This is a genomic window from Couchioplanes caeruleus, assembly GCF_003751945.1.
GTDB lineage: Bacteria > Actinomycetota > Actinomycetes > Mycobacteriales > Micromonosporaceae > Actinoplanes > Actinoplanes caeruleus.
This window is the reverse complement of record NZ_RJKL01000001.1, coordinates 5,876,713-5,931,476: the sequence shown is the minus strand read 5'-3', so window position 1 is coordinate 5,931,476 and position 54,764 is coordinate 5,876,713. Positions and strand designations below refer to the sequence as shown.

Annotated in this window: 56 protein-coding genes, 2 tRNA genes and 2 pseudogenes (1 of these 60 running past the window's edge); 24 read left to right on the top strand and 36 right to left on the bottom strand. The window is 71.6% G+C overall.

The annotated features are described in order from the left end of the window. Positions 1 to 381: 381 nt before the first annotated feature. On the top strand, positions 382 to 1,866 hold the full coding sequence (locus tag EDD30_RS26605; protein ID WP_071805706.1) for a hypothetical protein: 1,485 nt from the start codon (positions 382 to 384) through the stop codon (positions 1,864 to 1,866). Between the two features lie 103 nt (positions 1,867 to 1,969). Here EDD30_RS26605 and EDD30_RS26600 read toward each other — a convergent pair whose 3' ends face one another. The 6 genes from EDD30_RS26600 to EDD30_RS26575 are packed head-to-tail and all read right to left on the bottom strand — an operon-like array spanning position 1,970 to position 8,306. Next, complete coding sequence (locus tag EDD30_RS26600) at positions 1,970 to 3,004, bottom strand: aldo/keto reductase (RefSeq protein ID WP_071805707.1); 1,035 nt, start codon at positions 3,002 to 3,004, stop codon at positions 1,970 to 1,972. Next, positions 3,001 to 3,438, bottom strand: a complete 438-nt coding sequence (locus EDD30_RS26595; RefSeq protein ID WP_071805708.1) for a MerR family transcriptional regulator — start codon at positions 3,436 to 3,438, stop codon at positions 3,001 to 3,003. Before EDD30_RS26595 ends, EDD30_RS26600 begins: the two co-directional genes overlap by 4 nt. Then, positions 3,432 to 3,950, bottom strand: coding sequence for a cysteine hydrolase family protein (locus EDD30_RS26590; protein WP_071805709.1), 519 nt, complete (start codon positions 3,948 to 3,950; stop codon positions 3,432 to 3,434). Before EDD30_RS26590 ends, EDD30_RS26595 begins: the two co-directional genes overlap by 7 nt. 53 nt (positions 3,951 to 4,003) lie before the next feature. Then, positions 4,004 to 4,351: a DUF952 domain-containing protein gene (locus tag EDD30_RS26585; protein ID WP_071805710.1), complete on the bottom strand. Its 348-nt coding sequence runs from the start codon at positions 4,349 to 4,351 to the stop codon at positions 4,004 to 4,006. Continuing rightward, complete coding sequence (gene recG / locus EDD30_RS26580) at positions 4,348 to 6,552, bottom strand: ATP-dependent DNA helicase RecG (protein WP_071805711.1); 2,205 nt, start codon at positions 6,550 to 6,552, stop codon at positions 4,348 to 4,350. Before recG ends, EDD30_RS26585 begins: the two co-directional genes overlap by 4 nt. Beyond that, complete coding sequence (locus EDD30_RS26575; protein ID WP_071805712.1) at positions 6,549 to 8,306, bottom strand: DAK2 domain-containing protein; 1,758 nt, start codon at positions 8,304 to 8,306, stop codon at positions 6,549 to 6,551. The genes recG and EDD30_RS26575 overlap by 4 nt, the downstream gene beginning before the upstream one ends. Positions 8,307 to 8,492: 186 nt before the next feature. On the opposite strand from EDD30_RS26575, the gene rpmB reads away from it, so the two are divergent. Beyond that, on the top strand, positions 8,493 to 8,684 hold the full coding sequence (gene rpmB, locus EDD30_RS26570; protein WP_071805713.1) for a 50S ribosomal protein L28: 192 nt from the start codon (positions 8,493 to 8,495) through the stop codon (positions 8,682 to 8,684). A 108-nt stretch (positions 8,685 to 8,792) separates the two neighbouring features. On the opposite strand, the gene EDD30_RS26565 is transcribed toward rpmB, so the two are convergent. Then, positions 8,793 to 9,254, bottom strand: a complete 462-nt coding sequence (locus EDD30_RS26565; protein WP_071805714.1) for a GNAT family N-acetyltransferase — start codon at positions 9,252 to 9,254, stop codon at positions 8,793 to 8,795. 22 nt (positions 9,255 to 9,276) lie between these two features. Continuing rightward, positions 9,277 to 10,215, bottom strand: a complete 939-nt coding sequence (locus EDD30_RS26560) for a thiamine-phosphate kinase (protein ID WP_071805730.1) — start codon at positions 10,213 to 10,215, stop codon at positions 9,277 to 9,279. 152 nt (positions 10,216 to 10,367) lie between these two features. On the opposite strand from EDD30_RS26560, the gene EDD30_RS26555 reads away from it, so the two are divergent. Next, the gene (locus EDD30_RS26555) at positions 10,368 to 10,601 is read left to right on the top strand and encodes an Lrp/AsnC ligand binding domain-containing protein (protein ID WP_071805731.1); all 234 of its coding nucleotides are present in this window, start codon (positions 10,368 to 10,370) and stop codon (positions 10,599 to 10,601) included. A gap of 1 nt (position 10,602) precedes the next feature. Beyond that, positions 10,603 to 11,250: a DUF3515 family protein gene (locus EDD30_RS26550; protein WP_071805715.1), complete on the top strand. Its 648-nt coding sequence runs from the start codon at positions 10,603 to 10,605 to the stop codon at positions 11,248 to 11,250. A 22-nt stretch (positions 11,251 to 11,272) separates the two neighbouring features. On the opposite strand, the gene EDD30_RS26545 is transcribed toward EDD30_RS26550, so the two are convergent. From EDD30_RS26545 to EDD30_RS26520, 6 genes are all read right to left on the bottom strand, one after another. Next, a complete protein-coding gene (locus tag EDD30_RS26545) occupies positions 11,273 to 12,376 on the bottom strand; it encodes a D-alanine--D-alanine ligase family protein (protein ID WP_071805716.1) in 1,104 nt (367 codons plus the stop codon). A gap of 147 nt (positions 12,377 to 12,523) precedes the next feature. Then, positions 12,524 to 12,841, bottom strand: a complete 318-nt coding sequence (locus EDD30_RS26540; protein ID WP_071805717.1) for a hypothetical protein — start codon at positions 12,839 to 12,841, stop codon at positions 12,524 to 12,526. A gap of 24 nt (positions 12,842 to 12,865) precedes the next feature. Beyond that, positions 12,866 to 13,225: a hypothetical protein gene (locus EDD30_RS26535; protein ID WP_071805718.1), complete on the bottom strand. Its 360-nt coding sequence runs from the start codon at positions 13,223 to 13,225 to the stop codon at positions 12,866 to 12,868. 15 nt (positions 13,226 to 13,240) lie between these two features. Further along, complete coding sequence (locus EDD30_RS26530) at positions 13,241 to 14,338, bottom strand: cystathionine gamma-lyase (protein WP_071805719.1); 1,098 nt, start codon at positions 14,336 to 14,338, stop codon at positions 13,241 to 13,243. Beyond that, positions 14,335 to 15,330: an NAD(P)H-dependent glycerol-3-phosphate dehydrogenase gene (locus EDD30_RS26525; RefSeq protein WP_071805720.1), complete on the bottom strand. Its 996-nt coding sequence runs from the start codon at positions 15,328 to 15,330 to the stop codon at positions 14,335 to 14,337. The genes EDD30_RS26530 and EDD30_RS26525 overlap by 4 nt, the downstream gene beginning before the upstream one ends. Then, positions 15,327 to 16,061, bottom strand: coding sequence for a lysophospholipid acyltransferase family protein (locus tag EDD30_RS26520; RefSeq protein WP_071805721.1), 735 nt, complete (start codon positions 16,059 to 16,061; stop codon positions 15,327 to 15,329). The genes EDD30_RS26525 and EDD30_RS26520 overlap by 4 nt, the downstream gene beginning before the upstream one ends. Positions 16,062 to 16,396: 335 nt before the next feature. Between EDD30_RS26520 and cofC the strand changes: the two genes are divergently transcribed. The 4 genes from cofC to EDD30_RS26500 are packed head-to-tail and all read left to right on the top strand — an operon-like array spanning position 16,397 to position 20,520. Beyond that, positions 16,397 to 17,062, top strand: a complete 666-nt coding sequence (cofC, locus tag EDD30_RS26515) for a 2-phospho-L-lactate guanylyltransferase (RefSeq protein WP_071809436.1) — start codon at positions 16,397 to 16,399, stop codon at positions 17,060 to 17,062. A 10-nt stretch (positions 17,063 to 17,072) separates the two neighbouring features. Further along, complete coding sequence (locus EDD30_RS26510) at positions 17,073 to 17,270, top strand: cold-shock protein (RefSeq protein ID WP_071809435.1); 198 nt, start codon at positions 17,073 to 17,075, stop codon at positions 17,268 to 17,270. A 45-nt stretch (positions 17,271 to 17,315) separates the two neighbouring features. Next, positions 17,316 to 19,637: an RNA degradosome polyphosphate kinase gene (locus tag EDD30_RS26505; RefSeq protein WP_071809434.1), complete on the top strand. Its 2,322-nt coding sequence runs from the start codon at positions 17,316 to 17,318 to the stop codon at positions 19,635 to 19,637. Position 19,638: 1 nt separating this feature from the next. After that, on the top strand, positions 19,639 to 20,520 hold the full coding sequence (locus EDD30_RS26500) for an NUDIX hydrolase (protein ID WP_071809433.1): 882 nt from the start codon (positions 19,639 to 19,641) through the stop codon (positions 20,518 to 20,520). On the opposite strand, the gene EDD30_RS26495 is transcribed toward EDD30_RS26500, so the two are convergent. From EDD30_RS26495 to leuC, 4 genes are all read right to left on the bottom strand, one after another. After that, complete coding sequence (locus tag EDD30_RS26495) at positions 20,477 to 21,037, bottom strand: hypothetical protein (RefSeq protein WP_244945412.1); 561 nt, start codon at positions 21,035 to 21,037, stop codon at positions 20,477 to 20,479. The two genes, EDD30_RS26500 and EDD30_RS26495, sit on opposite strands and share 44 nt — an antisense overlap. Before the next feature lie 108 nt (positions 21,038 to 21,145). Beyond that, positions 21,146 to 21,955 carry an HU family DNA-binding protein gene (locus EDD30_RS26490; RefSeq protein ID WP_123678525.1) on the bottom strand — a complete coding sequence of 270 codons (810 nt, stop codon included), beginning with the start codon at positions 21,953 to 21,955 and terminating at the stop codon, positions 21,146 to 21,148. Positions 21,956 to 22,213: 258 nt separating this feature from the next. Beyond that, positions 22,214 to 22,801 carry a 3-isopropylmalate dehydratase small subunit gene (gene leuD, locus EDD30_RS26485; RefSeq protein ID WP_071807647.1) on the bottom strand — a complete coding sequence of 196 codons (588 nt, stop codon included), beginning with the start codon at positions 22,799 to 22,801 and terminating at the stop codon, positions 22,214 to 22,216. A 16-nt stretch (positions 22,802 to 22,817) separates the two neighbouring features. Continuing rightward, positions 22,818 to 24,263 (bottom strand): 3-isopropylmalate dehydratase large subunit, encoded by a 1,446-nt coding sequence (leuC, locus tag EDD30_RS26480; RefSeq protein WP_071807644.1) that lies wholly within the window; start codon positions 24,261 to 24,263, stop codon positions 22,818 to 22,820. Positions 24,264 to 24,312: 49 nt separating this feature from the next. Here leuC and EDD30_RS26475 point away from each other — a divergent pair, with 49 nt between their 5' ends. Further along, the gene (locus tag EDD30_RS26475; protein ID WP_071807642.1) at positions 24,313 to 24,999 is read left to right on the top strand and encodes an IclR family transcriptional regulator; all 687 of its coding nucleotides are present in this window, start codon (positions 24,313 to 24,315) and stop codon (positions 24,997 to 24,999) included. Positions 25,000 to 25,024: 25 nt separating this feature from the next. On the opposite strand, the gene EDD30_RS26470 is transcribed toward EDD30_RS26475, so the two are convergent. The 4 genes from EDD30_RS26470 to EDD30_RS26455 form a co-directional block, all read right to left on the bottom strand. Then, the gene (locus EDD30_RS26470) at positions 25,025 to 25,717 is read right to left on the bottom strand and encodes an N-acyl homoserine lactonase family protein (protein ID WP_071807641.1); all 693 of its coding nucleotides are present in this window, start codon (positions 25,715 to 25,717) and stop codon (positions 25,025 to 25,027) included. 137 nt (positions 25,718 to 25,854) lie between these two features. Next, a tRNA-Glu gene (locus EDD30_RS26465) sits at positions 25,855 to 25,930 on the bottom strand. Positions 25,931 to 26,034: 104 nt separating this feature from the next. Then, positions 26,035 to 26,106, bottom strand: a tRNA-Gln gene (locus EDD30_RS26460). Between the two features lie 93 nt (positions 26,107 to 26,199). Continuing rightward, a complete protein-coding gene (locus tag EDD30_RS26455; RefSeq protein ID WP_071807638.1) occupies positions 26,200 to 27,006 on the bottom strand; it encodes an NAD(P)H-binding protein in 807 nt (268 codons plus the stop codon). 72 nt (positions 27,007 to 27,078) lie between these two features. On the opposite strand from EDD30_RS26455, the gene EDD30_RS26450 reads away from it, so the two are divergent. Further along, the gene (locus EDD30_RS26450; RefSeq protein ID WP_071807636.1) at positions 27,079 to 27,846 is read left to right on the top strand and encodes a TetR/AcrR family transcriptional regulator; all 768 of its coding nucleotides are present in this window, start codon (positions 27,079 to 27,081) and stop codon (positions 27,844 to 27,846) included. On the opposite strand, the gene EDD30_RS26445 is transcribed toward EDD30_RS26450, so the two are convergent. Continuing rightward, complete coding sequence (locus tag EDD30_RS26445) at positions 27,843 to 28,352, bottom strand: hypothetical protein (protein ID WP_071807634.1); 510 nt, start codon at positions 28,350 to 28,352, stop codon at positions 27,843 to 27,845. The two genes, EDD30_RS26450 and EDD30_RS26445, sit on opposite strands and share 4 nt — an antisense overlap. A gap of 33 nt (positions 28,353 to 28,385) precedes the next feature. Then, on the bottom strand, positions 28,386 to 29,189 hold the full coding sequence (locus EDD30_RS26440; protein ID WP_211277900.1) for a fumarylacetoacetate hydrolase family protein: 804 nt from the start codon (positions 29,187 to 29,189) through the stop codon (positions 28,386 to 28,388). A 142-nt stretch (positions 29,190 to 29,331) separates the two neighbouring features. Between EDD30_RS26440 and EDD30_RS26435 the strand changes: the two genes are divergently transcribed. Next, the gene (locus EDD30_RS26435) at positions 29,332 to 30,270 is read left to right on the top strand and encodes a 3-methyladenine DNA glycosylase (protein WP_071807631.1); all 939 of its coding nucleotides are present in this window, start codon (positions 29,332 to 29,334) and stop codon (positions 30,268 to 30,270) included. A 130-nt stretch (positions 30,271 to 30,400) separates the two neighbouring features. Here the strand turns inward: EDD30_RS26435 and EDD30_RS26430 are convergent, their stop codons facing one another. Further along, on the bottom strand, positions 30,401 to 30,655 hold the full coding sequence (locus EDD30_RS26430; RefSeq protein ID WP_071807628.1) for a hypothetical protein: 255 nt from the start codon (positions 30,653 to 30,655) through the stop codon (positions 30,401 to 30,403). A gap of 185 nt (positions 30,656 to 30,840) precedes the next feature. On the opposite strand from EDD30_RS26430, the gene EDD30_RS26425 reads away from it, so the two are divergent. Further along, on the top strand, positions 30,841 to 31,890 hold the full coding sequence (locus tag EDD30_RS26425) for a hypothetical protein (protein ID WP_143162855.1): 1,050 nt from the start codon (positions 30,841 to 30,843) through the stop codon (positions 31,888 to 31,890). A 405-nt stretch (positions 31,891 to 32,295) separates the two neighbouring features. On the opposite strand, the gene arfB is transcribed toward EDD30_RS26425, so the two are convergent. From arfB to EDD30_RS26410, 3 genes and pseudogenes are all read right to left on the bottom strand, one after another. Beyond that, the gene (gene arfB, locus EDD30_RS26420; RefSeq protein ID WP_071807625.1) at positions 32,296 to 32,718 is read right to left on the bottom strand and encodes an alternative ribosome rescue aminoacyl-tRNA hydrolase ArfB; all 423 of its coding nucleotides are present in this window, start codon (positions 32,716 to 32,718) and stop codon (positions 32,296 to 32,298) included. Between the two features lie 14 nt (positions 32,719 to 32,732). Then, a pseudogene (locus EDD30_RS26415) lies at positions 32,733 to 32,840 on the bottom strand (peptide chain release factor-like protein); the annotation flags it as partial. Positions 32,841 to 32,906: 66 nt separating this feature from the next. Next, positions 32,907 to 33,773 carry an EamA family transporter gene (locus tag EDD30_RS26410; RefSeq protein WP_071807623.1) on the bottom strand — a complete coding sequence of 289 codons (867 nt, stop codon included), beginning with the start codon at positions 33,771 to 33,773 and terminating at the stop codon, positions 32,907 to 32,909. 65 nt (positions 33,774 to 33,838) lie between these two features. Here EDD30_RS26410 and EDD30_RS26405 point away from each other — a divergent pair, with 65 nt between their 5' ends. The 5 genes from EDD30_RS26405 to EDD30_RS26385 all read left to right on the top strand — a co-directional run bounded on the left by EDD30_RS26405 (position 33,839) and on the right by EDD30_RS26385 (position 40,075). Continuing rightward, a complete protein-coding gene (locus tag EDD30_RS26405) occupies positions 33,839 to 34,729 on the top strand; it encodes a LysR family transcriptional regulator (protein WP_071807622.1) in 891 nt (296 codons plus the stop codon). Positions 34,730 to 34,816: 87 nt separating this feature from the next. After that, entirely contained in the window at positions 34,817 to 36,130 is a 1,314-nt protein-coding gene (locus EDD30_RS26400; protein ID WP_071807621.1) for a M16 family metallopeptidase, read from the top strand. Beyond that, the gene (locus EDD30_RS26395; protein WP_071807620.1) at positions 36,127 to 37,473 is read left to right on the top strand and encodes a M16 family metallopeptidase; all 1,347 of its coding nucleotides are present in this window, start codon (positions 36,127 to 36,129) and stop codon (positions 37,471 to 37,473) included. Before EDD30_RS26400 ends, EDD30_RS26395 begins: the two co-directional genes overlap by 4 nt. A 109-nt stretch (positions 37,474 to 37,582) precedes the next feature. Continuing rightward, positions 37,583 to 39,010 (top strand): hypothetical protein, encoded by a 1,428-nt coding sequence (locus tag EDD30_RS26390; RefSeq protein WP_071807619.1) that lies wholly within the window; start codon positions 37,583 to 37,585, stop codon positions 39,008 to 39,010. 66 nt (positions 39,011 to 39,076) lie between these two features. Further along, positions 39,077 to 40,075, top strand: a complete 999-nt coding sequence (locus EDD30_RS26385; RefSeq protein ID WP_084556830.1) for an endonuclease/exonuclease/phosphatase family protein — start codon at positions 39,077 to 39,079, stop codon at positions 40,073 to 40,075. Here EDD30_RS26385 and EDD30_RS26380 read toward each other — a convergent pair. Next, the gene (locus EDD30_RS26380) at positions 40,044 to 40,646 is read right to left on the bottom strand and encodes a TetR/AcrR family transcriptional regulator (protein ID WP_071807618.1); all 603 of its coding nucleotides are present in this window, start codon (positions 40,644 to 40,646) and stop codon (positions 40,044 to 40,046) included. The genes EDD30_RS26385 and EDD30_RS26380 overlap by 32 nt on opposite strands. Positions 40,647 to 40,729: 83 nt before the next feature. Here EDD30_RS26380 and EDD30_RS26375 point away from each other — a divergent pair. Both EDD30_RS26375 and EDD30_RS26370 read left to right on the top strand, forming a co-directional pair. After that, positions 40,730 to 41,422, top strand: a pseudogene (locus EDD30_RS26375) (ABC transporter ATP-binding protein); the annotation flags it as partial. A gap of 37 nt (positions 41,423 to 41,459) precedes the next feature. After that, entirely contained in the window at positions 41,460 to 42,197 is a 738-nt protein-coding gene (locus tag EDD30_RS26370) for an ABC transporter permease (RefSeq protein ID WP_071807617.1), read from the top strand. A 4-nt stretch (positions 42,198 to 42,201) separates the two neighbouring features. Here EDD30_RS26370 and cimA read toward each other — a convergent pair whose 3' ends face one another. Continuing rightward, positions 42,202 to 43,788, bottom strand: a complete 1,587-nt coding sequence (gene cimA / locus EDD30_RS26365) for a citramalate synthase (protein ID WP_123678524.1) — start codon at positions 43,786 to 43,788, stop codon at positions 42,202 to 42,204. Positions 43,789 to 44,011: 223 nt separating this feature from the next. Between cimA and EDD30_RS26360 the strand changes: the two genes are divergently transcribed. Further along, entirely contained in the window at positions 44,012 to 44,758 is a 747-nt protein-coding gene (locus tag EDD30_RS26360; RefSeq protein ID WP_071805663.1) for a tyrosine-protein phosphatase, read from the top strand. Between the two features lie 4 nt (positions 44,759 to 44,762). Here the strand turns inward: EDD30_RS26360 and EDD30_RS26355 are convergent, their stop codons facing one another. Both EDD30_RS26355 and EDD30_RS26350 read right to left on the bottom strand, forming a co-directional pair. Next, positions 44,763 to 45,860 (bottom strand): branched-chain amino acid aminotransferase, encoded by a 1,098-nt coding sequence (locus EDD30_RS26355; protein WP_071805662.1) that lies wholly within the window; start codon positions 45,858 to 45,860, stop codon positions 44,763 to 44,765. A gap of 123 nt (positions 45,861 to 45,983) precedes the next feature. After that, positions 45,984 to 47,012, bottom strand: a complete 1,029-nt coding sequence (locus EDD30_RS26350) for a 3-isopropylmalate dehydrogenase (RefSeq protein ID WP_211277793.1) — start codon at positions 47,010 to 47,012, stop codon at positions 45,984 to 45,986. A 378-nt stretch (positions 47,013 to 47,390) separates the two neighbouring features. On the opposite strand from EDD30_RS26350, the gene EDD30_RS26345 reads away from it, so the two are divergent. Beyond that, on the top strand, positions 47,391 to 47,753 hold the full coding sequence (locus EDD30_RS26345; protein WP_394328255.1) for a hypothetical protein: 363 nt from the start codon (positions 47,391 to 47,393) through the stop codon (positions 47,751 to 47,753). A 22-nt stretch (positions 47,754 to 47,775) separates the two neighbouring features. Here EDD30_RS26345 and serA read toward each other — a convergent pair whose 3' ends face one another. Next, positions 47,776 to 49,377 carry a phosphoglycerate dehydrogenase gene (gene serA / locus EDD30_RS26340; RefSeq protein ID WP_071805659.1) on the bottom strand — a complete coding sequence of 534 codons (1,602 nt, stop codon included), beginning with the start codon at positions 49,375 to 49,377 and terminating at the stop codon, positions 47,776 to 47,778. Between the two features lie 377 nt (positions 49,378 to 49,754). Here serA and EDD30_RS26335 point away from each other — a divergent pair, with 377 nt between their 5' ends. The 3 genes from EDD30_RS26335 to EDD30_RS26325 are packed head-to-tail and all read left to right on the top strand — an operon-like array spanning position 49,755 to position 52,638. After that, positions 49,755 to 50,468: a class I SAM-dependent methyltransferase gene (locus tag EDD30_RS26335; protein ID WP_143162691.1), complete on the top strand. Its 714-nt coding sequence runs from the start codon at positions 49,755 to 49,757 to the stop codon at positions 50,466 to 50,468. Further along, positions 50,443 to 51,876 carry a hypothetical protein gene (locus tag EDD30_RS26330; RefSeq protein ID WP_143162690.1) on the top strand — a complete coding sequence of 478 codons (1,434 nt, stop codon included), beginning with the start codon at positions 50,443 to 50,445 and terminating at the stop codon, positions 51,874 to 51,876. The genes EDD30_RS26335 and EDD30_RS26330 overlap by 26 nt, the downstream gene beginning before the upstream one ends. Beyond that, positions 51,877 to 52,638, top strand: a complete 762-nt coding sequence (locus EDD30_RS26325; RefSeq protein ID WP_071805656.1) for a glycosyltransferase family 2 protein — start codon at positions 51,877 to 51,879, stop codon at positions 52,636 to 52,638. A gap of 34 nt (positions 52,639 to 52,672) precedes the next feature. Here the strand turns inward: EDD30_RS26325 and ilvC are convergent, their stop codons facing one another. The 3 genes in view from ilvC to EDD30_RS26310 are tightly spaced (at most 30 nt apart) and all read right to left on the bottom strand, a layout consistent with a single transcriptional unit that may run on beyond the window. Further along, complete coding sequence (gene ilvC / locus EDD30_RS26320) at positions 52,673 to 53,686, bottom strand: ketol-acid reductoisomerase (RefSeq protein ID WP_071805655.1); 1,014 nt, start codon at positions 53,684 to 53,686, stop codon at positions 52,673 to 52,675. Between the two features lie 30 nt (positions 53,687 to 53,716). Next, on the bottom strand, positions 53,717 to 54,232 hold the full coding sequence (gene ilvN / locus EDD30_RS26315; protein ID WP_071805667.1) for an acetolactate synthase small subunit: 516 nt from the start codon (positions 54,230 to 54,232) through the stop codon (positions 53,717 to 53,719). Between the two features lie 2 nt (positions 54,233 to 54,234). Continuing rightward, a protein-coding gene (locus tag EDD30_RS26310; RefSeq protein ID WP_071805654.1) for an acetolactate synthase large subunit crosses the window boundary here: on the bottom strand, positions 54,235 to 54,764 show its 3' portion. The gene runs 1,303 nt beyond the window's last position; only the last 530 of its 1,833 coding nucleotides appear in the window; its start codon lies beyond the right edge, outside the window; the stop codon is at positions 54,235 to 54,237.

The following is a 54,764-nucleotide window of genomic DNA, read 5'->3' as shown; positions in this document are numbered from 1 at the left end:
GCGCGACCGGGCGACGCTCCGGCCCGAGTGACGGATCGGCGCCTGACCTGGGCATATGCGCGGTTTTCCGGGGTGTGGCGACGGTCACGTTCGGCGCCTGCGCCACTCGTCCGGGTGACGGCGACAAGGGCCGATCGACACCCACCGCATCGACTCGCGGGCTTTCCGTGGAGCGATCGTCTCGGATCCGCATCAAGAGCCTTAGCCGATCCTGAGCCACTTCCCAGATTCCTCTCCGTCGCTAAGGTCAGCCGCGCCGACGAAACGCTGTCGGCTCGACGACGTGGGGAGGCGTCGTCTCCGGCCCGCCGTCGCCCGGCGCGAGCCGCCGTCTCCCCTGTGTCGTGGCCCCCCCTTGTTCGACCGCCCTCAGGAGTACGCGTGAAGTTCAACTCCCCGCTACGCCGCGCCGCGACCGTCCTCGCCGGCGCACTCATCGGTTTCGGTGGAGCCGCGGTCGTCACCGCGCCCGCCAGCGCACACGCCTCGACCGTCAGCGGCAAGGCCGTCTGCGACACGGCCACCGGCACGCGGATCGTGACCTGGACGCTCACCAACGACTATCCGACCGACGCCACCGTCGCGGACCTCACCACCACGCCCACCGCCGTCGAGAAGGCCGCCGCGGGCAACCTGGTCATCCCCAAGTCGGCGCACGGGCGCGACGGGGAGCTGACGCTCACCCAGCAGGTGACCGGCGACGCCCGGGAAGCCACCATCTCCTTCACGTCGATCTGGTCGGCCGACGGCTATGTGGACGAGCACAACTCGGCACGCGTCGACCTCAGCGAGCCGTGCGCGCCGGTCGAGACCCCGTGCGTGGAGGCGGGCAAGGCCACGTTCCACCACACCTTCGGCGTGAACGGCAAGAGCTCCACCGCCACGGTGTCCCTGGACGAGGGCGTCAAGCTGTGCGAGGGCGAGCCGGTCACGCTCGTCTCCTACTTCACGCCCAGGCCGCAGTTCTCGGTGCCGCAGTACGAGTTCGACCGCGACACCGGCACGATCACCAACGAGCAGCGCTCGGTGACGCTGGAGGTCAGCGTGCCGGACTGCAACACCCAGGTGGACCTCTTCTTCGGCAGCGACAAGGACATCATCTCGGAGATCACCGAGAACGGTCCGCGCTACGGCGACAAGAAGCTCGGCAGCAAGAGCGGCCTCGGCGCCCGCTCGAAGGGGCCGCATGGCTGGTACAACGGCGGCCAGCAGGGCTGCCAGACCCCGGCCGTCGAGCCGCTGTCGCAGTGTGACGGCACGATCGCGCTGAACCTCAGCAACAACGGCGAGATCAGCCGGTACGCCGTCGACTTCACGGTCACGGCGGGCGACTTCCGCAAGACCGTCACCATCGACGCCGGCAAGGGCGAGACCGTGACCGTCCCGGCGGGCGCCGGCACCGTCACCGTCAGCGCCGAGGGCATGGACGACGTCACCTACGACTGGGAGCGGTCCGAGGACTGCGAGTGGCCCACGGTCATCGTCGAGAACGACTGCGAGACCGTGGCGATCACCGTCGAGAACCCCAAGGGCGTCACCCCGGCGATCGCGAAGATCACGTACGGCGACAAGACCGAGACGATGACCGTGGCGGCCGGCAAGTCGGAGCAGGTCGCCTTCAAGCTGGGCAGGGCCACCTACGCGACGATCGACCTCCCCGAGCTGGGCGTCGAGCCGATCAAGGCCACGCTCGAGGGGCTCGAGTGCGAGAACGGCGGCGGTGGCGGCGGCAAGGCCGACGAGCCCACCCTGCCCGTCACCGGCCCGGTGGCCGGCGGCATCGCGGGCGGCGCGGCCCTGCTGCTGCTCGCGGGCGGCGCGCTGTTCCTGATCTCCCGCCGTCGGAAGATCACCTTCACCGCGTAAGGCACGACCCGACGGAGACGCGTCAGGCACGACCCGACGGAGACTCGGTCAAGCACGACCCGACGAAGATGGGCGCGCCGGCACCTGCCGGCGCGCCCGCTTCTCATTCCCGACCGGCGGAGATCCAGTCCTTCGGCGCGAAGCTCAGGTTGCGGCCTCCCTGGACGAGGTCGGCCGCGCTGTCCAGCCGGGCCTTCTGCGCCGGGCTGAGGCGCACCCGCAGCGCGCCGGCGTTCTCGGTCACCCGCGCCGCCACCCGGGTACCGGGGATCGGCACGACCGGCAGTCCGAGCGCTTCGCCCCGGGCCCAGAGCCAGGCGAGCGCCACCTGCGCCGCGGTCGCTCCGGTTTCCCGACCGACCTCCCGCACAAGATCGACGATCCGCTGGTTGGCCGCGAAGTGCTCGACGAACCGGGGTTCTCCGCGCAGGATGCCGGCCGAGACCTTCTCCGGCGTCATGGCGCCGGTCAGGAAGCCCCGCCCCAGCGGGCTGTACGGCACGAATCCCGCCCCGACCTCGCGCGCCGCCGGTACGACCCGGGCCTCGACGTCGCGTGACCACAGGCTCCACTCGCTCTGCACGGCGGCGATGGGATGCACCCGCGCAGCGGCCCGCAGCTCGTCGGCGGTCACCTCCGACAGGCCGAGGTGGCGGACCTTGCCCTCCGCGACGAGCTCGGCCATCGCCCCGACGGTCTCCTCGATCGGGATGTCGAGCTGGCGGCGATGCAGGTAGTACAGGTCGATGACGTCGGTGCCCAGCCGCCGCAGGGATGCCTCGCAGGCGCTGCGCACGTAGTCGCGGTCTCCGCGGGTCGCCTTGATGCCGGGGGTGCCGACCGCACCGGTGATGCCGAACTTCGTCGCGAGGCTCACCTCGTCGCGCCGGTCCGCCAGGAGCCTCGCGATCAGCTCCTCGTTGGTCCCGGCCGGCCCGGTGCTGCCGTCGCGCGGCCTGCCGTAGACGTCCGCGGTGTCGATGAACGCCACTCCCTGGTCCACCGCGTGGTGGAGGGTCCGCAGGGCCTCATCCGGATCGGTGTCCCCATAGGCGTGGCTGAGCGCCATGCCGCCGAAGCCGATCCGGCTGACGTGCAGCCCGTCTCCGAGGGCGACGGTGGGTACGGTAACGGTCATCCCAAGCTCCTCTGCTGGGCAAGGATCGCCGGATCGGTCACTTTCGAGGCGTCGCAGTCGCGGCCCTCGGAGATGAGTCCGACGTAGTGGTCGATCTTGTCCTCGATGGCGTGGAGGTCGCCCTCCAGTTGTGCGAGATGCGCGCGCACGCGCTCGCGATGTTCTCGGAGGAGGGCCAGTCGCCGCCCGTGGGTGGCCGCACCCTGCCGGGTCATCGCGATGAAGTCCTTGGTGTCCCTGACCGGCATGCCGGTGCGACGCAGCCGGACGACCAGCTCGATGACCCGGACCGCGGCATCGTCGTACGCCCGGTGACCGCTGGCGTCGCGATGCACGCTCGGTATGAGGCCCTCCGCCTCGTACCAGCGCAGCGTGTCCTTGGAGAGGCCGGTCCGCTCGGCCACCTCGGCGATCGAGATCGCGGGGCTCACCATGTCGCCAGCTCGTCCGCGCCGATGATCCCGATCCCGGCGGCGCGGAGCTCGGACAGCGTCCGGTCGTGGGCCCGGTCGCTGGTCGCCGCGCAGGCGTCGGCGACCACGGTGACCGCCCAGTCGCGTGCGGCGGCGCTCCGGGCCGCCAGCGCGACCCCATGGTCGGTCATGAGGCCGGTGAGCAGGAGGCGGCGGGTGTGCAGCCGGTCGAGCAGGACCGGCAGCTCGGGAACGTCGAAGACGTCCCGGCCATGCTTGGTCACGACCGGGTCGTCCTGCTCCGGCTCGAACCCGGCGACGAAGGACGCATCCGTGCTCTCCGGGTCGGCGCGCGAGGTGTCCGTCGGATCGGCGGAGAGGTATCGGCTGCAGATCACCGGCCAGCCCCGCGCGCGGGCCGCGGACCGGACCCGTCGCGCTCGTCCGGCGGCCGAGGCGTCGTGTGCCGTCCCGGCGATCCAGGACTGCCAGTCGATCTCCAGCAGGGTGGTGTTTCCGGCTTGCTTCCCCATGGCGTCGACGCTACGGGGTGGAGTGCGCTCCAACGCAAGCCGGAAGATCGCTGCTACGAGAGGAGATCCGGGGGCCGGAACGAGCCGTCGGGCTCCGGGTGCCACTCGTGTACCGCCGAGACCGCGTTCACCGGGATCGGGGCGTACAGGTGCGGGAATTGCATGCCGCCCGGATCCGGGGGATCACCGTCCTCCCACCTCACGGGCGCCGGCAGCAGCGCCTCGTCCAGCACGAGCAGCACCAGATCCGTGCGTCCCCGGGCGAGCAGGGTCGCCGGGATGTGGACCTGCTCCGGCGTGGAGCAGTGGATGAAGCCCTGCGTCGCCAGGGAGTCGGCACGGTAGGTGCCCGTCGCGGTCGCCGCATCCCACTCGGCGCGGGGGCAGAAATGCAGGATCATCCCTTCTCCAGATACTCGGCTCGTTCCTCGTCGACCAGGGCGGCCACGGAGGCGGCCAGCGCCGGATGCCGCTCGAGGGTGGGATCGTCGCCGACCAGCTCGGCGGCCTCGGCCCGCGCGTCGGTGATGAGCTTGCTGTCTCGCAGCAGGGACAGCAGCCGCAGGTGACTGTGCCGGCCGGACTGCGACGCGCCCAGCACGTCGCCCTCGCGGCGCTGCTCCAGGTCGAGCTCGGCAAGCTTGAAGCCGTCCGTCGTGGACGCCACCGCGTCCAGGCGTTCGCGGGCCGGCGTGCCCTCCACCGCCTCCGTGACCAGCAGGCAGATGCCGGGCGCCGAGCCCCGCCCCACCCGGCCGCGGAGCTGGTGGAGCTGGGAGACGCCGAACCGGTCCGCGTCCATGATGATCATGACGGTCGAGTTCGGCACGTCCACGCCGACCTCGATCACCGTCGTGGCCACCAACACGTCCAGCTCGCCGGCGGCGAACCGGCGCATCACCGCGTCCTTCTCCTCGGCGGGCAGCCGCCCGTGCAGGACTCCGATCCGCAGGCCGTGCAGCGGACCCTCCTCCAGGATCGGCGCCACGTCGAGCACGGCCAGCGGCGGGCGGCGGGCGGACTCCGTGTCGGACGGGGGCTCGCCGTCGTCCTCGGCACCGGCCGCGTCCCCGATCCGCGGGCACACCACGTACGCCTGATGCCCGGCCCGGACCTCCTCCTTGACCCGCTGCCAGGCCCGGTCCAGGAACGCCGGCCGCTCGGGTGGCACGACGTGCGAGGCGATCGGCGAGCGGCCGCGCGGCAGTTGGGACAGCGTCGAGGTCTCCAGGTCGCCGTACACGGTCATCGCGACCGTCCGCGGGATCGGCGTGGCGGTCATGACCAGCACGTGCGGCGGCTGGGCGGCCTTGGCCCGCAGGGCATCCCGCTGCTCGACGCCGAAGCGGTGCTGTTCGTCCACCACCACCAGGCCGAGATCGCGGAAGTCGACACCCTCGTACAGAAGGGCGTGCGTGCCCACGACGATGCCCGCGCTGCCGTCGGCCACCCGGGCGAGCGCGGCCCGGCGCGCGGCCGCGCCGAGCGAACCGGTGACCAGCGTGAGCTGCGTGCCCGCCGGATCGCCGTCGATCTCACCGGCCCGGCCCAGCGCGCCGAGCTGGGCGCTGATGCTGCGGTGGTGCTGGGTGGCGAGCACCTCCGTCGGAGCGAGCAGCGCGGCCTGCCCTCCGGCGTCCACGACCTGGAGCATCGCGCGGACGGCGACCAGCGTCTTGCCGGAACCTACCTCGCCCTGCAGCAGCCGGTGCATCGGATGGGCGCGCGCCAGGTCCGCGGAGATCTCCTCGCCGACCCGCGCCTGCCCCTCGGTCAGCTCGTAGGGAAGAGCCGCGTCGAACGCGGCCAGGATCCCGTCGTCGCGTCGTGGTCGCGACCGTCCGGGAGCGGCGGCCGCGCGGGCCTTGCGCTGCACGAGCGTGAGCTGTACGGCGAAGGCCTCGTCCCACTTCAACCTGTACTTCGCCTTGAACAGCTCCTCCTTGGAGCTCGGCCGATGGATCTCCCGCAGGGCGGTGCCGATGCCGACGAGGTTGCGGTTTGCCCGGACCGCCCCGGGCAGCGGGTCGTCGGGCGGCTCGAAGGTGTCCAGCACGGTCCGCACGCACTTGGCGATCGTCCACGTCGGCACGGCGGCCGCGGCCGGATACACCGGGATGAGCGCGCCGGCGAACTCCTCGATCTCCTCGGCGGCCTCGTCCTGCGTGGCGTCGGCCCGCAGCAACTGGTATGCGGGCCCGTTGAGCTGCCGCTTGCCACGGAAGTCGGTGACCTTGCCGGCGAACAGGCCCCACCGCCCGGTGCGCAGCTCCCGCTCCCGCCAGGCCTGGTTGAAGAAGGTGCAGGTGAGCGTCGCGCCGGAGCCGTCCCCGATGCTGATCTCCAGCATGGTGCCGCGGCGCTGACGCATCGGGCGTACGGTGGCGCTCTTGACCTGCGCGAGCAGGGTGACCTGCTCACCCACCTGAAGCTGCCGCAGGTCGGTGTGCTCGCCCCGCTCGTCGTACCGGCGCGGGAAGTGGTAGATCAGGTCGCCCGCGGTGTGCAGGTCGAGATGCGTCGCCAGCGCCTTGGCGGTCCGTTCCCCGAGCACCTTGCGCAACGGGGTGGCGGTCGTCGTCGCCGTGGTCGTGTCGCTCATTCCACTCCTGCCAGGAGGTGGTATCGGGGCTGGCCGCCCGTATAACACTGCACCTCGACGAAGGGCCACGCCTGCGCGAGGTGCGCCCGCAGCGTCTCCTCGAGCGCGGCGGGGGCGTCGGCGCCGAGCACGAGGGTGACCAGTTCGCCACCGCCGCCGAGCATCCGGTCGAGGAGCCGCCGGCTGACGTCGGCGAGGGCCGCGTCGCTCGCCGTCCCGTCCTCGGGGCCGCCGCTGATCACGTTGACCTCGCCGTCGATCAGGCCGAGGAGGTCGCCGGGGTGGCAGCGGCCGGCGACGGTCAGCGCCTCCCGGGCCGCCGTCGTCACCTCGCCGTAGCGGCAGGCGCCGGCCGCCTCGGCCATCGCGATGACGTCGTCGTCGAAGCGCCGCTGCGAATCCCGCACCGCGAGCGCGGCGAGGGCCTGCACGGGAGAGCGGGTCGGCACCACCACGACCCGGGTGCCCGCGGCGGCGGCCTCCTGGGCGGCGGAGACGGCGACGGCGTGGGTGTTGGCGTCGTTCGGCAGCAGTACGACCCTCCGCGCACCGGTCTGCGCGACCGCCGCGAGCATCTCCGCGGTCGACGGGTTGCGCCCGACCACGACCGTTCCTTCGTCGACGAAGAGCGAGGTGAGCCCCTCCCCGGCGGCCACCACGACGGCGCCGCGGTCCCCGGTCTCCCAACCGCCGGTCTCCGCGTGCTCCTCCAGGAGGTTCTCGTCCCCTGCCCCGGCTCCGGGCTCGGCCTGGGTGCCGGGGTCCGGGTGCGTCGCGTGGGGGTGGGCGTGATCGTGGATACGGTCCTCGAGCCGGTTCACCGAGATCCGGTGCGGCCGCCCGGCGACGATCCCGGCCTCGATGGCGGCACCGATGTCGTCCACGTGGACGTGCACGTTCCAGGTGGGCGGCCGCCCCTCGCCGGTGCCGACCACCACCAGCGAATCTCCCAGGCCGTCGAGGGTCCGCTTCATGACCTCGACCGCCGCCGGCTCGGCATCGAGCAGGAACTGCACCTCATAACCGAAGCCACCATCCGGGAGCTCACCCGGAACCGGGACGGTCGTCGCCGTCGCGGGGCTCGCCGGCTTCCCGTCGGCGGCCGTGGTGCTGAGCGCCTCGACCAGCGCGTCGAGCAGCAGCACCAGCCCTCGGCCGCCCGCATCCACCACCCCGGCGTGCGCCAGCACGGGGAGCTGCTGCGGCGTGCGGGCCAGCGCCTCGGCCGCCGCCCGGGCCGCGGCCCGGGCCACCGCGAGCAGGTCGTCGGACTTGATCCCTCCCGCGCCCTCCGCCGCGGCGGCCGCCACGGACAGCACAGTGCCCTCGACGGGACGGGCGACCGCGGCATAGGCGGCCTCGCTCGCCGTCCGCAGCGCCGTGGCCAGCTCCGCTCCCCGGACGGATACCGCCGTGGCGAAGGTGTCGGCCATGCCCCGCAGGATCTGGGAGACGATGACGCCGGAGTTGCCACGGGCGCCCAGCAGCGCACCGCGAGCCATCCGGCGCATCACCGGCCCCAGCAGAGTGCCGTCGGGGCCGGGCTCGGCGGTGTCCCCGGTCTCCGGGGCGTCCGGGGGCTCCTCCAGCGCCTCCTGGGCCGAGGTCAGGGTCAGGACCAGGTTGGTGCCGGTGTCGCCGTCCGGCACCGGATAGACGTTCAGCTCGTCGATCTCATGCTGGTGGGCCCGCAGCGCGGCGAGTCCCGCGCCACACCAGCGATGCACTGCCGCGGCGTCCAGGGTCTCCAGCACTAGAAAAGCGTACTAACCACCTCCGACAAATGGCGGCTGCGCCCGGGGCGAGAGGGCGATTGGCTGTCCGCCCGGGCCATCGGGTAACCTGGCCAGGTTGCCCGAGCGCAGTCTGCCCGGGGCACCCTCAGTTCGCAGCCGGGTCTCGGCCTTGCCCGCCCGGCGTATCAATCCCAGGAGTACCCCGTGGCTAGCGTGTGCGACGTCTGTGGCAAGGGACCGGGCTTCGGCCACAACGTGTCCCACTCGCACCGGCGGACCAACCGCCGCTGGAACCCGAACATCCAGTCGGTGCGCACCCCGGCCGGTGGCGGCAACACCAAGAAGGTCAAGGCCTGCACCTCGTGCATCAAGGCCGGCAAGGTCGTCCGCGCCTGACGTGCGGGCGCCGGGCCTGACCGCCCGACCCTGACCTCAGCACTTCCCGTAGCCGCCGGGTCCTCGTGACCCGGCGGCTACGTGTGTATCCGAGCCGGAACAAAAGGATCAAAGCACGCGGGCGTAGGACAGCACCCCGGGCTCGCCCTTGTAGTAACCGAAGTCCTCGATCCGCTCGTAGCCGTACTTCTCGTACAGCGCGACGGCCTCGGGCTGCTTGTCGCCGGTTTCCAGGATCACCCGCTTGCGGCCCCGCTCCCGCGCCGACTCCTCGATCGCCGCCAGCACCCGGCGCGCCACACCGCGCCCGCGGGCCGCCGCGATCGTGAACATGCGCTTGAGCTCGGCGTCGTCGCCGTGCTCCCGCCAGCCGCCGCAGCCGATCAGGCGCCCGGATGCCTCCTGCGCCACGAAGAACGCCCCGCCCGGCGGGGCGAAGTCCGCCGCCGCGACCGGGGTGTCGTCACCGCTGCCGCCGTACCTGCTGCTGAGCTCGGCCATCGCCTGGCCGATGAGTTCCTGCACCGCGGGCTCGTCGAAGCGGACCTCGCGGATCTCGATCTGTTCCACGCGGCAACGCTAGCCGGACCGCTCAGCGGAAGTGATCCCAGCCCGTCCCGCCCTGCCAGGGCTTGCGGTCGACGGTCACCCCGGTGCCCTCGTGCACGCTACCGACCACCCGCCACTGCGGCGGCAACGTCACCCCGGCCGGGAACGTCGCGGCGAGGGCGTGGTCGTCGCCGCCGGCCAGGAGCCAGACGTACGGGTCCACGCCCAGCGCCGAGGCCGCGTCGCGCATCTGGTCCGGGACCTCGAACGCGTCCCGCCGGATGTCGATGCCGACCACGCTGGCGGTCGCCACGTGGCCGAGGTCCTGCAGCAGCCCGTCCGAGACGTCGATCATCGAGGTCGCGCCGAGCTGCGCCGCGGCCGGCCCCTGCACGTACGGCACCGCCGGGCGCCGGTACGCCTCCACCAGCAGCTTCGGCGTCCGGAAGCCGCGCGACAGGACCGTGTAGCCTGCCGCCGCGTAGCCCGTACGCCCGGCGAGCGCGACGACGTCGCCCGGCTGGGCCCCGCTGCGCAGGACCGGCGCCCGGCCGCCGAGGTCGCCCAGCGCGGTCACCGCGATGGTCAGCGTCGGGCTCGACGACATGTCGCCGCCCACCACGGTCGCCCCGACCAGGGCGGATTCCGCGGCGAGCCCCTCGGCCAGCTCCTCGGCCCAGGCGACGTCCAGGTCCGTCGGCACGCAGAGCGCCACCAGCAATCCCGTCGGCGTGGCGCCCATGGCCGCGATGTCGGCCAGGTTGGCGGCGGCCGCGCGGTGACCGACGTCGGCCGCGCTGGACCAGTCCCGCCGGAAGTGCCGGCCCTCCACGAGGACGTCCGTCGACGCCACCGCACGGCCGTCGGGCGCGGCCACCACCGCGGCGTCGTCGCCCGGACCGAGCACGTCGGCCCGGCCGTCCCCGAGCCGCGCGACGATCCGGGCGATCAGCCCGAACTCTCCCGCCTCCGCGATGCTCACGTCCACCGTTCCCTCGTTTCCCCGTCGCGGTGCGCGAATTCATCCCGCGCCGTTATGTTGAAGCCCGCCAGAGCGATGCGTGCCGCCAGGACCGCGCTCCGTACTGTAGTTTCACGTTCGGGTCGCCGGCGGCGGCGGATAGGAGTCGGATCGTGGTCCAGGCATACATCCTCATCCAGACGGAGGTCGGAAAGGCCCGTGACGTGGCCGCCGCTATCGACAAAATTCAGGGAGTGGTACGCGTCGACGCGGTCACCGGGCCCTACGACGTGGTCGTCCTCGCGGAAGGGCACAGCGTCGATGAACTCGGTCGGATGATTGTGAGCAAAATCCAGTACGTCCCGGGCATCACCCGGACCGTGACGTGCTCCGTGGTAAATCTCTGACATGGTCGACGTGGAGCCCCGCACCGAGTCTCAGCCACCCACCAGGGATCCGGTGACGCGCAGCGCCGCGTTGTGGGCGACCGTCGTCGCCGTGCCGGTGGCGATCCTCGCCGGGCTCCTGATCTTCTCCCAGATGGCACCGGGCGACACGAGCGGCAAGGCGGCGCCGACGGCGAGCGCGACCCAGCCCGTGGTCGTGCCGGGCACACCGGTGCAGTTGGCCGCGCCGAAGCTCGCCGGCCGGACCAAGCAGGTCTGCCTGGCGGTCACCTCGCAGCTTCCGACGCGGGTGCGCGATCTGGCTCCCCGCAAGGTCAGTGCCGGCCCGGAGCAGAACGCCGCCTACGGCGAGCCGCCGATCACCGTGGCCTGCGGCGTCCCGCAGCCCCGGATGTGCAAATCGCTGACGGAGACCGGCTCGGGCTGCGTGCCGATGGACACCGAGCTGATGAACATGAACCGGGTCTGCTGGTACGCCGACCAGCAGCCCGCCGCCACCACGTTCACCACCATGGACCGCGAGGTGCCGGTCCAGGTGACCGTGCCGAAGCACTACGCGCAGGCCGCGCAGTGGGCGAACGAGTTCTCCGACACGGTGGTGGAGACCGACAAGTCGATCACCCAGGGCGTGCCCTCCGGCTGCGTCTGAGCCGGGCGGGCCCCTGCCGGCCTCAGTGCAGGCCGGTGCCGCGGCGCAGGGCGGTGCGGATCAGACGGTCGACGACCTTCGGATAGTCGAGGCCGGTCGCGGCCCACATCAGCGGGAACATCGACGTCGGCGTGAAGCCCGGCATGGTGTTGATCTCGTTGAGGAAGATCTCGTTGTCGGCGGTGACGAAGAAGTCGACGCGGGCCAGCCCGGCGCAGTCGAGCGCCGTGAAGGTGCGGCAGGCGTACTCCTGGACCTTCCGGGCCACCTCGGGCTCGAGGTCGGCGGGGATCTGGTACGGCGTGCCGTCGCCCAGGTACTTCGCCTCGAAGTCGTAGAACTCGTCGTCCGACGTGGTGACCATGATCTCCGCGAGCAGGGAGGCCTCGGCTCCCCCGGCCGCCTCGCCCTCGAGCACGCCGCACTCGATCTCGCGTCCCACGATGGCGCCCTCGACCAGCACCTTGGGGTCGATCCGGCGGGCGCCGGCGATCGCCTCGTCGAGCTGGGACCAGTCGGTGACCTTGCTGATCCCGTAGGAGGATCCGGCGCGCGACGGCTTGACGAAGACCGGCAGCCCGAGCCGCTCCTTGTCCGCCTCGGACAGCGACTGACCGGCCCGCAGGACCGCGTACGGCCCGACCGGGATGCCCTCGGCGGCGGCGAGCTTCTTGGTGAACTCCTTGTCCATGCCGGCCGCGGAGGCGAAGACGTTCGCGCCGACGTACGGGATCCCGGCCATCTCGAGCATGCCCTGGATCGTGCCGTCCTCGCCGTACGCGCCGTGCAGGACCGGGAACACGACGTCCACGCCGGAGAGGACTGCGACCCCGTCGGCCGGGTCGACGACCATGAGCCCGGAGGAGGTGGGGTCGGGGGGCAGCACCACGGCCCGGCCCGACTCGACGGTGATCTCCGGGAGCCGGCCGCCCTCGATGGCGAGCTGCGCCGGGTCGCTTCCGGCGAGCACCCAGGCGCCCTCGCGGGTGATCCCGACCGGCACTACCTCGTACACGTCGGGGTCGAGCGCGGCCAGGATGCCGCCGGCGCTCACGCACGAGATGGCGTGCTCGGTGCTGCGACCGCCGAACACGATCGCCACGCGGGTTCTGCGAGGGGTCGTCATGGAAAGGGCTCCTCGTTGCCGGACCTGGGGGCTGCCTGCCGCGGGCATGCCGGGAAGACCCTACTCTGCGTAGAGCACTTTCCGGATACGGCAGGTACACCTCGACAGACGTCCCACGCAGAGTCGATGACATCGGCACCGAGGGTGTCAGCTCGCGGCCTGGCGGCGGATCGCCACGTCGCGCACCAGCCAGTGGCAGAGCAGGGCACCGAGCAGGGTCACCGTCAGCGACAGGAGCGCACCCACGGCCGAGCCGCCCGCCAGGACGGCGCGGCGGGTGAGGCCCGCCGCCACGAAGTGGCGCAGGTGGGACACGACCAGCAGGATACCGAAGGCGCCGACCCAGTACTTGACCGCCGAACCGGCCACCGTCATCCAGGGGCTGAAGCCCGGGTCCGTGGCGGCGCCGGCCACGAGGGCGGCGGCCACCAGGCCCACCACCAGAGTCAGGGCGACGAACAGCAAGGGAAGTCGGTTGTCGCGGGAAGGTCAGGCGGCCGCGAACGTCTGCGGCAGGACGCCCTCGTCCCACAGCCGGTCGAGATGCGCGAGGAAACCGACGAGACTGCGCTCCAGCTCACGCCGCTCCTCGGCGGCGAGCGTGGCCAGCGGGTCGGAGAAGACCAGGCCCTCGGGGTGTCTGGCCCGGGTGCCGACGAACCGGTGGCAGGCGGAACACCAGACGTAACTCACCAGGGTGGGCCGCCGGGCGCTCTCCGGAACATTCACGTACGCGCGCACACTGCGACGACCGCAGGCGGGACACTCCCGTTCCCCAGGGTCGGCGAAGAAGCTCTCGCCCTGCGCGAGCGCGGTCACCTCGGCGCCGCTGAAACTGCTCCACTCCATGGCGAGAACCGTAGATCAGGCCTCGTCCAGGGCCGCGGTGAGATCGGCCAGCAGGTCGGCCGCGTCCTCGATGCCGCAGGAAAGCCGGACGAAGCCCGGCGCGGTGTCGTCGCCCCACTGCGCCCGCCGGTCGGCCGTGGTGTGAAGCCCGCCGAACGACGTCGCCGCGAACACCAGCGCCGAGGCGGTGAGGAACCGGGCCACCCGCTCCGCGTCGCCCAGGTCGAACGAGACGATGCCGGGGATGCGTCGCATCTGCGCCCGCGCGCGTGCGTACGACGGGTCGGTCTCCAGCCCCGGCCAGCGCAACCCCGTCACGTCGTCGCGCCCGGCGAGCAGGCCCGCCACCGCGGCGGCGTTGGCGCTCTGCCGGGCCAGCCGCAGGTCCAGCGTGGCCAGCGAGCGGTGGGCCAGCCAGCAGTCGAAGGCGCCGGGGATGCCGCCGGTCTGCGCCCGCCACGTGGTCGCCCGGTGCAGCAGCTCGTCGTCGCGGGTCGCCAAATATCCGAGCAGCAGGTCGGAGTGGCCGGTCAGCGCCTTGGTGCCGGAGGCCACCACCAGGTCGGCGCCGAGGTCGAGCGGGCGCTGCCCGAGCGGCGTCGCGGTGGTGTTGTCCACCGCGACAAGGGCGCCCGCCGCGTGCGCGTCCGCCGCGACCGCGCGCACGTCACAGACGTCCAACCCGGGGTTGGCGGGGGTCTCCAGCAGCACCAGGCGCACACCCTCGAAGGAGGGGTACGGCCCGGAAGTCGGCGCCAGCACCGTGCCGACGCCCAGCTCACGCAGGGTGCCCTCGGCGAACGCGCGCACGGTGAAGTAGCCGTCCGCGGGCAGCATCACCGTGTCGCCGGGACGCAGCACCGACAGCAGCAGTGCGGTGATGGCGGCCTGGCCGCTGGCGAACGCCCGGACCGCGCCGCCCTCCAGCTCCCCGATCGCCGCCTCCAGCGCACGCCGGGTCGGGTTGTCCGGGCGGCCGTACCCGTCCTCCCCGGCTCCCTCGACGGGATCCAGGTGGTACGGCGCCGCGAACACCGGGCCGGGCAGGAACGGCCGGCCCGGCACGGGCGTGGGTAGACCGGCGTGTACGACCCGCGTGCCGTCGCCGGTCATTCCGGCTTCATCTCGCGGCCCATCAGCAGCTTCACCGCCACCCGCGGGTCGACGCCCTCGTGGCAGACCCGCTCCACCTGCTCGGTGATCGGCATCTCGACGCCGTGCGCCCGGGCCAGGTCGCGGATCGCCAGGCAGCTCTTCACGCCCTCGGCGGTCTGCTTGGTCGACGCCTGCGCCGCCTCCAGCGACTCGCCACGGCCCAGATGCTCGCCGAACGTCCGGTTGCGCGACAGCGGCGACGAACAGGTCGCCACCAGGTCGCCCAGCCCGGCCAGCCCGGCGAAGGTCATCGGGTCCGCGCCCAGCGCGACGCCGAGCCGGGCCGTCTCGGCCAGACCCCGGGTGATCAGCGAGGCCTTCGTGTTGTCGCCCATGCCCATCGCCGTCGCCATGCCGTACGCGAGCGCGATGACGTTCTTGACCGCGCCGCCCATCTCGCAGCCGATGACGTCGTCGCTGGTGTACGGCCGGATGTACGGCAGCGCGAGGGCCTGCTGCACGAGCTGGGTGCGGGCCGGGTCGGTGCCGGCGACCACGGTGGCGGCGGGCTGCTCGGCGGCGATCTCGGGGGCCAGATTGGGACCGGAGACCACGACGACCCGGCCCGGCTCCACGCCCGCGGTCTCGACGATGACCTCGCTCATCCGCTTGGTCGTGCCGAGCTCGATGCCCTTCATCAGCGACACCAGCGTCGCGCCGGAGGGCAGGTGCCCGGCCCAGTCGGCGAGGTTGCCGCGCAGCGTCTGCGACGGCACCGCCAGGAATACGATCCCGGCTCCCTCGACCGCGGCGGCGAGGTCGCTGGTGGCGGTGATCCGCTCGGGCAGCTTGACGCCGGGCAGGGCACTCTCGTTGACGCCGTACTCGCGGATGGCGGCGGCGACCGTCTCCCGGCGCGCCCAGATCGTGACGTCGGATCCGGCGTCGGCCAGGATCTTGGCGACCGCCGTGCCCCAGGCCCCGGCGCCCAGCACCGCTGCCCGGCTCATGCTGACTGCTCCGAGGCCGGGCCGGTGCGGCGGTGGGCGGGCGCCTCGAAGAGGCCGTCCGGTGGCGGCTCCTGGCGCAGCTCGGCGAGCAGGTCGCGGCCGGCCAACTGGATCGCCTCGGTCATCTGCTCCAGCACCGCCCGGGTCGGCGCCTCACCCTGCCAGCGGCTCAGGTCGACCGGCTTGCCGGCGACGACGCTGACCGCGCGGCGCGGCCTCAGCGAGATCTTCTTGGTCCGTACGTCATGCACCTGCTGCGACCCCCAGGTAGCCATGGGAACGACCGGAGCACCGGTGAGCAGCGCCAGCCGGGCCGCGCCGGTCTTGCCGCGCATCGGCCACAGCTCCGGGTCGCGGGTCGTCGTGCCCTCCGGATAGATCACCACGACGCCGTCCTGCCGGAGGACGTCGACGAGCGTGTCGAGCGACTTCACCGCCTCCACACTGCCGCGTTCGACCGGGATCTGCTCGACCTTGCGCAGCATGAAGCCCACGAAAGGGATTTTCCAGATGCTGGCCTTGCCGAGGAAGCGGGGCCACCGCTTGGCCGCGTAGATGTAGTGGGCCACGAGCAGCGGATCGAACTGCGACATGTGGTTCGGCGTGATGATGAAGCCGCCGGCGGGCAGGTTCTCCATGCCGTACCAGCGTCGCTTCGTCCAGTACCACATGGTCGGCAGCACCAGCGCCACCGCCAGCCGCCGCCAGAACCCCAGCTTGCGCTGCGCCACGGTATCTCCTCCGTCCCCACACCCTGGGACGAAATCATGCCTGCTCGCCGTCGCCGGAGCCAGCGCGGGGCGGCCCGACCCCCGGCCCGGAGCCGGCCGCGGACGCGCCGGAGCGCGGACTGACGCGCCGCCGGAGCGCGGACTGACGCGCCGCCGGAGCGCGGACTGAGGCGCCGCCGGAGCGCGGGCCGGGGCGCGGCCGGAGCGCGGACTGAGGCGCCGCCGGAGCGCGGGCCGGGGCGCGGCCGGAGCGCGGGCCGGGGCGGCCGGGGGCGGCCGGTCGGGCCGGGGCCGCCCGAGGCGGGCGCGGGCGCGCCGGTGGCAGGATTGGCGGCGTGTCAGCACCGGACTGGACGGCGGTCGTTCCCGTCAAGCGCCTCAGCGCGGCCAAGAGCCGGCTGCGTGGCGCCGTCCCCGCCGCCTGGCACGAGGGGCTGGCGCTGGCCATGGTCCGCGACACCGTCACGGCGATCGCGGCGTGCGAGCAGGTCGGCGAGGTGGTGGTGGTGACCGACGACCCCGCCGCGGCCGCCGCCGTGGCCGCCCTCGGCGCCCGGGTGGTGGGCGACGTCGGGGGCGGGCTGAACGGCGCGCTGCGCCACGGCGCCGACGTGGTCGTGGGTCCCGGCCGCCGGCGCGCCGCCCTCGCCGGCGACCTGCCGGCGCTGCGCCCGGACGAGCTCGGCGCCGCGCTGCTGGCCGCCGGCGACACCCGGGCGTTCGTCGTCGACGCCGCCGGCTCGGGCACGGTGCTGCTGACCGCGGGTAGGGGCAGCGCCCTGGACCCTCGTTTCGGCGCCGGCTCGGCGGCAGCCCACGCCGCCTCGGGCGCCACCGCCCTGGGCGGGGACTGGCCGGGGTTGCGGCAGGACGTGGACACGGCCGCGGATCTGCGTACGGTGCTGGAGCTCGGCGCGGGCGACCACACCTGCGCGCTGCTCCGCGATCTCGGGCTCGCGGGGTGCGGCTCTTCCCGCGTGCCGGCCGGGCCGCCCCGGTAGCGTGCACCCTATGCAGGGCACGATCGCGACCTTCGATCCCCAGACCCACACGGGCACACTGCTGCTCGACGACGGCAGTGAGCTGACCTTCCCCGCGGCGGCGTTCCGCGCCTCCGGCCTGCGCCTGCTGCGCCCGGGCCAGCGGGTCGCCATCGAGGCGGCATCGGACGGCTCCGTGACCAAGGTCCAAGTTCCCGGAATCACCTGAGCTTTGTTCATTTCCCCGTAACCCCGAACGGGCAATGATGGAGCGATGACCATCCCGCCCCGGACACCCCGCTCCGCCGTGCCCGCGGATACCGCGCGGCGACGCGGTGCGGACGGGCGGTTCCTGCCGCGCGTCTCGACGACCAAGCCCCCCACGACCAGGCCCCCGACGACCGAGGCCCCCACGACCGAGCCCCCGACGACCGGACCGACCACGACCAGACCGACCGCCACCGAGCCGACGGAGCCTGCCGTGACGACCGCCGCACCGCGCACCGACGACACCGCCGTGGAGCGCACCGAGCTGCCCGACGACCGCTTCCTCAACCGCGAGTTGTCCTGGCTCGACTTCAACTCCCGCGTCCTGGCCCTCGCCGAGGATCCCGGGACGCCGCTGCTGGAACGGGCCAAGTTCCTGGCGATCTTCGCGAGCAACCTCGACGAGTTCTACATGGTCCGGGTGGCCGGCCTGAAGCGGCGGCTCAAGGCGGGCCTGCCGATGCGCGGCGGCGACCGCAGTTCGCTGCGCAACCAGCTCGAGATGATCACCGAGCGGGCCGCCGACCTGGTGACCCGGCACGCCGCCTGCTTCGCCGAGGAGGTACGCCCCAAGCTGCAGGCCGATGGCATCGAGCTGGTGAGCTGGGCGGAGCTCGACGCGCCGGAGCGCGAGCGGCTGCGCACCTTCTTCCGCGAGCAGGTCTTCCCGGTGCTCACGCCGCTCGCCGTGGATCCGGCGCACCCGTTCCCGTACATCTCCAGCCGCTCGCTCAACCTGGCCGTGGTGCTGCGCGATCCGGTCGAGAGCAGTGGCGAGCTGTTCGCGCGCATCAAGGTGCCCAACAACGTGTCGCGTTTCGTGACGGTGCAGAACGACAGCCGGGGCGTGCGCTTCCTGCCCGTCGAGGAGCTCATCGCCGTACATCTTGATCAGCTTTTCTCCGGCATGCAGATCCTGGAGTGGCACCTGTTCCGGGTGACCCGCAACGCCGAGGTGGAGGTCGACGAGGACCGCGACGAGGACCTGCTGCAGGCCCTGGAGCGTGAGCTGGCACAGCGGCGGTTCGGACCGCCCGTACGCCTGGAGGTGGCCGCCTCGATCAGCGACCACGTCCTGGACCTGCTCGCCCGCGAGCTCGACATGAACGACGAGGACGTGCTGCGGGTGCCCGGCCTGCTGGACCTGGCGGCCCTGTGGCAGGTCTACGGCGAGGCCGACCGGGACGACCTCAAGGACCGCCCGTTCGTGCCGGCGACGCACACGCATCTGGCCGACGGCGAGGTGCCGCGCAGCGTCTTCAACCGGTTGCGGGAGTGCGACATCCTCGTGCACCACCCGTACCACTCGTTCTCCACGAGCGTGCAGCGCTTCATCGAGCAGGCCGCCGCGGATCCCAACGTCCTGGCCATCAAGCAAACGCTCTACCGCACCAGCGGGGACTCGCCGATCGTCGACGCGCTGGTCGACGCGGCCGCCGCCGGCAAGCAGGTGGTGGTGCTGGTGGAGGTGAAGGCGCGCTTCGACGAGGTCGCCAACATCGCCTGGGCCCGCACCCTGGAAAAGGCCGGCTGCCACGTGGTCTACGGCCTCGTCGGCCTCAAGACGCACTGCAAGACCTCCCTCGTCGTGCGCCAGGAGGGCAACCAGATCCGCCGCTACTGCCACATCGGCACGGGCAACTACCACCCCAAGACCGCCCGTCTGTACGAGGACTTCGGCATGCTCACCGCCGATCCGGAGGTCGGCGCGGACGTCACCGACCTGTTCAACGTGCTCACCGGCTACAGCCGTCAGACCGCGTTCCGCCGCCTGCTGGTCGCGCCGCACGGCGTCCGCAGGGGCCTGATCGAGCGGATCGACGAACAGGCCCGGGTGGCCCGCTCGGGCGGCGAGGCGCTGGTGCAGTTCAAGGTGAACTCGCTCGTGGACGAGGAGACCTGCGACGCCCTCTACCGGGCCTCGCAGGACGGCGTACGGATCGACCTCGTGATCCGCGGCATGTGCGCCCTGCGTCCCGGCGTACCGGGGCTGTCGGACAACATCCGGGTCCGTTCGATCGTCGGCCGCTTCCTCGAGCACTCCCGGGTGTTCCGCTTCGGCGCCGGCGACGACGCCGAATACTGGATCGGGTCGGCGGATCTCATGCACCGCAACCTCGACCGCCGGGTCGAGGCGCTGGTGCGTGTCACGCTGCCGTCCGCGCAGCAGGATCTGCGCAATGTGCTGGAATTGGCCATGAGCGACCAGAGCGAGGGCTGGGACTTGGCGGGCGACGGCACCTGGCACCGGCGTTCCTCGAGCCACGCCGAGCCGCACGTCCACCTGCAGGAGGCGCTACTGCGCCGGGTCCTCGGCAAGGCGGTCTGATGTGACGGAGACAGTCCGCGCCGCCGGTGGGGTGCTGTGGCGCCCGGCCGACGACGGGATCGAGATCTGCGTCGTGCACCGGCCGTACCTTCGGGATTGGAGCCTGCCCAAGGGCAAGCTGGACGGGTCCGAGCATGCGCTCGCCGCGGCGGTGCGCGAGGTGCTGGAGGAGACCGGCGTCCGCGGCGAGCCCCAACTTCGGCTGCCCGGTGTGGCGTACACGATGCCCGGCGGTGTGCCGAAGACGGTGGACTTCTGGTTGCTGCGGGCCGGCGACGGACCGGCCGTGGATCCGCAGGATCCGACGGAGGTCGACGCCGTGGTGTGGCTGCCGCCGCGCGAGGCCATCGCCCGGCTGAGCTATCCGGACGACCGCCGCCTGGTCGAGCACGTCGTCACCCTGCCACCGGTGACCGGGCTGACCCTGCTGATCCGGCACGCCCACGCGGGCCGGCGCAAAGATTTCGCCGGCGACGACGCGCTGCGGCCGGTCGACGACCGGGGCCGGGCCGAGGCGGAGACGATGGCCGCGGCCGCCGCCGTCTTCGCTCCGCAACGGCTGATCGCGGCGACGCCGCTGCGCTGCCGACAGACGCTCGAGCCGCTCGCCACCCGGCTGGGCCTGCCGATCGCCACGGAGTCGACCTTCGCCGAACCCGGCGACCCCGCCGAGCTCCCGGCACGCGTGAAGGCCGCGGCGGCGCGGCTGGTCGAGCTGCGCGACGGCCGGCGTACGGCGATCTGCAGCCAGGGCAAGGTCATCCCGAGCCTGCTGGCGCTGCTCGACGGCGCGGACGACCCGGCGCCCTACAAGACGCCGAAGGGCGACGGCTGGGTGCTCACCTGGTCGGGCGACCGGCTCGTGGCGCTGAGCCGGATCTGATCCGCGGCCCGGCGGCCGGAGGGCGCGGCCGGGGCGGCGGCAGCGGGTCCGCCCGCCAGAAGCCGATCAGGTCGCCGGTGAGCCAGCGGGCACGCCACAACTCGTCCTCGCGGGGTTCCCAGTCGCGCAACGGCAGCAACGCGATGCGCCAGGAGAGCAGGCTGGTCAGATACCAGCCGTAGATGGGTACGAGCCCGAGTACCGCGTCCCGCCGCCGGTACGACCCGTACGGCGCCAGCAGCAGCACGGCGACGCCGGACAGCGCACAGGTGACGAGCCAGTCGAGCACCCCCCAGTCCGTCCAGCGCTCGGCGGCGTCACCCAGCACCCAGCCGGGCAGCACGGCGGCGACGAAGACCGCGGCGGCGATCAGCGACCGGCTCACCAGCCCACGCGGCCGGGCCGGATCCGGTCTCCCGGCCGGATCCGGCGTCCCGACGGGGTCCTGCTCCCCGGCCCGGTCCCACTTTCCCGCCGGTGCGGGTGCGGGGCGGGGCCGGGCGGTTCTGCGGTCCATGAAGCGGACCGTAGGCTCAGCGGCCGCCGTGGCGCCGGAACACGCGAAAGGCGTCCACCGGAAGGGTGGACGCCTTTCGTCTCGTCAGCGGGCCGCTGAGCGGTTGCGTCAGCGGGTCTTGCGCGCGGGCGTCGCCCGCGCCGTGGTGGCCTTGCTGGCCGGAGTGGCCTTGGCCGCCGCCGTGGTCTTGCGGGCGGCCGTCTTGCGGGCCGGGGCCGACTTGGTGGCGGCCGCCGTCTTGGTGGCGGTCTTCTTCGCCGGCGTGGCCTTGGCCGTGGTCTTCTTGGCCGCCGCCGTCTTGGTGGCGGCCGCCTTGACCGGAGCGGCCTTGGCGGCGGTCTTCTTCGCCGCCGTCGCCTTGGTGGCGGTCGCCTTCGTGGCGGTGGCCTTGGCGGCGGTCGACTTGGCCGCGGTGGCCTTCGTCGCCGTCGACTTGGCGGCGGTGGTCTTCTTCGCCGCCGCCGTCTTGGTGGCGGCCGCCTTGACCGGAGCGGCCTTGGCGGCGGTCTTCTTCGCCGCCGTCGCCTTGGTGGCGGTCGCCTTCGTGGCGGCCGCCTTCGTGGCGGTGGCCCTGGTGGCGGTCGCCTTCGTGGCGGTGGCCTTCGTGGCCGTCGTCTTCTTGGCGGCGGCGGCCTTGGCCACCTTGCCGCTGGCGACCATCTCCCGGAAACCCGTGCCGGGCTTGAAGGCGGGGACGGACGTCTTCTTCACCTTGACTGGTTCGCCGGTGCGTGGATTCCGAGCCGTGCGCGCATTTCGCGCCCGCTTCTCGAAGACACCGAAACCGGTGATGGCGACCCGGTCGCCCTTGGTGACGGCGGTCTGCACTTCGCTGATCACCGCGTCCAGCGCCGCTGTCGCCGTCTTCCGGTCCCCCAGTCGGGCGGCGAGCGCCTCGATGAGCTCGGCCTTGTTCACGGTTTTCCTCCCGAACGTGAGAACTGACGCTTGTTCACGACCTACCTTGATCTGCGCTCTGCGCAAGTCGCCTACGGGGTCTCCATCGTCGTGGACAAGCATCACTGGCCCAATGCGAGCCATTCTGCGCGCACGGTATGCCCTCTGACCAGCAGACACAAACATTGGCCGGAAAAAAAACCGTTGTGTCGCAACGAATTCGCCCCCGCCGGACGGTCGGCGGGGGCGAAAAAGCCTGTACTGACAGGGTTTTGCGGCTCAGACGACGACCGGCTTGTAGGTGGGGCGGCCTTTCTCGTACGAGGTGATCGCCTCCTCGTGGCGCAGGGTCAGTCCGATGTCGTCGAGGCCCTCCATGAGGCGCCAGCGACTGAAGTCGTCGATCGGGAAGCTCCAGGCGGCATCGTCCACCCGTACCTGGCGCTCGACGAGGTCCACGGTGATCCGCTTCTCCGGCTCGCTGTCGGCCATCTCCCAGAGCGCCTCGACCGCCTTCTGGTCGAGCTGCACCGGCAGCAGACCCTCCTTGAGGGCGTTGCCGCGGAAGATGTCGCCGAAGCGGGCGGCGACGACAACCTTGAAACCCCAGTCCCGTAGGGCCCAGACGGCGTGCTGGCGCGAGGAACCGGTGCCGAAGTCGGGTCCGGCGACCAGGATCGTCGCCCCGGTGTGCGCCGGGTTGTTCAGAACGAACGACGGATCGTCACGCCAGGCACTGAAGAGCCCGTCCTCGAATCCGGTCCGGGTGACCCGCTTCAGGTACACGGCCGGGATGATCTGATCGGTGTCCACATCGGAGCGACGCAGGGGCATGACCTTGCCGGTGTGGGTGATGAACTTCTCCATGACGGTATCTCCCGGCTCAGAGGTCGGCGGGGGCGGCGAGGCGGCCCACCACGGCGGTGGCGGCGGCGACCTCCGGCGAGACGAGATGGGTACGCCCACCGCGGCCCTGCCGGCCCTCGAAGTTGCGGTTGGACGTGGAAGCGGCACGCTGCCCGGGGCTGAGCGTGTCCGGGTTCATGCCCAGACACATGGAACAGCCGGCGAAACGCCACTCGGCGCCGGCGTCCAGGAATATCTTGTCCAGGCCTTCCTGTTCCGCGGCCTCGCGCACCTGATACGACCCCGGCACGATCATCATCCGTACGCCGTCGTGCACCTTGCGGCCACGGATCACGTCGGCGGCGGCGCGCAGGTCCTCGAGGCGGCCGTTGGTGCAGGAGCCCACGAACACCACGTCGACCGGCACCTCCTTGAGCGGCGTCCCGGCCTCCAGACCCATGTATTCCAGCGCACGGCGCGCGGCGTTGCGTTCGACCTCCTCGACGAACTCCTCCGGATCCGGCACGGCACCGTCGAGCGCGGCGCCCTGCCCCGGGTTGGTGCCCCAGGTGACGAACGGGCTGAGGGCGGAGGCGTCCAGGATCACCTCGGTGTCGAACTCGGCGCCCTCGTCCGTACCGAGCGAGCGCCAGTAGGCGACCGCCGCGTCCCAGTCGGCACCCGTGGGCGCGTGCTCACGACCCTTCAGGTAGGCGAAGGTGGTCTCGTCCGGAGCGATCATGCCGGCCTTGGCGCCCCACTCGATGGACATGTTGCAGATGGTCATCCGGCCCTCCATGGAGAGCTTGCGGATGGCCTCGCCGCGGTACTCGACGATGTGGCCGTTGCCGCCGCCGGTGCCGACCTGGGCGATGAGCGCGAGGATGAGGTCCTTGGCGGTGACGCCGGGACGCAGGTCGCCGACGACGGTGACCGCCATCGTCCTCGGCTTCGACTGCGGCAGCGTCTGCGTCGCGAGCACGTGCTCGACCTCGCTGGTGCCGATGCCGAAGGCCAGCGCCCCGAACGCGCCGTGGGTCGCGGTGTGGGAGTCGCCGCAGACGATGGTGGTGCCCGGCTGGGTGAGGCCGAGCTGCGGGCCGATCACGTGGACGATGCCCTGCTGCTCGTGGCCGAGCGAGCGGATCTGCACACCGAACTCGGCGCAGTTCTTGCGCAACGTCTCGATCTGGATCCGCGAGGTCGTGTCGGCGATGGTCAGCAGGTCGCCGCGGCGGGTGTTGAACGCCGGGTCCGCGTACCCCGTCGGGGTGTTGTGGTCCTCGGTCGCGAGCGTGAGATCGGTGCGCCGGACCCGGCGCCCGGCCAGGCGCAGGCCGTCGAAGGCCTGCGGGCTGGTCACCTCGTGCAGCAGGTGAAGGTCGATGTAGAGCAGATCAGGCTCACCCTCGGCAGACCGGACGACGTGGTCGTCCCAGACCTTCTCTGCCAAGGTCCTCGGCTTCGGAGTGACTCCCACCATCTGGACATCCTAAATTCTGGGAGGTATGTTTCGGCTTGTGGGACACAGTATGAGCGGTGTCGGCGTTCTCGACAAGGCAGTGGTCATCCTCGCGGCCTGTGTCGACGGCGCGAGCCTGGCCGAACTCGTCGAGCGCACGAAGCTTCCCCGGGCGACCGCGCACCGGCTGGCACAGGCCCTGGAGATCCACCGGATGCTGGTCCGGGACACCCAGGGACGCTGGAGACCCGGACCGCGCCTCGGCGAACTGGCGAACGCGGCACCCGACGTGCTGCTGACCGCGGCCGAGCCGCTGCTGTCGGCGCTGCGCGACGCGACCGGTGAGAGCGCGCAGCTCTACCTGCGCCGCGCCGACGAGCGCATCTGCGTGGCGGCGGCGGAGCGGGCGAGCGGCCTGCGCGACACGGTGCCGGTCGGTTCGGTGCTGCCGATGGTGGCCGGTTCGGCGGCGCAGATCCTGCTCGCCTGGGAGCCGCCCGAGGCGGTCATGCCGCTGCTGCCGCGATGCAAGTTCACCGGGCGCACGCTGGCGGAGGTCCGGCGTCGCGGCTGGGCGCAGAGCGTGGCGGAGCGGGAGCCGGGTGTGGCAAGCGTCTCGGCGCCGATCCGGGACCGGACGGGGCGGGTGATCGCGGCCATCTCCATCAGCGGCCCGATCGAGCGCCTCGGCCGCCGCCCCGGCGAGCGGCACGCGATGGCCGTGGTCCGCGCGGGACAGCGCCTCAGCGGCCTGTAGCCGCAATCCGTCGCCTCGCCGCGGTTCAGGGGGTCCACACCGCGTTGTCATGCGCGAAGACGACACGTGCCGGATCGAACTCCAGCAGGCGGGCCACCCAGTCCGGCGGAACGGGCAGCGGTGACCCCGCGCCGTCGGCGCGCGCCCGCCCGGCCGGCACGTCGCCGGTGAACGCGGTCGCGTGGTCGTGGCTCTGCCCGGCGACCACCACGGTGCCGTCCCGGCGGCGCACGACCACCGACTGGTGCCCGGCGGTGTGGCCGGGAGTGGGCACGATGACCACGCCCGGCAGGACTTCCGCCTCGTCGTCCAGCTCGACGTAGCGGGCGCCGGACGAGTCGATCAGCTCGGGCAGGGTGTAATGCTCCTTCGTCCGCGCCGGCTCGAGTTCCGCCCGCTGCGTGAAGATCGGCCTTCCGGGTAGCTCGGGGTTGCCGCCGCAGTGGTCGAAATGGAGGTGGCAGTTGACGATGTGCCGTACGTCGTCGGGCCGGCGCCCCACCGCAGCGAGCGCGTCCACCAGCGGGATCCGCCGCGGTCGGTAGCGAGCCTCGACTGCGGGGTGAGCACCGATGCCGGTGTCGACGAGCAGCGCGCCGTCGGGATGGTCGATCAGGTATCCGAGACAGGGCTCGACCCGCGGCGACCCGGTCCCTGTCTCGGCGGCGGAGCGGATGAAATAGCCGAAGTCGACACGGCGCACCTGGAGATCCGTCACACTGACAGTGTTGCCGGGATCCCGTCCGCGGGGTTACGCCGAGCGCTGAACTCAGCGTGAGTGATCGGCAGCACGGCGTAGCAATGTCATAGGCAAAGCAAAACGGCCCGTGTCCATCGACACGAGCCGTTTGATGCTGGTAGTCCCGAAGGGATTCGAACCCTCGCTACCGCCTTGAGAGGGCGGCGTCCTAGGCCGCTAGACGACGGGACCAGGCCTTGCCATTGTTGCTCTTGCTTCGGTCTTTCCCGCTCCAGCAACGGTGCTGAACTCTATCAGAAGTCCAGCGCCGCCGATCTCGCGGGGAGACCTTAGCGCTGGGGTACCAGGACTCGAACCTAGACTAACTGAACCAGAATCAGTCGGGCTGCCAATTACCCCATACCCCATCGGTACGGCTTGCCGTACCGAGTAGGAACTCTACCCGAGGCCCCGGTGCCCTCCAAATCGGGTTACCAACTGGCGTTTCGGTGATGTCCCGACTACGCCCCGAAGAGCGCCGCGTGAGCGCGCGCCCAGGCGGCGAAGGTGGTGGCCGGGCGTCCGATCAATTTGGCCACCGTGGGCACCGCGCGTTGCGGGTGCTCCGCCAGAAGCCGAAGGCCGTCGGCATACCAGGCGGCGTACTCGCCCATGCTCGCCTCCAGCTCCTGCACCAGCTCGTCGTGGGGCAGGTCGACGTAGGTCAGTTCGCGTCCCAGCGCCGCGCCGATCAGGGACACGCGTTCGCGGCGGGTCAGCGACTCCGGGCCGGTCAGCTCGTACGAACGCCCCTCGTGACCGTCCTCGAGCAGGCAGCGTGCCGCCACCGCCGCGATGTCCGCGTGGGCGATCGGCGCGTTGGCGGCCGAGCCGTAGCCGTCGCGAACCACGTCCCCGGCACGGATCTGGCCGGCCCACAGATCGGCGTTGGACATGAACTCGCCCGGCTCGAGATGCACGTACGGCACCCCGCACGCCTCCACCCCGTCCTCGATGGCCTGCCAGTGGTCGCCCTTGGCGCCGGCCATGTCGACGATCCGCCGCACCCCCGCGGCGGCCGCCATTCGGCAGACCTCGGCGTTCGTCTCGATCAGCGGGGCGAGATACATCCGGTCCACGCCGGCGAGCGCCGCCGGAACGCTCGCCGGCCTGCCCAGGAAGCCGGTGACCACCTCCACCCCGGCGGGCAGCCCGGCTCTCGTCGGATTCACCGTGAGCGCCCGCACGTCGGTGGCGCCGAGCGCCAGCAGCTCGTCCACGACCAGCCGACCGACGCCTCCGGTCGCACCCGTCACCAGGATCTTCATCGCGACACCGCCATTCTCGTAAGGTCTACGAAAACCCTTCCCGTAGGCTATACGAAAACCGAAGGAGAGTGAGTGACGGATCCGGACCGGGTGCTGCCCCTGCTGTGGCGCCACCGCAATCCTCCGGCGCCGGCGCGGACCGGCAGGCCGCCGCGGCTCACCGTGGACGAGGTGGTGACGGCCGGCATCGCGATCGCCGACGCGGAGGGCCTCGAGGCGACCTCGATGGCCCGGGTCGCCGCGCGCCTCGACGTGGGGACGATGACGCTCTACACCTACGTACCGTCGCGCTCGGAGCTCGTCGAGCTCATGGTGGACGCGGTGCTCGGCGGTCGCGAGTTGCCGGGCCCCGACGATGAGCGACCGCCGGACTGGCGTGACCGGATCCACCTCTACGCGGACCGCACCCGGGCGATGTACCGGGCCCATCCCTGGCTCAGCCGGGTGTCCACGATCCGCCCTCCGCTCGGCCCGGGCACGTTCCGCGAGCGCGAGTACATCCTGTCCGCGGTGAAGGACGCAGGGCTACCGCTGGAACGGGTCAACGAGGCCGCGGTGGCGATCGGCATGTTCGTCACCGCGGCCGCCCGGCAGGAGGGCGAGAACGTGCTACTGCACCGGGCGACCGGGCAGACGAACGACGCGTGGTGGCACGCACGCGACCGGTTCTGGGCAGACTGGTTCGACGTCGAGCAGCATCCGACCATGACCCGGGTCTGGCACGCGGACGGTTTCGGCGGCGGCACGGAGGAACAGGCCGAGGCGGCATTCGCCTACGGCCTGCGACTGATGCTGGACGGGATCGCGGCCGACCGGCCCCGGCGCGGGAGAAAGGACTAGGCCGACCCCCGCCGCCGTACGGCTGCCACGACCACGCCGCCGACCAGCACGGTCATCGCCGCGGCGCCGACCAGCCACCACCGGCTCGGCGACGACTGCGCCAGAGGTGGCGCGGTCGTGCTGTGGGTCGAAACGGCCACAGGCGGGCGGGGCGCAAGCTCACTGACACCCGCGCACACGCCGGTCGCGCCGTCGCTCGAATTCACCCGATATCGCCCACCCTCGCGGAAGGGATATCCGCAGGACGCCCCGCCGGGCGACACCTGCAGCCTGAGCGCGGTCGCTCCCGCGGTGTCGCCCTTCTCGACGGACTCGACCGAGAGGGCGATCCCCGTGTCGGTCACCTCGGTCACCGTACCGACGACGATGACGTCGGCTCTCTTCTCCATCTCGGCGTAATCCACCGCGCAGCTACACGCCCAGGCCGGACCTGGCGGCGAGGCGAGCACGACCATGCCGAGGCCGAGAAAGGTAAGGGCGAACAGGATGGCAGCGCGCAGTTTCATACCGCTCCGACGCGCGCCGGCCCTCCGCGGTTCCTAGTCGAGTGAGACGACCGGGTTGCGCAGCTCCCCGATGCCCTGCACGCTCACCGACACGGTGTCACCTGCGACGAGCGGCCCCACCCCGGCGGGCGTCCCGGTGAGGATCACGTCACCGGGCAGCAGCGTCATGACGTGGGACACGTACGAGACCAGCGACGGCACGTCGAACACCATGTCCTTGGTACGGCCGAGCTGGCGTACCTCCATCTCCTCGGGGTTGCGGCCCACCTCGCACCGCACCTCCAGGTCGCTCACGTCCAGCTCGGTCTCGATCCACGGCCCCAGCGGGCAGAACGAGTCGAAGCCCTTCGCCCGGGTCCACTGCGGGTCGCTGCGTTGCAGGTCGCGCGCCGTGACGTCGTTGCCGACGGTGTAGCCGAAGATGGCCTTCGCGGCGCCCGCGCGGTCCACGCGGCGGGCACCGCTGGCGCCGATCACGACGGCCAGCTCGCCCTCGTGCTCGACCTGCCGGGTGACCGGCGGAATGCGGACGGCGTCGTTCGGCCCGATGACCGAGGTCGACGGCTTGATGAAGATCAGCGGCTCCTTGGGCACCTCGTTGCCCATCTCGGCCGCGTGGTCGGCATAGTTGCGCCCGACGCCGATCACCTTGCTGGAGAAGATCGGGGCCAGCAGCCGGACGTCGGCGATCGCCCAGCGCTGTCCGGTGAAGCGGACGTTCTGGAACGGGATGCTGTCGATCTCGGCAATCGTCAAGCCCTGGGCGCCCGGCTGCGCCTCACCCTCGACGACGCCGAAGGACACGCCACCGGCATGAACAAAACGAGCGAAACGCACGGATAACCCCATCCATCGAAAGCTTGCACGCAGCACCGAGGCTACGCCCCGGGCCTGGGGCGACCCCGGCTGCGCCGGGCCTCGCTCACCACCGGCGACGCCGAGGCTCGATCGGACTGGACTCGCTGGATACGCTGGTGCGATGGGGATCAGCGAGAGTCACGCGCTGACTACCGTGCTGCCCAGCATGAGCTGGATCCCCCTCGCCCGGGCACACGCCGAGCGCGCCGACGAGATGACGGCCGGCCACCGGGCCCGCCGGGCCGCCGGCGAGAAGCACGCCATAGAGGATTTCCTCTACGACTACTACGGCACCCGCCCGGCCCAGCTCCGCCGCTGGCACCCCGGCGTCGGCACCGGCCTCGCCCCGGCACCCGACGGCCTCCCCGAGCAGGCGACCTGGAAGTTCTACTCCACCCGCCCCGACGGCGTGGTGACCCTGGACGTCGAGGCGTACATGCAGGCCCGAGGCGAAAGCGTCCGCTACATCCACGGCCTGCTCACCGCGACGGCGTCCCGCCCCGCGTTCTCCGGTTGTTTCGGTCTGCACGAATGGGCGATGGTCTACCGCCAGCCGGAGCACCGCCACTCCCTGCCGCTGCGTCTCGGCCAGGCCGAGACCGACCGGGTGGTCGAAGAACACCCGATCCGCTGCACCCACTTCGACGCCTTCCGCTTCTTCACCCCCGAGGCGGTCGGGCTCAACCGCCTCCAGCCGACCCGCGCCACCCAGGTCGACTTCGACCAGCCGGGCTGCCTGCACGCCGCGATGGACTGCCACAAGTGGGCAAGCAAGCTCGGCCCGGCCGTCCCCGGCGCACTCGCCCTCGACTGCTTCGCCCTGGCCGGCGACATCCGCCTACTCGACATGCAGGCCAGCCCGTACGACCTCAGCTCCTACGGTCAGCCCCCGGTGAAGATCGAAACCCCGGAGGGCAAGGCCGAATACGTCACCCGCCAACGCGAGTTCGCCCGCCGCGCCGCGGCGCTCCGCGCCCGCCTCATCCGCGTCTGCGACGAACTCCTCGGCCCGGCCCTCGCCGCCGAAAACCGCGAGGCCGTAGCACCCCACAACCTCTGATCGCGTACGGGCGCACACCACCCAACCGCACCACCCCCCACCGCCCGCAGGGAAAGCCCACCGTTTCCGCCACGCCTCCGCGGGAGGCATGACGGCCCCGACCGGACGAGCGCGACCACCAACCGGCGGACTAGTCGGCGGCGACGGCCCTGGCTCGCGCCGCCATCTCGCGTGCCACCTTCGCGTGAGCACGGGCGTCGTCCGCCAGTTCCTGGTACTTCCGGTCGCCGCGCTCCTCAGCAAGGTGGTCGTGCAGTTCGGCCACCTGCTCTTCTGTCGCTGCCACCTTCTGCTCGACCTCAGCGATCTGGATTGCCAGCTCACGGTGACGCTGCGCGAAGCGGTCGGTCTCCGCCTTGCCAGCGCCGTGCGGATCGGTACTCATCACGACGGAATCCCCTGCGGATTCCCGTTTATTCACCCGCGACCGGCCGATCTCGAGACCGTTTTCCGCTAAGTCCCGCCGGAGGCTCCACGGCCCTGACCGGACGAGCGCCACCCTCGCCCGACGGACGGATGGTCGCGCGACGTAAATGCCGGAATCATCACCGAGTGCGCGGTGTGACATGGGTGCGATTCGGGTTCTTTGCGGCCGCGGGGCTCCAGATAGCCGCGCTCTTCCTCGACCGTCGGCTGGTGCCGTACTGCGGCACCTTCGCGATGGCGGGCTTGCTCGCGATGGCGCTGACGAGCCCCAACCCCGCCGGGACACGGCGGTGGACCCGGCACGCCGCCGTGGGCGGGCTGGCACTGTTGACTTTGACCGCCTTCCTTTCGGACATCTACGCCGCCGGCTACGGCTGGCCGGTCGCCTTCGCCGGTGGTGACGGCGGTGCCGCCATGCTCGAACCGATGGTGGTGGCGGTGGGCGGGGCGGCGCTGGCTGCGGCCGTCCTGGGGCGGGCCGGCCCGCTGATCAGGTGGCGGCATGTTCCTGCCGGACTGTTCGCCCTGGTCCTGCTCGTATGGATCGGCGACGAAGCGCTGCAACCGTCGGTGTCCGATTGGGAGGTGCCGGCCGACGTCAGGGTTCGCTTCATGGTGCTGATCCCCATCGGGCTCGTCATCGCCGCGCTCGGGCTGGCGATCAACGCCGGGCTGGTGTCGCGCGGAGGACTGCGGTCGGCCGCCGCCGGGCTGGGCGTCGTCACGGCCCTGGCGCTGAGCGGGCTCTCCGCCGTGGAAAGCAACGAATTGCTCGCACCACGCTTCGACGAGGCGGCGAAACGAGCCTCGGAAATCTCGATCCACGGGCCCCGGGCGACCCTGGAGAGCCTGGTCTACATCGACTCTTTCACCTCCGCGCAGGCTGACGAGTTCTACGCCGCCGACATCAACTCCTGGGAAGTGAAGCCAGACAACAGGTATCTCTACAGCGCTGACGTGAGACGACCCGCTCCGGAACCTGAGCCGGACACCGGTATCGAAGCCGTGGCGGGTCCGCCGTCGGGCATCACCAATCCGTGGGAAGGCGGCGTCGACTGGACCCGTTCCCAGCCCGCGCTGGAGGCCACACTCATTCTCACCGGCCTGGTCGCGCTCGTCACGGCACTGTTCCGCATCGACCCCGACCACCCCGCCGACGGCATCAGTCGCAGTCACCTCGGCGACCTCGTCTGACTGCACTACTGTTGTACGGCCCTGACTTCGAATGCCTTCATCAGTGTTGGCCCGCAACGCCGGCCATGCCATCGCAGGGTGCTCAGAAGTCCTCAGAAGGCCCCGGTCCGGGCGGCGCGCACTGATCCACTGCCCGCTGACGAGCCGTCTGAGCCAGGCCGCCGAGGAGTCCGTCAGCATCGCGCCAGGTGGAGGCATGCGAAGGATTGGCAGCACGGAGGAGGTCACCGTGGAAACGTTCGGGCAAGCCGCTCGGCGCCTGCGTGGTGGCATGTCACGGACGACCAATTGCCCTCCGTCTCAGCTAACGCTGGTCATAGCCGTAAGCACGATCATCGCGCTCTTCACATAGAACGCCCCGTCCGGAGGCCTTCCGGAGCGGGGCCATCTTGGCTGACCGTGGCGCTAGTCGTGGTCGCCTCGGCGACCACGTTTGATCTGGGCCCGGCGCTTCTTGTCGGCGATGCGGCGTTCGACGGCTCCCCGCGAGGGGCGGGTGGAACGGCGGACGCGGGGCGGTGGAGCGATAGCCCCGGCGACGGTGCCAGCGAGGCGAGCCGCGGCCGCCTCGCGGTTGCGCAGTTGGGAGCGGTGTTCCGAAGCGGTGATGGTCAACACGCCGTCGATCAGGCGGGTGCCGAGCCGCTCCACCGCCCGTTCCTTCAACGGAGGCGACAGGATGCCGGACGCCAGCAGATTCCACGACAGCTCCACCCGCGAGTCCGTTGTATTCACGCCCTGGCCGCCCGGCCCACTGGACCGTGAGAAGCGCCAGCTCAGCTCGGACTCCGGAATGACCACCCCCGGCCGGACAACTACATCGGCCATGAGGTCCCCATTGCAGAAAGCCGGACGCGGGAGTCCGTGGTGTTGACGCCCTGACCTCCGGGGCCGCTCGAGCGGGAGAACCGCCACGACAGCTCGGCGGCGGGGATCACCAGCCGCTCGCTCACCAGGATGTCATCGGGCACGCCACAGCATCGCATCACTCGGCGGAAGCCGCCACGCGGTTTGGATCATGCACAGGCCGTGGAGCCGATGCTGGCGAGTACCACCACGACCATCGCCGTGGCGCTGGTCCAGCCGAGGGGTTGGGCCAGCAGGAGCCAGCCGGCAAGGGCCGCCACCGCCGGTTCGAGGCTGAGCAGGATGCCGAATGTGCGCTGCGGCAGGCGGCGCAGGGCCGACATCTCCAGGGAGTACGGGATCACCGACGCCAGCAGGCCGGTGCCGAGGGCGACCAGCAGAAGGTGTGGTGAGGTGAGCGCCTTCTCCGCGCCGATCGCCCCGCCCGGCAGCAGGACCAGCGCGCCGATGGTCATCGCGACCGCGAGGCCGCCCTGTCCGGGTACCGCGGCACCGGCGCGGCTGCTGGCCAGGATGTAGAGGGCCCAGAACGCCGCGGCCACGAGGACCAGGATCACGCCGAGCGGGTCGAGGCCGGCGGCTCCGTCGGCGAATCCGAGCATCGCCACGCCCGCCGCGGCCAGCAGGACCCAGCCGAGGTCGCGGGCTCGGCGGGACAGAGCGGCAGCCAGGGTGAGCGGACCCAGGAACTCGATGGTGACGGCCGGGCCCAGTGGGATGCGGGCTATGGCCGCGTAGAAGAAGCCGTTCATTCCGGCCAGGGAGACTCCCAGCAGCAGGACGGCGCGCCACTGGTGCCCCCGCCAGGCGCGGACCGCGGGGCGGGCCAGCGCCAGGAGGACCCCGGCTGCCAGGCCGAGTCGCAGCAGGGTCGCGCCCGCGCTGCCGGTCGCCGGGAAGAGGCCGGCGGCGAGGGCCGCGCCCACCTGGAGCGAGACGCAGGAGCCCAGCACCATGAGGACGGCGGGGCCGGAGCGGGCGGCGAGGGGCGGGGCGCCGGCGGCGGTCGTGGTCACCTGCTCACCATCGCCACCGGCGATCAGTTCGTCCAGCGAATGTTTCTGGGCGATAATCGTCAGATATGTTGGATGTTCACCGGCTGCGGCTGCTGCGCGAGCTCGATCGGCGCGGCACCCTCGCCGCCGTGGCCCAGGCGTTGAACTACAGCCCGTCCGCGATATCGCAGCAGCTCAGCCTGCTGGAGACGGAGACCGGGGCGACCCTGCTCGAGCGCGTCGGGCGCGGCGTACGCCTCACCGGGCAAGCGCGCATCCTGGTGCGGCACGCCGAGGCGATCTTGGAGCGGATGGAGCTCGCCGAGGCGGAGTTGGCCGCCAGCATGACCGAGGTCACCGGCGCGCTGCGGGTCGCTTCCTTCCAGTCGGTGCTGCTGGCGCTGGTGCCGGCCGCACTGTCCCGGCTCGCGGCCGAGCATCCCGGGCTGCGCGTCGAGTTCACCCAGGCGGAGGCCGGTTCCGCCTTTGCCGGCCTGCTCGCCCGGGACTTCGACGTGGTGCTCGGCGAGGACTATCCGGGTCTGAGCGAGCCGCGGCTGCCCGGGGTGGACGAGGAGGACCTGCTGCACGACGAGATGCGCGTCGCGGTGCCGACGAGCGGGCCGTGGCATTGCGCCCGGCTCGCCGACCTGGCGGGTGCGCCCTTCGTCTTCGACCCCGACGACGTCACGCCGGGACGCTGGGCACGGCAGGTCTGCCGCGGCGCCGGCTTCGAGCCCGACGTGCGGTTCCGCAGCGGTGATCTCCTGCTCCAGCTCCGGCTGGTGGAGACCGGTCACGCCGTCGCATTCGTACCCGATCTGCTCTGGACCGACCGGGCGCCCGGAGACCTGGAGCTGCATCCCCTGCCTGGACGCCCGCGGCGCCGGCTCTATACGGGCGTGCGCAGCGGCTCGGCGGGACAGCCGGCGATCCGCGCGTTCCGCGCCGCGTTGCACCGCAAGGTCCAGGAGTGAAAACGCCGCGTTGCACCGCAAAGTCTGCCGAGTGAAAGGGCTGCGGTCCGGAAGGGACGATACTGAAGCCCGATACAGGGAGGTTGTGTGTCTGCTCAGCCCGCGCCGGTCGCCGGAACCGGTTATCCGTGGCCCATCGAAACCGCACGTCTGGACAACGGCCTGCGCCTCGTCGTCAGCGAGGACCACACCGCGCCGGTGGTCTGCGTGAATCTCTGGTACGACGTCGGCTCCCGGCACGAGCCCGCGGGCCAGACCGGCTTCGCGCATCTCTTCGAGCACCTGATGTTCGAGGGGTCGGTCCACGTCGGCAAGACCGAGCACATGCGCCACGTGCAGGGCGCGGGTGGCTCGCTCAACGCCACCACCAACCCGGACCGGACGAACTACTTCGAGACGCTGCCGGCCGAGCACCTCGAGCTCGCCCTCTGGCTGGAGGCGGACCGGATGGGCGGCCTGGTCCCGGCGCTGACCCAGGAAACCCTCGACAACCAGCGCGAGGTGGTCAAGAACGAGCGGCGCCAGCGGTACGACAACGTGCCCTACGGCGACGCGTGGCTGCGCCTGCTGCCATTGCTGTATCCGCCCGGGCATCCGTACCACCACGCGACGATCGGGTCCATGGAGGACCTCAACGCCGCGAGTCTGGAGACGTTCCAGGCCTTCCACGCGCGGTACTACGCGCCGAACAACGCGGTGCTCACCGTCGTCGGTGACGTCGTGCCCGCCGAGGTCGCCGCCCTCGCGGACAAGTACTTCGGGATGATCGAGGCCGTGCCGGACATCCCGCCGGCGCCGTCCGGCCATCTTCCCGGCCCGGCCACCTCGCCGGCCCGCGAGACGGTCACCGCCAATGTGCCGGCCCCGCGGGTGTACCTGTCGCACCGCACCCACGCGTTCGGGACGGCCGGATACGACGCGATCACGGTGCTGGCGGCGGTGCTCGGCAGCGGCCGGGGCAGCCGGCTGTACCAGCGGCTCGCCGACGGCGCCCGGATCGCGCAGCCGGACTACGTCGGCGCGTACGGCGTCGACCTGGCGCACGCGCCCGCACCGCTGATCGTCACCGCGACGGCCAAGGACGGCGTGGACGCCGCGACCCTGGAGGCGGGCGTCGCCGAGGTGCTGATGAGCATGGCCACCGAGCCGGTCACCGACGCCGAGCTGGAGCGGGCCAAGGCGCTGCTGACCACCTCGTGGTGGCGGCAGATGTCCACGGTCGGCGGCCGGGCCGACACCCTCGGCCGGTACGCGACCCAGTTCGGTGACGCGGCGAGCGCCGGCTACCGGCTTCCGCAGTGGCAGGCGGTGACCGCCGGTGACATCGCCGAGGCGGCCCGCACGCTCGACCCGCAGTCCCGCGTCACCCTGACCTACCTCCCGGAAGGGACCGCAGCATGAGTCTCGTCGCGACCCGGCCCGAACCGGGCGACGCCCGCCCGTATGTGTTCCCGGCGATCCACCGCGCGTCGGTCGCCGGCGGCGAGGTCGTCGCCGCGCACCTGCCGGGCCACCTGCTGGCGACCGCCTCGCTGCTGCTCGACGCCGGCGCGGCACGGGAGACCGGCGGGCGCGAGGGTACGGCCTCCGTCCTCGCCAAGTGCCTCGAGGAGGGTACGGAGAACCGCGACTCGGCCGCCTACGCGCTGGCGCTGGAGGGACTGGGCGCGGAGCTCACCACCGCCGTCGACTGGGATGCCTTCCGCGTCGGTGTCTCCGTACCCGTGGATCTGCTGCCGAAGGCCGTGGCGCTCATGGCGGAGGCGGCCCGCAAGCCGAGGCTGGACCCGGCCGACGTCGCCCGCGTCCGCGACGACGAGGCGACCGCGCTGCGGATGGACTGGGCCCAGCCCGGGCCGCGGGCGGATGCGGCCCTGCGGGCCGACCTCTTCGGCGCCGGCGAGCGGTACGGCCGGCCTCTGCACGGCGATCCCACCTCGATGGCGGCGGTCACACCCGAGGACGTCCGGGCGTTTCACGGCACCTGGCTGACCCGCCCGGGCGTCCTGCTGGTCGCGGGCGACCTCGACAGGCTGGACCTGAAGGAGCTGGGTGCCGCGGCCTTCGCGGGCACCTCCGGCGGGCCCGTGCCCCCCGAGGCGCCGCTGGACGTGCCGATCGCCGCGACCCGGCGGGTGCTGCTGGTCGACCGGCCCGGCTCGGTGCAGTCGACGCTGCGGCTGGGCCACCGGGCCCCGGAGCGGGCGCACCCCGACTATGTGCCGATCACCCTGGCGGCCACGGTGCTCGGCGGCGCGTTCACCTCGCGGCTCAACCACCTGATCCGCGAGGTCAAGGGCTACACGTACGGCATCCGCGCGGACTTCGCGATGACCCGGCGGTTCGGCCGGTTCGGGGTCAGCTCGTCGGTGCAGACCGCGGTCACCGCGCCGGCGCTGACCGACACCGTCGGCGAGATCACCCGTATGCGCAACGACGGCGTCACCGAGGAGGAGCTGGCCGTCGCGCGGACGTGGCGGGCCGGTTCGCTGACGGTCGACATGCAGACGCCGGGCTCGATCGCGAGCGCCCTCGCCACATTGGTGGTGCACGGCCTGCCGGACGACTACTACGCGACGCTGCGGCAGCGTCTGCTCGACGCGACCGTCGACGAGGTGTCGGCCGCCGCCGCGCAGTATCTGCATCCGCAGGGCCTGACCCTGGTCGTCGAGGGCGACAGCGCGCTCATCCGCGACGAGCTGGTCGCGGCCGGGATCGGCGAGATCCTGACCGTCGAGATCTGAGGCGGGAGCGGGGCCGGCGGCGGCCCTTCTCTTGCCAGCACGTGCGGCCGGGGGTTTCAATGGCCACCAGCTCCCGGTGGAGAGCGCTCTCAGAAGTGGGGACCCGGTCATGCCCACCAACCTCACCGCCTCGGCCGCACAGTTCTCCCGCCGCCGGACCCGGCGCCTGCCGGACCCGGCGACCGCCGGAACGCGCGGGCCCGTGCCCGCCTCCGCCGGCACCTGCCCGCTGCGGCACCTCGCCGACCCGGCCCTGGCCGCGCCGATCGGGCGGGCCTACCACTACCTCGACGTCGTGCAGGACGCCTACGTCAAGGGCGGCGAACCGCGGCTGCTGCAGAGCTACAACAACGAGAGCGAGTTGATGACCACCGCGTTCGTCTACGACAACGCGCTGGCCATCCTCGCCTACCTCGCCAGCCCGACCGTCGCGAACGTGCGCCGGGCACGGCTCGTCGGCGACGCCCTGCTGTGGGCACAGTCCCACGACGAGACGTACGCCGACGGCCGGGTGCGTCAGGCGTACGCGGCGGGCCCGATGATCTTCTACGGCGGAGGCCCGTCGTTCCCCGGCCTCAAGCGCGCGGACGGCAAGGCGGCGTTCCTGTGGCCGTTCGGCTTCGGCGGCTCGTCGACGGGCGACATGGCCTGGGTGGCGTTGGCGCTGGCGCAGCTCTACGTCGACACGCGCATCACCAAGTACCTCGACGGCGCGGTCGCGCTCGGGCACTGGATCGGCGCCCGGCGGTCGCCGTACCGCCACGGCGGCTACCACGGCGGCCTGCGCTCGGACGGCGAGACGCCGCAGCGGTGGGTGTCGACCGAGCACAACATCGACGCGTACGCCCTCTTCGTCCTGCTCGCCAAGCTGACGCGGGACCGGCGCTGGCGGGGGCGTGCGGCGATCGCCGCCGCCTTCGTCCGCGAGATGTGGAACCCCGCCGGCGGGCACTTCTGGACCGGCACCGCCGAGGAGGAGCCGGACGTCATCAACGTCGCCAACGTCCCCGAGGACGCGCAGAGCTGGGCCCTGCTGGCCCTCGGCGACCGCCGCTACGACCGGGCCGTCGACTGGGCCACCGGCAACCTGGGCACCACCGACGGCGCGGTCACCGGCGTGACGTACAGCAGCCAGGCGAAGGTCGCCACCGGCACGGTCTCCGGCAGCGCCCTGCCCACCCACCCGGAAGCGGTGTGGCTGGAGGGCAACGGTCACGCCGCGCTCGCCCTGCTCAAGCGCGGCGGTCCGGGCGACGCCGCGCGGGCCGGCCGGCTACTGCGGGCAATGGTGACGGCCCAGGAGGAACTGGGCGCCGGGCAGACCGTCGGCCTGACCCGCGACCCGCACCGGGGCCGACTCGCCAACCCCGGCGAGGGTGGCACCTGGACCGGCACTCCCCTGCCGGCCGCCGCGGGCATCGTGGCCGCCACCAGCGCCCTCGACACGGGCTTCGCCTTCGGCTACTTCGACCGTCAGCACGTCGGGACCACGGCGTGGTTCCTCATGGCGGGACAGAACTTCAACCCGTTCCAGTGACCGCGGAATGTGACGTACGACCGGATCGTTCGGTGCCGGTGGCCGCCGCCGGATACCGTCGCGGCCATGACCATCACGACCTCGGCGCCCGTCGCGAAGCCGGTCCCGGTACGCCGGACCGCCTGGCTGGTGTTCCTGTGGCTGCTCGTGCTGCCCGGCGCCGTCTGGGTCGTGCTGCGGGTAGGCGGCTGGGACCGGGGTCCGCTGGTCCAGCTCTTCGCCTTCACGCCGTACGTGGCGGCCTGGTCGGTGGTGCCGCTGGCCGTCGCGCTCGCCACCCGGCGCTGGCTGGCCGCGGCGGTCGCGGCGGTGACCCTCGCGCTGTTCGGAGTGACGGTGCTCCCGCGCGCCCTCGCCGACGGCGACCGCGGCCCGCAGACCGGGGTGAAGATGCACGTCATGACGTCGAACATGCTCTTCGGCGGCGCGGACGCGGCCCAGATCGTCCAGCTCGTCCGGGACAACGACGTGGCGGTGCTCGCGCTGCAGGAGTTCACCCCGACCGCGCAGACCCGGCTCGCCGAGGCGGGCCTGGGCCAGCTCCTGCCGTATTCGTCGCTCGGCCCCGAATACGGCGCGGGCGGCTCCGGCCTCTACTCCCGCTTCCCGATCACCAATCCCGGGATCCGCGTCAACGGCGGCTTCTTCCACCAGGCGTACGGCACCATCCAGCCGACCGGCGCGGGCCCTCTCACGCTCGAGTCGGCCCACCCCCTGGCCCCGTTCTCGGTGGACGTCGTCGACCGCTGGCGCGCCGACCTCGAGGCCGAGCCCCGAGCCGATCCGAAGGGCCCGCCGCGGATCCTGCTCGGCGACTTCAACGCGACGCTCGACCACCAGCCGCTGCGAGAGCTGATCGACAGCGGCTACCGGGACGCGGCGGACGCCACCGGCAACGGCCTGATCGGCACCTGGGGCCCGTACGACGGCGGCGCCATCCCCCCGGTGACCATCGACCACGTCCTGGTCGACAACCGCCTCGGCGTCGTCGCCGCCGACATCCACGACATCCGCGGCTCCGACCACCGGTCGATCATCGCCGAGGTGGTCCTCCCGAAGGCGTGACGCCCAGCACGGCCTCGACACCCCGGGTGTAGGTCTCGACCGGCAGGGCGTCCGGGTCGATGAGATGTTGCAGCGCGACGCCGACGTCGAGGGCGAGCAGCAACGCCGCCGCCTGCTCGGCGGGCATGGGTAGACCGTCGCCCAGCGCGGCGGCCTCCCGGGCGTGGAAGGCCCTGACCGTGCGCAGCCAGTCCCTGACGGCCGCACGATGCGACTCGTCGCGCATGCCCACGAGCCACAGCTCGAGAAACGCCATGGCGAAGCGGCGCACCTCCGGCGTCGGTACGTGCTCCTCATAGCTCTGGCCCAGGCCCGCCGCCCAGGTCTCCACGGAGGCCGGTGGCTCGGCCGGCCCATCTCCCTCGAGCTTGCGCTGCAGCAGGGCGGCGATCAGATCGTTCTTGCCTCCGAAGTTGGCGTAGACGGCGCCCTTGGTCAGGCCCGCCGCGGCGGCGATCTCGTCCAGCGAGGTCTGATGGATGCCGCGATCGCCGAAGAGGGTCTCCGCACTGTCCAGCAACCGTTCGCGGGTGCGCGCCTGTTGCTGCGCGCGGGTCAGTCGCTCGGCCATGCCTGCAGCCTACCCGGTTGACATTCCCTCGAGTATCCAGATACTGATCGGTATCCAAATACCATTCGGTATGTGAGGTGCCAGTGCTGACCATCGAATCCCTGATCAAGCTCTACCGCGGCGGCGTACGCGCCAGCGACGGCATCGACCTGAGCGTCCACGCCGGGCAGGTCGTCGGCCTGCTGGGACACAACGGCGCGGGCAAGACCACCCTGCTCCACCAGGTCGTGGGGCTGGTGCGGCCCACCTCCGGCCGGATCCGGCTGCTCGGGCGAGATCCCATCGCCGATCCCGCGTACGCCCGGGCGACCTGCTCCTTCCAACCGCAGGCTCAGGCGCCACTGACCGGCGTCACCGCCCGCCAGGCGATCGAGATCGTCGGGCGCATCCGCGGAGGCGCGAAGCGCGCGGTGCGCCGCCGCACGGCGCAACTGCTCGCCGCGCTGGACATCGAGGAGTGGGCGGACTCCCCCGCCGAGCGGCTGTCCGGCGGCGTACGGCGGCTGACCGCCTTCGGCATGGCCGCCGTCGTCCCCGGCCGGCTCGTGATGCTCGACGAGCCGACCAACGACGTCGATCCCGTGCGGCGCCGCCTGCTCTGGGCGCAGATACGGGCCCTCGCCGACAACGGCCACGCGGTGGTGCTCGTCACCCACAACATCGCCGAGGCCGAGCGCGCCGTCGACCGGGTCGTCGTGCTGGACCACGGCCGGGTCGTAGCCGCCGGCAGTCCCGCGGAACTCGCCGTGGACCACGCCGCGAGCCTCGAAGACATCTACATCGGACTCACCAGCGCCGGGGAAGGGGACCCGCATGTGGCACTGGTTCCGTAGTTACTTGCTGCTCGTCCGCTGGACCGCTCTGCGCCTGCGGTTCGTGCTTCCGCTCGTGCTCGTCGTCCAGATGTTCCTCGCCGTCGGCATCGTGGTCGGGTTCGCCTATCTGATGCCGACGATCGACCCGACGACCGCGCTTTATCTGTCGACCGGCGCGCCCACCCTCGGCCTGATCACCATCGGGATGGTGATGGCGCCGCAGATGGTGGCGCAGTCCAAGACGGAGGGCACCTTCGGCTACAACCGCACCCTGCCGGTTCCCCGGACCGCCGTGCTCGCCGCGGATCTGAGCACCTGGCTGGTCACCGGCGCTCCCGGGCTGCTGCTCGGCGTGGTCACCGCGGTCCTGCGGTACGACCTCGACCTGCGGGTGAACGTCCTCGTGGCGCCGGCCGTGCTGCTGGTAGCGCTCTGCGCCACCACGGCCGGCTTCGCTCTCGCGTACGCGACACCGCCCGCGGTGACCGGCGTGTCGACCCAGGCCCTGGTCTTCATCGCGCTGATGTTCTCGCCGATCAACTTCCCTGCGGAACGGCTGCCCGGCTGGCTCCAGGCCGTCCATCAGGTCCTGCCGTTCCAGTACATGGCCCAGGCGATCCGGGAGAGCCTCACCTCGCCGGCGGACGGGATCGCGGCAGCGCCCTATGCCGTGCTCGGCGTGTGGAGCCTCGCCGGCCTGGTCATCACCCTGCGCGTGATGACCAGGCGGGAGTGACCGCTCAGGCGTTCGCGGTGGCGCGGGCGAGGCCGTACGTGAGTGCGTCGGTGAGGGCCTTCCAGCTCGCCTCGACGACGTTCTCGTGGACGCCGACCGTCGTCCAGTCGCGGCGGCCGTCGCTGGTCTCGAGCAGGACGCGAGTGACGGCGTTGGTGCCGTGCGAGCCCTCGAGGATGCGGACCTTGTAGTCGGCCAGCTCGAAGTTCTGCAGCTCCGGGTAGTGCTTCGACAGCGCCGTGCGGAGTGCCTCGTCGAGGGCGTTGACCGGGCCGTTGCCCTCCGCCGTGGCGATGATGCGCTCGCCGCGTACGCGGACCTTGACGGTGGCTTCCGAGACCACCGCGCCGTCCTCGCGGTGCTCGACCTGCACGCGGTAGGACTCCAGGCTGAACGGCCGGGCGAGGGCCGCACCCGGCAGGGCGTCGCGGACCAGGAGCTCGAAGGAGGCGTCCGCGGCCTCGAAGGACCATCCGACGGCCTCCAGGTCCTTGACCTGGCGGGTCACTTCCGTGAGGGTGTCCGGGTGGCCGGCCAGGTCCAGCCCGAGCTCACGGCTCTTGAGCTCGATGCTGGCCCGGCCGGCCATCTCCGTTACCAGGATCCGCATGTCGTTGCCCACCACCGCGGGATCGACGTGGTTGTAGAGCAGCGGATCCACTTTGATCGCGCTCGCGTGCAGTCCCGCCTTGTGGGCGAAGGCCGCGGCCCCGACGTAGGCCTGGTGGGTGTCGGGGGCGATGTTGGCGATCTCGGCGAGCGCGGTGGAGACCCGCGTCGCCTTCTCGAGGCATCCGTCCGGTAGGACCTTCAGCCCCAGCTTGAGTTGCAGGTTGCTGACGACGGCGAAGAGGTCGGCGTTGCCGGGCCGCTCGCCGTAGCCGTTGGCCGTGCACTGGAAGTGGCGGACGCCCGCCTCGACGGCGGCGATCGTGTTCGCGACCGCGCAGGACGTGTCGTTCTGGCAGTGGATGCCGAGCCGGTCGGCGGGGACGCCGGCGCGCTCGACCACGGCGTGCACCGCGGCGGTGACCATCGAGGGCAGCATGCCGCCGTTGGTGTCGCACATGACGACCCGCTCGGCGCCCGCCTCGATCGCCGTCGTCACCACGGCCGCCGCGTACGAAGGGTCGTGGCGGAAGCCGTCGAAGAAGTGCTCGCAGTCGACGAAGGCGCGGCGGCCGTTCGCGACCAGATGGGCGACGGTGTCGCGGACCATCGCCAGGTTCTCCTCGCCGGTCGTGCGCAGCGCCCGCTCCACGTGCCGGATGTCGGACTTGGCGACCACGCAGACCACCGGGGTCTCGGCGTCGAGCAGGGCCTGCACCTGGGGATCCTCGGCGACGTCCACGCCCGCCTTGCGGGTGGCGCCGAAGGCCACCAGCACCGCGTGCCGCAGGTCCAGCTCGGTACGCGCCCGGCGGAAGAACTCCGTGTCCTTGGGCATCGCACCGGGCCAGCCGCCCTCGATGAAGCCGACCCCGAACTCGTCCAGCAGCCGCGCCACGGCGAGCTTGTCGGCGACCGAGTAGCTGATGCCCTCGCGCTGCCCGCCGTCGCGCAGGGTGGTGTCGAACACCTGGTAGGTCATGGTGAGCTTCCTTTCCGCAGGACGGGTCGACCCAACAAAAAGACCCCCCGCGGATGCGGGAGGTCTGCGCGTCGGCGATGCGTCAGCCGGCGCGCTAGGTGCGAATAATCAGCACGGGAAGGTGGGTCACGTACGGAAGCATGCCACCGACTCCCACGTCTGTGGGACGGAAGTCCAGAATCCGGGACAGGTGTCGCCTCAGCGGGTGACGTAGGTTGGAAGGGTGACCGTCGATCCGTATCCCCGGACCCTGTCCTTCTCCGCCAGCTACAACTTCCGTGACGTCGGCGGGTATGCCGGCCTCGACGGCAGGACGGTCCGCTGGCGGCGCCTGTTCCGCTCCGACTCCCTGCACCGGCTGAAGGGCGACGACCTGGCGGCGTTCGGCAAGCTCGGCGTCCGGACCGTCATCGACCTGCGCCGCCTCTTCGAGATCGAGGAGCACGGCCGGGTGCCGGAGGCGGACGGCTTCGCCTACCACAACCCGGTGATCAGGCACGTGGACTGGGACTCGGTGCCGCATCCGGAGGGCATGTCGCACGAGCGTTGGCTCGCCGACCGCTACCTGAACTTCGCGGAGGACGGCCGGGAGGGCCTGGCCGCGGCGCTCACGCTGATCGCCGACCCGGCGGCGGCGCCGGTGGTCGTGCACTGCATGGCCGGCAAGGATCGTACGGGGGTGGTCTGCGCCCTGACGCTGGCGCTGCTGGGCGTCCCGGACGCGGTCATCGCGGAGGACTACGCGCTGACCGAGGTGGCGATGGCGTCGCTGACCGAGTACCTGATGCGGACCAGGCCGGACATGGTGCAGGACAAGTACCACATGTTCGACTGCCCGCAGGACGCCATGCACATGTTCCTCGGCGACCTGCGGGAGCGCCACGGCTCGGTGGAGAAGTACGTGCGGGAGATCGGTGTCAGCGCCGAGCAGGTGGCCGCGATGCGCGACCACCTGCTGGAGCCGTCCTGACGCGTCAGAGCACCTTGTGGACCCAGCCGAACGGGTCCTCCGCGCGGCCGCGCTGGATGTCCGACAACTGCTGGCGCAGCGCCATCGTGACCTCGCCCGGCCCGCCGTCGGCGACGGTGAACTCGCCCTCCGGCGACTTGACGGTGGCGATCGGCGTGATCACGGCGGCGGTTCCGCAGGCGAACACCTCGCGGATCCGGCCGGAGGCAGCGCCCTCGCGCCACTCGTCGATGCTGACCGGGCGCTCGTGCACGGCGCGGCCGGCGTGGGCGGCCAGCTTCAGGACCGAGTCGCGGGTGATGCCGGGCAGGATCGTGCCGCCCAGCGGGGGCGTCACCAGGGAACCGTCGTCCATCACGAAGATGACGTTCATGCCGCCGAGCTCGTCGACGTACTTGCGCTCGACGGCGTCCAGGTAGACGACCTGGTCGCAGCCGTGCTCGATCGCCTCGGCCTGCGCGGAGAGCCCGGCCGCATAGTTGCCGCCGCACTTCGCGGCGCCGGTGCCGCCCGGAGCCGCCCGGGTGTAGTCGGGCGTGGCCCACACCGTCACCGGCTTGACGCCGCCGCTGAAGTAGGCGCCCACCGGGGAGGCGATGACGAGGTAGAGGTATTCCATCGCCGGACGCACGCCCAGGAAGACCTCGCTGGCGTACGCGAACGGGCGCAGATAGAGGCTGCCCTCGTCGCTCTGCGGAATCCACTTCTGGTCGATGCTGATGATCTGCCGCAGCGACTCGAGGAACATGGCCTGCGGCAGTTGCGGCATCGCCATGCGCTGCGCCGACTGGGCGAACCGCGCGGCGTTGGCATCCGGCCGGAACAGCGTGACGCCGCCGTCCGAGGTCGTGTACGCCTTCAGGCCCTCGAAGATCTCCTGCGCGTAGTGCAGCACGGCCGACGCCGGGTCCATCGGGATGGGCGCGCGGGCCTCGACGCGGGGCTCGTACCAGCCCTTGCCCTCCGCGTAACGCACGGTGACCATGTGGTCGGTGAAGATACGGCCGAAGCCCGGGTTGGCCAGCAATGTCGCGCGGTCCGCGTCACTTACGGGCGCCGGGTTCGGACGGATCTCGAAGTCGAGGTTGTCACCACCACTCATGGGGGTTGACCTGCTTTCTCTCGCGAAAGGGGTGTGGACATGAGGTAGCACCCGCAGTGCTCCATGGAACTTACCCCGAACGGCCGTTAAAGCCGACCACGCGCCGAGAGCAGTCGGAGAGGGTCAGGCAGCCGCGGCTGCCACTCGGTCTCCGACCTCGGCGGTACGCAGCGGCGTTCCCGGCGTCCGGGCGGCGACCTCGGCCGCGACCGCGTCGGATACTCGCCGGGCCAGGTCGGCGTGGCCGATGTGTTCGAGCAGCAGGGCGCCGGAGAGGATGGCGGCGGCCGGGTCGGCGATGCCCTGTCCGGCGATGTCGGGCGCGGAGCCGTGCACCGGCTCGAACGTCGACGGGAATGCGCGCTCGGGATTGACGGAGCCGCTGGCGGCCATGCCGATGCCGCCGGTCACCGCGGCGGCGACGTCGGTGAGGATGTCGCCGAAGAGGTTGTCGGTCACGATGACGTCGTAGCGCTGCGGGTTGCTCACCATGAACATGCTCGCGGCGTCGATGTGCTGGTATTCCGTCGTGACGCCGGGGAACTCGGCGGCGACCGCCTGGAAGGTGCGGGCCCAGAGCCCCCCGGCGTGGGTCAGCACGTTGGTCTTGTGCACGAGCGTGAGATGGCGGCGCTCGCGGCGCTGCGCCCGGGCGAACGCGTCCCGGACGACCCGTTCGACGCCGTGCCGGGTGTTCAGGCTCTCCTCGGTGGCGATCTCGGCGGGGGTGTCCCGGTGCAGGACGCCGCCGGCGCCGACGTACAGGCCCTCGGTGCCCTCGCGGACCACGACCATGTCGATCTCACCGGGCTTGACCCCGGCGAGCGGGCTGATGGTGCCCGGCCACAGCCGCGAGGGACGCAGGTTGACGTACTGGTCGAAGTCGAAGCGGAGCCGCAGCAGCAGGCCGCGCTCGAGCACGCCCGGCGGCACGGTCGGGTCGCCGATCGCGCCGAGCAGGATGGCGTCGTGGCCGGCCAGCTCGTCGCGCACCGACGCCGGGAGGACCTCGCCGGTGCGGTGGTAGAGGCGGGCACCGAGGTCGTACTCCTGCCACGCGACGCCGGGGAGGACGGCCTCGATCACCTTGCGGGCCTCCGCGGTCACCTCGGTCCCGATGCCGTCTCCGGCCACCACCGCGATCCGCGCCACCGCCACGTCGACTCCCTCGTCCGATTCCGAAACCGGGGCCGAGCCTAACCGGCCGTCCCGCTCTCCGGTACGAAACTCCCAGGATGTGGATGAAGGGTGGTACAACGCGAACAGCCCCCGCCGATCGCGGCAACGATCGCGGGGGCTGTCACGACGAAAACGCTGGCTCGCGCCCGCCGAGGTGCACAACCGCGCGGGATGGTCACCGGCATGTCACCCGAAGACACGCCCGCAACGCCCGCGCGGCAAGGACCAACGCTAGCGATGCGGACTAATGTCGCGCAAGACGCATCCCCCGCGTGTCGCCCCGACATCGGGATCGAACGCCCACGGGTATGGCACCATGCGCCGGTGAGTTTCGACCTCGTGGTGTGGGCCATGGACAACGCGGACATGCCGGACGACGTGCGTGCCGCCAACGAGCGGTGCGCACGCGGCGAACACCCGCTACGCCCCGCCGACCCCCGCGTCGTCGCCTTCTACGACGCGCTGACCAGCGACTATCCCGACCGTGGCCCGCGCGCGGCCCTGGACGGCTCGCCGTGGGCGAGCGCGCCGCTGCACGCGGCCGCGGACCATATCCAGATGCGGCTGGACGAGCACTGCCCGGACGAGGTCCTCGAGCGGATCGAACGCCTCGCCGGCGAGCTCAACCTGGACCTGCTGGACCTGCAGGACGGCACCGTCTACCCGCCGCCGGTGAAGGCCCGGGCGGCCGCATCCGCGATGACCACCCGCTGATCGCGCCGGCCGGCGGCCCGTCTCAGTCCTCGTCCCGCAGGTCCGCGATGTGACCGCGGGAGGATCCGATGGCCGCGGCCACCGTGGACAGCAGCTCCAGGTCCACCGACGAGTCCACCGTCAGTGCCATCAGCGCCTCACCGCCGGCCTCCCGGCGCGCCACCTGCATCGCCGCGATGTTCACACCCGCCTCGCCGAGGATCGAACCGATCGCGCCGACGATGCCCGGGCGGTCCGCGTAGCGGAAGAAGAGCAGCACCCCGCCGGCGTCGAGCTCCAGGTCGAACTCGTCCACCTGGGTCAGCTTGCGGGCCTCGCGGCCGCCGGTCGTCACCAGAGTGCCCGACACCGTCACGCGGCGGCCGTCCGGGAGCGCACCGCGTACGGTGACGAGGTTGTGATGCTCGGGGTCCTCGCCGGACACGACCAGCTCGACGTCGACGCCGCGGTCGGCCGCGAGCTGCGGGGCGTTGACATAGGTGACCTGCTCCTCGACCACCGACGCGAAGAGCCCCTTGGTCGCGGCGAGTTTGAGCACCGTGACGTCGTGCGAGACGATCTCGCCGCGCACCTCGACGGTCACGCTCGCCGCCACGCCGCCCGCCACCGCGGTGAAGACCTTGCCCAGCCGCTCGGCGAGGCCGAGCAACGGCCGCACGTCCTCGTCGACGACGCCGCCGGCCTGCACGTTGACCGCGTCCGGCACGAACTCGCCCTGCAGCGCCAGCTTGACGCTGCGCGCCACGGACAGACCCGCCTTGTCCTGCGCCTCGGCCGTCGACGCGCCGAGATGCGGCGTGACCACGACGTTGTCGAACGCGAACAGCGGCGAGGAGGTGGTCGGCTCGGCGGCGAACACGTCGAGCCCCGCACCGGCCACCCGGCCTTCGGCCAGGGCGTCGGCCAGGGCGCGCTCGTCGACGAGGCCACCGCGGGCGGCGTTGACGATGCGTACGCCCGGCTTGACGATGGCCAGCTCCTTCTCCCCGATCAGGCCCACGGTCTCGGGCGTGCGGGGCAGGTGCACCGAGATGAAGTCGCTCTCCCGCAGCAGCTCGTCGAGCGCGACGAGATGCACGCCGAGCTGCGCGGCCCGGGCCGGCTGGACGTACGGGTCGTACGCGATCAACCGTGCGCCGAATGCGGCCATGCGCTGCGCGAACAGCACGCCGATGCGACCCAGCCCGACCACCCCGACGGTCTTGCCCTGCACCTCGACGCCGGTGAACCTGGCGCGCTGCCACTCGCCCCGCTTGAGCGCCGCCCCGGCGGCGACGGTGTGGCGCGCGACGGCGAGCAGCAGCGCGATCGCCTGCTCGGCGGCCGAAACGATGTTGGAGGTCGGCGCGTTGACCACCATGACGCCGCGCGCGGTGGCCGCGGGCACGTCGACGTTGTCGAGACCGACCCCTGCCCGGGCGACGACCTTGAGCCGCGGCGCGGCGGCGACGGCCTCGGCGTCGATCCGGGTCGCGCTGCGCAGGATGACGGCGTCGGCGTCGGCCAGCCCGGCGAGAAGCGCGGTCCGATCGGTGCCGTCGACCTGCCGGATGTCGAAGTCGTGGGCCAGCACCTCGAGGGCGGCGGGGGCGAGTTCCTCAGCGATCAATACGACGGGAGTCATGCGTCTCCATCTCGCGGACCTTCCGCGATCGTATGTGGACATCGGGTGAACCCGTCACGCCTATCGATGTGACTGGCCTCACATCCTGGTGTGCTCCATGATCCAGTTCGACTCCCAGGTCCGGCCCTGTCGGCGGAGAACTCCTGGTCCCACCGCGCCGAGGTGAGCGTCCCACCATCCCCTGGAGACTGTGTCCCCCGCCAGGACCCTGCTGCGGCTCGGGCCGGACGCACGGGTGCTCGGCCCGGCCACATTGGTCGCCCCTATCACCGAAACCATCGGGGCGATGGCCGATCTCCACCTCGCATGATCGACCGTCACCGCCGCCCCGTCGGCCGACGCCGATCGGCGCAGCGCTCGGTTACGATCTGCCGACAGTGACATCACTCTTCGATGGGAAGCCGTTGCCGGAGATTCGTGCCACGCCCGAGAAGTGGTCGCTGGGCGATCTGCTCGCCATGCAGGCGCTGCAGCCGCTGATCCCGCATTACGTGCCGTGGACCGCCTGGTCGATGCGGCCCGCCGCGCTGGCCAGCGTGGTGAACGACGTGGTGCTGCGCCACCGGCGGACGGTGGTCGAGCTCGGTGCCGGCTCGTCCACGATGGTGCTCGCCCGGGCGGTGGAGCTGACCGGGGGCCGCCTGGTCGCCATCGAGCACGATCCCGGGTTCGCCACCGCCCTCAACCGCCAGTTGCGGAGCGCCGGCCTGCACGAGCGGGCTGTCGTCCGGCACGTGCCATTGACCGCACTGTCCGCGGAGGCCCCCCAGACCGGAAGCCGACGCGCTGCGGAGCACTGGTACGACCGGGAGGCCCTGCACCACGCCACACCGGACGGCATCGACCTGCTCCTCGTGGACGGCCCGCCCGCCGGCGACCTCGGCGACGTGCTGGTGCGGGAGCCGGCGGTGCGCGTCCTGCGGAACAAACTGGCCGCCTCCTTCTCCGTCTACCTCGACGATGCCGAAAGGGAGCCGGAACGGGAGACGCTCGCGATGTGGGAGAGCCAGCTCGGCATCCCCTTCACCATCGTGGAGCGCATCTCTCTCGGCATGGGGAGTACCGATGGTGGATTTGCACCAACGCTCTGAGTCCGCCTTCCCGGCGAGCGGCTCCGCCGCGGACCCGTGCCTGCACTTCGACATCCAGGTCACCGGGCCCTCCGAGCGCGTGCGACGGTGGACGTGCGGGTCGCGGCTCACCATGGAGAAGGCGGTCTTCGCCGAGTCGGCGAACCTCGACCATCCCGCCCTCGGGACGCTGTCGACCCTCGGGGAGACCGCGGATCTGCACGACGTGCAACTGACTACCGTCGGTCCGGTACGGATGGAGGTCGACCTCGAACCGCACCGCGGGCCGCGCCACGGCACCTTGTCCGGAACCGCCGAGGAGCAGCGGCGCGTCGTCGGCATGCTCGCCCGCTGGGCCTGGGGCGAGGACGGGACCGAACTCACCGACCTGGTGTTGCGGGCGCCCACGCCGGACAACTCCTCGGACCGGCCGCCGCTCTCCGAGCGATTGCGGGAGCAAGGCTGGGACGCCGCCGACATGTGGCTGCTCACATCCCTCGCGCCCCGGATGATGGAGCACCGCACGCCGTGGTGCCTACGGGCGGTCCGCGTGGTCTACGGCGGCGCCGGCGCGCTGATGGTGTGGCACCCGATCGCGGAGGACCACGACTGGAATCCGAACGAGCCGCTGCCACCGGGCAAGCGGTATCTGGTCCCGCTGCCGGAATGCCGGCGGCGCCACGGTCAGCTCACCGCCATCGCCGGCACCGATGGTACGGCCGAGGCCGGGCGGCTGGTGCAGGACATCATGCAGCACCACGACTGGACCGAATGGCAGCTCACCCAGCGGGTGGAACGCTGGGAGCGGCAGTTCTTCGCGCTCGCCCGGGACGGCGCCTTCGAGGCCCATCTGGACGCTCGCCACCTCGGCGTCGCGCTCGACGAGACGCATCAGCTCCTGGGGATGCTGCGCCGGATCAACCGGGACATGGCCCGGCGCGGGCGGTTGGGCTGGTTGCCCCAGCCCGAGGTCGCCCCGATCGAGGAGTCGGTGACGTCGCTGCGCCTCGAGGTGCAGCGCCGGACCGAGCGGGTGGAGACGCGGCTGGATCAGCTCAACGGCAGTCTGCGCGAGGGGTGGACGTTGCTGTCCAGCGCCGCCGGTGGTGCCCGGCTACAACTCGACCGGGAGACCTCGGAGCGGACTCAGGGCTTCCAGAACGCCGCTGGTCTGGTCGCCGCGCTGGTGCTCGTCCCCGGCCTGGTGCTCAGCCTCTACGGCGCGGAGGTCAAGGGCCTGCCCGGCATGGACGGCTCGTTCGGGCTGGTCGCCATGGCCGCGTACGCCGCCGTCGGCGCGCTGTCCACCTTCTCGACCCTGCGCGCGATGGCCTACCGCAAGCGCATGGGCGCGATGCTGATCCTCATCGCGGGTTTCTTCGCGCTGGTACTGACCACGGTTCTGCTGATCACTCTGGGATGGGACTAGATGACGGCCGTCGCTTTCCTCACCGGCGCCACCCGGCCAGAGCTGCTCCGGGGCCTGCACGCCTCGCTGAACGCGCAGGACCTCGACTGGACGTGGTGCGTGCAACTGGACGGCGACGCGATCGGATGGGAGCCGTCGGACGCCGACCGCGACGGCTGGCTCCGCGATCCACGCGTCGAGCTGGAATGCAATCCGAAGCCGCTGGGCTCCGGAACCACTCGCAATCTCGCCCTGATGCGCAGCTCCGCGCCGTACGTACTCTGTGTGGACGACGACGATCTGCTCTATCCCGGCGGGGTCGCCACGCTGCTGGAGGTGGCCGAGAAGCAGCGGCACTGCCTCGGGGTGTGGGGCCGCACCGATCTGATGCACGATCCGGGGACGCCGCCGGATGCCGCGGCGGCCGAGGTGTTCAAGTCGTGGCCGGAACCCGGTGAGATTCCCGCCGGGACCATCGGCGCGCAGTTCCAAGTCACGGGCAGGTTCGCCGTGCACGTCGGGGCGTTGCTGTGGCGGCGTACGCATCTGGTCGCGGTCGGCGGGTACGGCGCGCTGCCGCGGTCGATCGACACGCACCCGTTCATCTCGGCCGAGGCGCTGTTCCCCTGCTGGTACTCCGACGTGCCGGTATACCGCTATCTGATCCACCCGGGGCAGATGACGAAGACGGCGTACTACCAGGCGATCAAGGCGCGGGTACAGGGGCACACGTTCGAACGGGCCGCACTGCTGCGCCAGTTGCTTCAGGTGCGGGACGAGTAGCCGGGGCGGCCGGTCCGGCCGCCCCGGGCCCTCGTCAGGCCGTCTCGGTGATCGGCCGGTTCACCCAGCTCATCATGTCGCGCAGCTTCTTGCCGGTGACCTCGATCGGGTGCTCGGCGCCCTCCTTGCGGAACTGCTGCAGGCGCTGGCCGCCGGCCTCGTCGTCCGCGATCAGGGTCTTGGTGAACTCACCCGACTGGATCTCGGCGAGGATCTTCTTCATCTCCTCCTTGACCGACGCGTTGATCACGCGCGGACCGCTGACGTAGTCGCCGAACTCCGCGGTGTCGGAGACGCTGTACCGCATGCGGGAGATGCCGCCCTCGTACATGAGGTCGACGATCAGCTTGAGCTCGTGCAGGCACTCGAAGTACGCGATCTCGGGCGCGTACCCGGCCTCGGTGAGCACCTCGAAGCCGGTCTGCACCAGCGCGGCCGTGCCACCGCAGAGCACGGCCTGCTCGCCGAAGAGGTCGGTCTCCGTCTCCTCCTTGAACGTGGTCTTGATGACGCCGGCGCGGGTGCCGCCGATCGCCTTCGCGTACGACAGGGCCAGCGCCTGCGCGCCGCCGGTGGCGTCCTGCTCCACCGCGATCAGGGCCGGCACGCCCTTGCCGTCGACGTACTGGCGGCGGACCAGGTGGCCCGGGCCCTTCGGGGCCACCATCGCGACGTCCACATTCGCCGGAGGCTTGATCAGCTCGAAGCGGATGTTCAGGCCGTGACCGAAGAAGAGCGCCTTGCCGGCGGTCAGGTTCGGCTCGATCGACTCGGCGTAGATCTTGCGCTGCGCGGTGTCCGGCGCCAACACCATGATCACGTCGGCCCAGGCGGACGCCTCGGCCGGCGTGGCCACCCGCAGCCCCTGCTCCTCGGCCTTGGCCCGGCTCTTGGAGCCCTCCTGCAGGCCGACCACCACGTCGACGCCCGAGTCGCGCAGCGACAGCGAGTGCGCGTGGCCCTGGCTGCCGTACCCGATGACGGCGACCTTGCGGCCCTGAATGATGGACAGGTCGGCGTCGTCGTCATAGAACGTTTCGGCGGTCATTTGCTTTCCCTTTCGCACAAAATCTGAAGGTCAGGCGGCGCGCAGCGCCGGGCCGGTGGTGATGGAACGCGATCCGCGGCCGATGGCCACGAGGCCGGACTGCACCATCTCCTTGATGCCGAACGGCTCGAGGTCACGCAGCAGCGCGTCCAGTTTGTCGGGGTTGCCGGTCGCCTCGATCGTGAGGGTGTCCGGTGCCACGTCGATCACCTTCGCCCTGAACAGCTCGACCGTCTCCAGCACCTGGCCGCGCACCGCACGGTCGGCGCGCACCTTGACGAGCAGGAGCTCGCGCTGGACCGACTGCTGCGGGTCCAGCTCGACGATCTTCAGGACGTTCACCAGCTTGTTGAGCTGCTTGGTCACCTGCTCCAGGGGTGAGGAGTCGGCGTTGACCACGATCGTGATGCGGGAGACGTCCGGGTTCTCCGTCTCGCCCACCGCTAGAGAGTCGATGTTGAATCCCCGTCGCGAGAAGAGTCCACTCACCCGGGCGAGGACGCCGGGCTTGTTCTCGACCAGCACGGAGAGCGTGTGCTTGTTGATAGTCACAGGTCGTCCTCGTCGAAGTTCGGGCGCACGTCCCGGGCGAACATAATCTCGTCGTTGCTGGTGCCGGCCGCGACCATGGGCCACACCATGGCGTCCTTGCCGACGGTGAAGTCGATGACCACCGGACGGTCGTTGATCTCCATGGCGGCCTTGATGGTGGCGTCCACGTCCGCCTTGGTCTCGCACCGCAGGCCGACGCAGCCCAGCGCCTCGGCGAGCTTCACGAAATCCGGGATGCGGTGCTTGTGGGTGCCCAGCTCGGTGTTGGAGTAGCGGCCCTCGTAGAACAGCGTCTGCCACTGCCGGACCATGCCGAGGTTGCCGTTGTTGATCACCGCGACCTTGACGGGGATGCCCTCGAGGGCGCAGGTCGCTAGCTCCTGATTGGTCATCTGGAAGCAGCCGTCGCCGTCGATCGCCCAGACCTGCAGCTCGGGCTTGCCGACCTTCGCGCCCATCGCCGCCGGGACCGCGTAGCCCATGGTGCCGGCGCCGCCCGAGTTGAGCCAGGTGGCCGGCTTCTCGT

Bases quoted from the DNA above. Each gene is read 5' to 3' on its own strand.
- EDD30_RS26600 (WP_071805707.1), bottom strand. From the start codon at position 3,004: ATGACCGTTACCGTACCCACCGTCGCCCTCGGAGACGGGCTGCACGTC.
- EDD30_RS26595 (WP_071805708.1), bottom strand. From the start codon at position 3,438: ATGGTGAGCCCCGCGATCTCGATCGCCGAGGTGGCCGAGCGGACCGGC.
- EDD30_RS26590 (WP_071805709.1), bottom strand. From the start codon at position 3,950: ATGGGGAAGCAAGCCGGAAACACCACCCTGCTGGAGATCGACTGGCAG.
- EDD30_RS26585 (WP_071805710.1), bottom strand. From the start codon at position 4,351: ATGATCCTGCATTTCTGCCCCCGCGCCGAGTGGGATGCGGCGACCGCG.
- recG (WP_071805711.1), bottom strand. From the start codon at position 6,552: ATGAGCGACACGACCACGGCGACGACGACCGCCACCCCGTTGCGCAAG.
- EDD30_RS26550 (WP_071805715.1), top strand. From the start codon at position 10,603: ATGGTCGACGTGGAGCCCCGCACCGAGTCTCAGCCACCCACCAGGGAT.
- EDD30_RS26545 (WP_071805716.1), bottom strand. From the start codon at position 12,376: ATGACGACCCCTCGCAGAACCCGCGTGGCGATCGTGTTCGGCGGTCGC.
- EDD30_RS26535 (WP_071805718.1), bottom strand. From the start codon at position 13,225: ATGGAGTGGAGCAGTTTCAGCGGCGCCGAGGTGACCGCGCTCGCGCAG.
- EDD30_RS26530 (WP_071805719.1), bottom strand. From the start codon at position 14,338: ATGACCGGCGACGGCACGCGGGTCGTACACGCCGGTCTACCCACGCCC.
- EDD30_RS26525 (WP_071805720.1), bottom strand. From the start codon at position 15,330: ATGAGCCGGGCAGCGGTGCTGGGCGCCGGGGCCTGGGGCACGGCGGTC.
- EDD30_RS26510 (WP_071809435.1), top strand. From the start codon at position 17,073: ATGCAGGGCACGATCGCGACCTTCGATCCCCAGACCCACACGGGCACA.
- EDD30_RS26505 (WP_071809434.1), top strand. From the start codon at position 17,316: ATGACCATCCCGCCCCGGACACCCCGCTCCGCCGTGCCCGCGGATACC.
- EDD30_RS26495 (WP_244945412.1), bottom strand. From the start codon at position 21,037: ATGGACCGCAGAACCGCCCGGCCCCGCCCCGCACCCGCACCGGCGGGA.
- leuD (WP_071807647.1), bottom strand. From the start codon at position 22,801: ATGGAGAAGTTCATCACCCACACCGGCAAGGTCATGCCCCTGCGTCGC.
- leuC (WP_071807644.1), bottom strand. From the start codon at position 24,263: ATGGTGGGAGTCACTCCGAAGCCGAGGACCTTGGCAGAGAAGGTCTGG.
- EDD30_RS26475 (WP_071807642.1), top strand. From the start codon at position 24,313: ATGAGCGGTGTCGGCGTTCTCGACAAGGCAGTGGTCATCCTCGCGGCC.
- EDD30_RS26455 (WP_071807638.1), bottom strand. From the start codon at position 27,006: ATGAAGATCCTGGTGACGGGTGCGACCGGAGGCGTCGGTCGGCTGGTC.
- EDD30_RS26445 (WP_071807634.1), bottom strand. From the start codon at position 28,352: ATGAAACTGCGCGCTGCCATCCTGTTCGCCCTTACCTTTCTCGGCCTC.
- EDD30_RS26435 (WP_071807631.1), top strand. From the start codon at position 29,332: ATGGGGATCAGCGAGAGTCACGCGCTGACTACCGTGCTGCCCAGCATG.
- EDD30_RS26430 (WP_071807628.1), bottom strand. From the start codon at position 30,655: ATGAGTACCGATCCGCACGGCGCTGGCAAGGCGGAGACCGACCGCTTC.
- arfB (WP_071807625.1), bottom strand. From the start codon at position 32,718: ATGGCCGATGTAGTTGTCCGGCCGGGGGTGGTCATTCCGGAGTCCGAG.
- EDD30_RS26405 (WP_071807622.1), top strand. From the start codon at position 33,839: ATGTTGGATGTTCACCGGCTGCGGCTGCTGCGCGAGCTCGATCGGCGC.
- EDD30_RS26395 (WP_071807620.1), top strand. From the start codon at position 36,127: ATGAGTCTCGTCGCGACCCGGCCCGAACCGGGCGACGCCCGCCCGTAT.
- EDD30_RS26390 (WP_071807619.1), top strand. From the start codon at position 37,583: ATGCCCACCAACCTCACCGCCTCGGCCGCACAGTTCTCCCGCCGCCGG.
- EDD30_RS26385 (WP_084556830.1), top strand. From the start codon at position 39,077: ATGACCATCACGACCTCGGCGCCCGTCGCGAAGCCGGTCCCGGTACGC.
- EDD30_RS26380 (WP_071807618.1), bottom strand. From the start codon at position 40,646: ATGGCCGAGCGACTGACCCGCGCGCAGCAACAGGCGCGCACCCGCGAA.
- EDD30_RS26370 (WP_071807617.1), top strand. From the start codon at position 41,460: ATGTGGCACTGGTTCCGTAGTTACTTGCTGCTCGTCCGCTGGACCGCT.
- cimA (WP_123678524.1), bottom strand. From the start codon at position 43,788: ATGACCTACCAGGTGTTCGACACCACCCTGCGCGACGGCGGGCAGCGC.
- EDD30_RS26355 (WP_071805662.1), bottom strand. From the start codon at position 45,860: ATGAGTGGTGGTGACAACCTCGACTTCGAGATCCGTCCGAACCCGGCG.
- EDD30_RS26345 (WP_394328255.1), top strand. From the start codon at position 47,391: ATGGACAACGCGGACATGCCGGACGACGTGCGTGCCGCCAACGAGCGG.
- serA (WP_071805659.1), bottom strand. From the start codon at position 49,377: ATGACTCCCGTCGTATTGATCGCTGAGGAACTCGCCCCCGCCGCCCTC.
- EDD30_RS26330 (WP_143162690.1), top strand. From the start codon at position 50,443: ATGGTGGATTTGCACCAACGCTCTGAGTCCGCCTTCCCGGCGAGCGGC.
- EDD30_RS26325 (WP_071805656.1), top strand. From the start codon at position 51,877: ATGACGGCCGTCGCTTTCCTCACCGGCGCCACCCGGCCAGAGCTGCTC.
- ilvC (WP_071805655.1), bottom strand. From the start codon at position 53,686: ATGACCGCCGAAACGTTCTATGACGACGACGCCGACCTGTCCATCATT.